The organism is Humibacillus xanthopallidus, assembly GCF_044793955.1.
Taxonomy (GTDB): domain Bacteria; phylum Actinomycetota; class Actinomycetes; order Actinomycetales; family Dermatophilaceae; genus Humibacillus; species Humibacillus xanthopallidus_C.
The window spans coordinates 626,904-682,860 of sequence record NZ_CP084995.1; the positions used below are offsets into that span (position 1 = coordinate 626,904).

Here is a 55,957-nt window from a genome sequence, read left to right on the forward strand (position 1 = left end):
ACCGTCGACCTCACCACGGTGAGCCAGGCGCCGCAGGCGATGGCGGAGGCCGCTGTCGCCGCTGCCGTCGAGCGGCTGGAGGGCCACCGCACCGAGCCGGCCGACGTCGTGCTCGAGCCGCACCTCGTCGTCCGCGGCACGACGGCCGCGCCACCGTTTCAAGCTGGCTGAAGACCCCTCGGCTGAGGCGCACGCTTAACCCAACTGGCAGGGTTCATGAGGACGGCGGCGAAACAGATGGATTCGGAGGGCCGAGCTTGGCTGCCGGCATGTGCTCCACCGCAGAGCACTGCACGTACGACATCTGAACATCCCGCTGCGTCACGATGTCACGGGTCAGGCCGTTGGCGAGCAGCACGCCTTTGAAAGCCAGGATCTCACCGGGTTGTGCGGTGAAGAACGGTCTGACCGTTGCGTTGCAGTAGACCATCTCCAAGGTGTTCTTTTCGCGCGTCGCTACCAATGAATCCGCGAAGCCCTGGCCGAATGCGAGCTCGGCCTCGCCGGTGTCGATGCTTGCCAGCTGGGGCGCTGTGAGTGCGCGAAGCTGAAGGAGGACGGTCTGCCCCCCGAGCTCCTGCGTTGCCAGAACTTCTCCCACCGACGCTACGTCCAACGTCGAGAGGTAGGGCCCCTGGCGTGCGAAGTCTCGCAGCGGGACATTCGCGCTCTGGCGCAAGTCATCCCATGAATGCCATTGATCGGGTGCGTATTGGTCGATGTGGTCTGCGAGGTATGTGACGGCCGACTCATAGCAAGTGGGCGTCCGTGTCCACATTCCATCCGAGCAGATGCTCTCCGACTGTGCTTGGGCACGTTCCAGTGACTCAGACGGGCGCAGGAGTAGAAACGCCCCAATCACGGTGGCAAGTCCGAGTAGGGCAAGCACGACGATACGCACCGGCCGCAGGTGTAGACGCTTGTGCAGCGAGTACAGGCCACCGCAGCAGACGATGAGGAGCCCGACCGGCACGCTGTAGTGAAGCGGCTGGCCCAGAAGGGCAAGCACCCCGCCGCCCAAGACGGCGCCGCCTGCGTTGATGCCCAGGTCTCGCCCCACGTTTCCCGTCGCCGAGGCGGAAGGTGATGTTGTTATCGTGCTTCTCCTTCGACGACGCATTCTGAACGGACGACCGAGGCCGAGGAGCTGAGTTTAGCGCCGTGAAAGCCTTCTTGATAGGTGCCTCAGAATGGGAATGCGGCTGTGATTTACACGGCGCTGGCAGGGGTGCTCGGGCGCGGGATTCAACACCGCGGCCATTTCCCGCTCATCACCCTCGAGGGCGCCTCACCCCTGGGGCATTGCACCCGTGAGACGTCGCGGCGATGCTTCGGAGCGTTGCTCCTCACCCACCGCTGAGCGGGGGAGCGGTGCTCGTGCGCACGACGAGCTCGGGCTCGATGACCGTGGCCGGACCGGGCGCGGCCCCCGACAGCCGGGCGTCGACCGTGCGGATGGCTGCGGCGCCGAGCTGCTCCGCGTGCTGACGCACCGTCGTCAGGCTCACGTGGGGGTATGCCGCCTGGCTGATGTCGTCGAAGCCGACGACCGACACGTCGTCGGGCACTCTCAGGCCCGCCTGCCGCACGACGTCAATGAAGCCGAGGGCGCACCGGTCGTTGAAGGCGGCCACCGCTGTGGGGCGCGCTCCACCCAGCGCGAGGAAAGCCGCTGCCGCAGAGGCCCCCTCCAGCTCGGTCAGGCCACCGGTCAGCACCTGCGCGCCGAGGTCGCCGGCCCGTCTCAGCCCTGCGCGATAGCCCCGGCGACGCTCGGCCGCACCGGCCGCGCGGCCGCCGTCCAGCAGGGCGATGCGCGTGTGGCCCAGGCCGACGAGGTGGTCCACGGCGAGACGCAGCCCCTCTGCGTCGTCGGTGCGCACGACGTCGACCGCACCGGAGACGGCTCGCAGCACGCTGACGACGGGCAGCCGCTCCGCAAGCCGTTCGAGCTCACCCGCGCTGAGCGCGCTGCCGAGCGCGACGATCGCCTCGCACCGTTCCGCGAGGAGCGTCCCGACGGCCGCAGCCTCTGACCGCTCCGGCGTCACGCCGCTCAGCACGACCTCGTAGCCGGCGGCGTCGGCATGGGTGTAGAGGCTCTGGATGAGGTCGCCGTGGAAGCTGGCGCCCACCGAGAAGGTCACTCCGACCATCCGCGTGCGGGTGCGGCCGAGCCGGCTCGCCCGCGTGTCCGGTCGGTAGTCGAGCTCTCTCGCGGCAGCCAGCACGCGCTCGCGGGTCGCGTCGGACGCCCCGGCGACGCCGCGGAAGACGATCGACACGAGGGCTCGCGAGACGCCTGCCCTCGCGGCCACGTCCTCCATCGTCACGCGGTCGGAAGCCATGGGGTGAGTCTAGAGCGCTCTATCTTGCTCCGTGCAACCCCTTGACGGCGCACGCGGCGACCCGCTTCACTAGGTCTACTAGAGCGCTCTAGTTAAACAGCTGCGAAGGAGCTGCAATGACCACCCCCGACCCCGTGCGCATCGGCCTCATCGGTGCCGGTCGCATCGGCACCCACCACGCCACGACCCTCACCCGTCGTCTGCACGAGGCCGAGCTCGTCGCTGTCGCAGACCCGTTCGAGGCCTCGGCCCGGCGCCTCGGCGAGGAGCTGGGGGTCCCGTGGCTCACCGACAGCCAGGCCCTCATCGACGACCCTCGCGTCGAGGCCGTCGCCATCACGTGCGCGAGCACGGCCCACGCCGAGCTCGTCGTGGCGGCGGCGCAGGCTGGCAAGGCGGTCTTCGTCGAGAAGCCGATGGCGATGACCCTCGCCGACGCCGACCGCGCGATCGACGCGACCGAGCGGGGCGGCATACCTCTGCAGGTGGGCTTCAACCGCAGGTTCGCGCGCGACTTCGCCACGGCCCGCGACGTCGTCACGGCCGGCGGCATCGGCACGCCGCAGCTGCTGCGGTCGCTCACCCGCGACCCGGGGCTGGCCAACCCGGCCGGCGTGCCGCCGTGGACGATCTTCACCCAGACCCTGATTCACGACTTCGACGCGCTCAACTGGCTCAACCCCGGCGCCACGGCGGTCGAGGTCAGCGTCATGGCCGATGCGCTCGTCGCCCCCGACTTCAAGGCCGCCGGGCTGCTCGACACCGCCGTCGTCACGATCCGCTACGACAACGGCGCCCTCGCCGTCGCGGAGGCGAGCTTCTCGGCCGCCTACGGCTACGACGTGCGCGCCGAGGTCTTCGGCTCGGGCGGCATGGTGACCGCGGGCAGCCCCGCCCACCTCGCGACGAGCCACTGGAGCGCCGCCGGCGTGTCGAGTCCGACGGCCCGCACCGACACCGACCTCTTCGACGACGCGTATGCCGCTGAGCTGGCTGCCTTCTGCGCCGCCGTCCGCTCGGGCACCCCCACGCTCGTCGGTGGTCGCGACGCGCGTGCCGCGCTGCGCATCGCGCTCGCCTGCATCGAGTCCGTCGAGACCGGCGGCACCGTCCGGATCCGCGACACCGACCGGGTCGGTGCCTGATGACGACGACGGCCGGCAGCCCCTTCACGCTCGCGGTCAGCGCCGAGATGGTCTTCGTCGACCTGCCCTTCGCCGAGCGGGTGCGCCGCATCCACGCCCTCGGCTTCGAGGTCGAGATCTGGGACTGGACGCGGCATGACATCGACGAGCTCGTGGCGCTGCGTGACGAGGGGGTCGTCTACTCGTCGATGACGGGCTACGTGCGCGGACGGCTCAGCGATGCCGAAGGTGCCGACGAGCTGCTCTCCACCGCAGGGGAATCCGTGCCGGTGGCCCAGCGCCTCGGCATCCCGCGGCTCAACCTGCACGGCACGGGGCTCGACGACCGCGGCCTGCCGGTGCGACCCGAGCCGGTCGTGACGGGGGAGATGTGGCTGACGGCCGGCGCGACGCTGACCCGCATCGCGGAGCTGGGTGAGAGTGCGGGCGTGACCTTCGTGCTCGAGAACCTCAACACGGCCGTCGACCACCCCGGCGTCCCCTTCGCCACGGCCGCCGACTGCCTGGCGCTCGTCTCGGCCGTCGACAGCCCGCACCTGCGCCTCATGCTCGACCTCTACCACGCACAGATCGGGGAGGGGAACTTGATCGAGCTCTGCCGCCGCGCGCTGCCCTACATCGGCGAGATCCAGGTGGCCGACGTGCCGGGGCGCTGCGAGCCGGGCACGGGCGAGATCGCCTACCCCGCCGTCGCCCGGGCCCTCGTCGAGATGGGCTACCGCGGCACGGTCGGGCTCGAGGCCTTCGCGTCGAGTGACCCCGAGCTGGCGATGGCCCGCTTCCGCGAGGCCTTCACCCTCTGACACCGCCCCGGGTTCGAGGTGTTGCCGCACCCCACGTGGGTCCCGCGATCACCTCGACCCGGGGTGAGGGGAGTGCGGGGTGGGGGCGCTCAGCTCTGGAGGGGACCGGCCCAGCGCCAGTCGCCGTCGGGACCGAGGTACTCCACCCGGTTGACGCCGTCGTCGGTCTCCTCCTCGTCGCGGGCCCAGAGCAGGGCCGCGGCGTGGTCGTCGTGCTCGCCCTCCGCGACGACGTCTCCGAGCGCGTCCAGGAAGCGATAGCGGGTCATGCTCGCGATGCTAGACCTCGCGCTCCCCCGTGAGGGGTGGCCGCGGTCTACGGTCGGAGGATGGTCGACAAGCTGAGCCGTCAGGCATCGTCCGCGGCGCTGCCCCACTGGCGGCACCTGCTCCAGCGCATGCAGCTCACCGTGCGCGCACCCGACTTCGTCACCGCGCTGGACTTCGTCGGCCGCGTGGGCCTGCTGGCCGAGGAGCAGGGCCACCACCCCGACATCGACGTGCGCTTCGACGTCGTGCACCTCGTGCTCTCGACCCACGACGCCGGCGGCATCACCGAGCGCGACGTCGAGCTCGGCCGGGCCATCGACGAGGTCGTCGAGGAGCTGGGCCTCCAGCGTGAGCCGAGCAGTCTCACCCAGATCGAGATCGCCATCGACGCCCTCGACATCGACGCGGTGCGACCCTTCTGGGCGGACGTGCTCGGCTGGGACGAGCAGGCTCGTGACGACCTGCAGGACCCGCTGCAGCTGGGCCCGGCGGTGTGGTTCCAGCAGATGGATGAGCCACGGCCGCAACGCAATCGGATCCACCTCGACGTCACCGTCGCTCACGACGAGGCACTCGTCCGCATGGACCGCGCGCTCGCGGCCGGAGGCCACCTCGTCTCCGACGCCGAGGCACCGGCCTTCTGGATTCTCGCCGACGCGGAGGGCAACGAGGCGTGCATCTGCACGTGGCAGGGGCGCGACCCCCAGACCACCGCCTGATGTATGCCGTCCGGCCGGGTCCCCGTCACCGCCGACCCGGGCGCGGGCGGGTTGCGACGAGAGGCCTCAGCGCCAGGCCACGGCGTCGGCGGCCGCCAGGACCACGAGGTCGGCGAGCTCGTCGGGGTGGGTGAAGAGGTTGTTGTGCGAGCCGCCGAGCAGCGACGTGCGAGTGCTCGCCGCCGCGACCGCAGAGGTCGTGAGGGTGTCGAGCCAGGCGGTCGGGGTGTAGGAGTCGTGGAAGCCGCTCGTCACGGTCAGCGGCGCCGTGAGACCGGCGATGCGTTGCTCGGGCGCATCGCGCATCCCCGAGTGGAGCATCTCGACGATGCCCATCCGCCCGTTGCGGATCTCGACCGGGTCGACCTCGCGGGGCCCGTCGTCGCGATAGGCGAAGGGGGTGACCGCCGCGAGCGGGACCAGCCGTCGCTGCGTCGGGGCGAAGGTCGGCCCTGCCATGACGAGCGCGTAGGACGAGCGCTCACCGGCGAGGGCCAGCGCCGCCGTCAGGGCCGCCTGCGATCCCGTCGAGTGGCCGAGCACGACGACGGGCCGGTCGGACGCCTGCGCCCGCACCCAGCCGGCTGCCGCGAGACCGATGGCATGGATGTTGGGTCGCGTCGGTCGAGGGCGCGCCGACCCGAAGCCGGGCAGGTCGAGCACCTCGCAGTCGAGGCCGCGCTGCACGATCGAGCGCGCCGTCGGCAGCGTGTAGAAGGGCAGCCCCAGCCCCGGCAGGATGACGACGAGCGGGTCAGCCGCACCAACGGACCCTGCCGAAGACACCCGAAGTGACCGCACCGCCCGTCCACCGACCGGCGTCAGCCGCTCGCGCACGTCCCCTGCACCCGCCATGCCGCGAGAGTAGCCACGCCACGGCCGTGCGCCTGTCCAGTCTCACGCCCGGCGTGGGCCGTCCGCTCTCACGTCCGGCGCGAGCTCGTCCACCCCGGCAGGATGCCGCTGTCGAGGGCGCGCTGCCGCAGCGGCGTCGCCAGCTCCACCACTCGTCGGGTCCCCTCGAGACCCAGGTGCGCCCACCCCTCGAGCGCCAGCCGGTCGGTGTCGCGCTCGAGCCCCTTGCGGAAGGCCACACCCTCCTCGGCCAGCGCTCCGTCGGCCACGAGTCCGCGCTCCACGAGCCGCTCCTCGCCCGCAGCCCACTCCTCGTCGGTCCAGCCGCGGGTCGCCTTGAGGAAGCCGGTGTTGCGCGCGAAGAGACCGTTCAGCACGAGCGACTCGACCGGGTCGAGCCCGGCCGCGAGCAGCACCGCGATGTGCCCGTCCCCGCGGTGCTCGCGCACGAGTCCTGCCGCGTGCCACAGCGCCACCCGCGGGTCGTCGGGCCATGCGAGAGCCGAGTGGGCGGCATACAGCGGACGTCCTTGGGGCGTCAGCCCCTCGCACGCGGTGCGCACCAGCGCCAGCAGCTCGCCGAGCTCCGCCTCGGGGACGTCACCGAGCACCCGGCCCAGCACCACGCCGATCGAGTCGCGGCGGGCCTGCTGCACCTGCTCGGGCGATGCCGCCGACCACGACGAGGGCAGCGCCTTGGCGTGCAGCCACGGCGCGAAGACGTAGAACGTCGCCGTCGGCACCTCCGGCCCCACGGCCCCGAAGGCCGCCGACCGCGCCGCGAAGTAGCTGAGCCGCGGGCGCAGGCCGAGCGCGACGAAGGCGGCGGTGACCTCCTCGGCGAAGTAGCTGAGCACGTGCACGGTCTCCAGCGCACCCCACGCCTGGCGGGAGGCGCGGACCAGCTCGACGTCGTCGGTGAGGTCTGCCATGCCAGCACCCTAGGCCGTGCCCCCGCAGCCGGAGCTCAGCGCACAACACAGCGCACAACTCAACGCACGACTCAGCGCACGACGAGCGCCAGCGCCGACACGACGGTCGCCGCGAGCACCGCCTGGTCGAAGCGCGTCTGGCTGAGGCGGCGCGCCGTGTGCAGGCCGATCCACGTGCCGAGCAGCACGAGCGGGGCGAGGGCCAGGGTGCGCCACAGGGTCTGGTTGTCAAAGAGCCCCAGCCCCACGCTGAAGGGCACCTTGCAGAGGTTGACCCCGAGGAAGAAGAGAGCCGACGTGCCGAGGAAGCGCCGCTTCTCGACCCCCTGCGCGACGAGGTAGAGCGTCATGACGGGCCCGGCGGCATTCGCCGTCATCGTCGCGAAGCCCGCGGCCACGCCCGTGCCGATCGCCGCCGGGCGCGACCCGCCGATGCGCGTGGTGTCGGGGGAGCGCCACCGCAGCCCGAGCTGCATCGCGGCGAGCACGAGCAGCAGCACGCCGATGCACCGCCGGAGGGTCGTGTCGTCGACCCATGCGAGGAAGAGCGCTCCGAGCGCGAGGCCGGGCAGCACGGCGGGGATCAGTCGCCGAAGCATGACGAGGTCGGCGTCGCGCCGGTAGTGCCACACCGCCACGACGTCACCGATGAGCAGCAGCAGCAGGATCGCCGCCGTCGACTCCTTCGTCGGCAGCACGAACGCGAAGATCGCGATGGCGATGCTGCCCACGCCGCCGATGGCGGTCTTGGCGAAGCCCACGAGGACAGCCGCCACCCCCAGCAGCACCAGCGACGTCAGGGTCATGGCCGCGAGCGTATGCCGCGTGCCGGGCGCTGCCCACGACGTGCTCGGCGGCTGGTCGGCCGGGTGGTCGGCCGGGTGGCCGGCCGGGTGGTCGGCGGCGACTCACACCCCGAGCGAGGCCCCGAGCTTGCCGAGGAGGCGCGCGAGCGTGGTCCGCTCGGCGGCAGTGAGCGGCTCGAGCAGGCGCGCCTCGTTGGCGAGGTGCTCGGGGACGGCGCGGTCGGTCAGCTCGAGGCCGGCCGGCGTGAGCGCGACGATGCGGCTGCGGCGGTCGTCACCGGAGACCCGCCGCTCGACGAGCCCTGCGCTCTCGAGCCGGTCGAGCCGCTTCGTCACGGCGCCCGAGGTCACCATCGTCTGCTCGACGAGGTCGCTCGGCGTCAGCTCGTAGGGAGGACCGCCGCGCCGCAGGGTCGCGAGCACGTCGAAGTCGCCCTCGCCGAGGCCGTGCGCGCTGTAGACCCGCACGAGCTCCGTCGTCAGCGCGAGCCCGACGCGGTGCAGCCGGCCGATGACGAGGATCGGCGAGGCGTCGAGGTCGGGGCGCTCGTGGGCCCACTGGTCGACGATGTGCTGCACGTGGTCGTGGACCGGCTCGGCGCTCATGGACTGGACTCTATCTTCCAAGGAAGGTAAATTGCCTTCCGTGGAAGACAATAGAGCCGGCTGGGGCACCATCGCGCTGACAGCCCTCCCCGCCGCTGTGTGGGGATCGACGTATGCCGTCACGCAGCTCTGGCTTCCCCCGGACCGCCCGCTCTTCGCCGCCACGCTCCGCGCGCTGCCCGTGGGTCTGCTCATGCTGCTGTGGCTGCGGCGCCTTCCTCGGGGCGACTGGTGGTGGCGCTCGCTCGTGCTCGGCAGCCTCAACATCGGCTTCTTCTATGCCCTGCTCTTCTTCTCGGCCTACCGCCTGCCGAGTGGCCTCGGCGCGACGCTCGTGGCGACCGCCCCGATGGTCACGATGGCCGTCGCCTGGATCCTGCTCGGTGACCGACCGGGCCGGATCTCCTTGGCCGCCAGCGTGGTCGGCCTCTTCGGCGTGGGGCTGCTCGTGCTCCAGAACGGCCTCGACCGTCCACTCGACGCGCTGGGCCTCGGGGCCGGCCTGCTCGCCGTCGTGCTCTCCTCGTGCGGCTTCGTGCTAACGAAGAAGTGGACGCCACCCGTGGGCGTCGTCACCGCGACGTCGTGGCAGCTCGTCGCCGGTGGGGCCGTGCTCGTGCCGATCGCCCTCGTCGTCGAGGGCGCACCGCCGGCGCTCGACCTGCCGGCCGTCGGCGCGCTCGCCTACCTCGGCCTCATCGGCAGCGGCCTCGCCTACGTGCTGTGGTTCCGCGGGCTCACCCTCCTCGGCCCGACCGCGGCGTCGATCATCGGGCTCGTCAACCCCGTCGTCGGGGTGCTCCTCGGGGTGGCCCTGCTCGGCGAGACGTTCGGTCCGGTGCACCTTGTCGCCATGGTGCTCATCGTCCCGAGCGTGCTCGCCGCGCAGCAGCCGGTCCGCGACCGCCTCGCCCGCGCCACCCGCCCCCGCCCCCGCCCCACTCGAGTGGCCGCGGAGCCCCACCTGTCCCAGGCTCGCTGAGCCCGTTCTCCCCACTCGGCCACTCGACTGGGATCGGATGGGTGGGACGACGGGGCCACTCGACGGGGAGGGGACTTCGGGTAAGGCTGGACCATGAGCAACGGGACTTCGCACGGCACGGACCCCGACCACACCTTCGACGTCATCGTCATCGGGCTCGGCCCGGGCGGTGAGCACGTCGCCGGCAGCCTCGCCGAGCGGGGGCTGCGGGTGCTCGCCCTCGATGACCGCCTCGTCGGCGGCGAGTGCCCCTACTGGGGCTGCATCCCGTCGAAGATGATGATCCGCGCCGCCGACGCGCTCGCCGAGGCCCGCCGCGTCGACGGGCTCGCGGGGTCGGTCGGCGAGGTCACCCCCGACTGGAGCGTCGTCGCCCAGCGCATCCGTGACGAGGCCACCGACAACTGGGACGACCAGGTCGCCGTCGACCGCCTCGTCGGCAAGGGCGCGACCTTCGTGCGCGGACGCGCCGTCATCAACGGCCCCGGCCGGGTCGACGTCGACGGCACGGCCTACACCGCGACCACGGGCATCGTCGTCAACACCGGCACGACCCCCCAGGTGCCGCCGATCGACGGACTCGCCGGCACCCCCTACTGGACCAACCACGAGATCGTCGAGGCGACCGAGCTGCCCGCGTCGATCATCGTGCTCGGCGGCGGCGCCATCGGCTGCGAGCTGAGCCAGGTGATGGCCCGCTTCGGCGTCGAGGTCACCGTCGTCGAGGCCGCCGACCGCATCCTCGCGCTCGAGGAGCCCGAGGCCTCCAGGGTGCTCGCCGAGACGTTCGAGTCCGAGGGCATCACCGTGCGCGCGGGCGTCGGCGCTGAGAAGGTCGACCACGACGGCGACACCTTCACCGTGACCCTGGCCGACGGGTCGACCCTCACCGCCGAGCGGCTCCTCGTCGCCACCGGCCGCCGCACCGACCTCCAGGCCGTCGGGCTGCACCACGTCGGCGTCGCCAAGGACGCCCGCTCCGTGCCCGTCGACGACCGATGCCGCGTGACCGACGGGGTCTGGGCGGTCGGCGACATCACCGGCAAGGGCGCCTTCACCCACGTGTCGATGTATCAGGCCGGCATCGTCATCCGCGACGTGCTCGGCGACGACGGCCCGCCGGCGTCGTATGCCGCCCTGCCGCGCGTCACCTTCACCGACCCCGAGGTCGGCTCCGTCGGCCTCACCGAGAAGCAGGCGCGCGACACGCTCGACGCCGTCCAGGTCGGCGTCACCCCGCTCGGCGAGACCACCCGTGGCTGGATCGCGAAGTCCGACGGCCTCATCAAGCTCGTCGCCGACGCCGACCGGGGCGTGCTCGTGGGCGCGACGACGATGGGCCCGGCGGGCGGCGAAGTGCTGGGTGCGCTTGCGGTCGCCGTGCACGCCGAGGTGCCGATCGACACGCTGCGCTCGATGATCTACGCCTACCCGACCCTGCACCGCGGCATCGAGGACGCACTCGGGCGTCTCGAGTGAACGCGCCCCCGCGGGCTCTTGCCGCAGCCCCGTCACCAACGGTTGGTATGCCGTTCGCCCCGCCGAGCGGCATACCCCGGCTGTGCTGTTGGCCGGGCCAGATAGCGTTGCCGCATGGCACAGCGACTGCTCGCCCTCGACCTCGACGGCACGACCCTCAACCACATGGGTGAGCTCTCACCTGCGGTCCGCGATGCGATCGCCGCGCTGCCCGAGGAGGTCGCGGTCGTCGTCGCGACCGGCCGCTCGATCATCGCGACGACGCCGATCCTCGACGCGCTCGGACTGCGGCGCGGCTACGCCGTCTGCTCCAACGGGGCGCTGACGATCGAGCTCGACCCCAGCACCGAGCAGGGCTACACGGTGATCGACATGGTGACCTTCGACCCCCGCCCGGTGCTCGAGAAGATGCGCGTCGCCCTGCCCGACGCGCTCATCGCCGTCGAGGAGCCCGGCGTCGGCTTCAAGGTGAGCCGGCACTTCCCCGACGGCGAGCTGATGGGCCACTCCCGCGCGGTCGACTGGGACGAGCTCATCGCCCACCCCGTCACCCGTGTCACCCTGCGCCAGCCCGAGACGAGCGCCGAGGACTTCATGGACCTCGTCGAGCGGGCCGGTCTGCACGAGGTGTCCTATGCCGTCGGGTGGTCAGCCTGGCTCGACATCAACCCCGAGGGCGTCTCCAAGGCCAGCGCCCTCGAGATGGTGCGCCGGCACCTGCAGGTCGAGCCGATCCACACCATCGCGTGCGGTGACCAGCGCAACGACCTCGAGATGCTGCACTGGGCCGCGTGGGGCGTGGCGATGGACAACGCGCCCGACCAGGTCAAGGCGATCGCCGACGAGGTCACCGGCCACGTCGACGACGACGGGCTCGTGCCGATCGTCGAGGCCCTCACCGAGGCCGTGCGCGCCGGAGTCCCCTTCCGCGACGGCGTGCCCTCCGGCGCGACGGCGCGGCTCGAGCTCTAGCCCGCCACGCGGCATACCCTGACCGGAGGGAGGGATCGTGCCGATCGTCTACATCCACGGCGTCGCGGTGCGCGACGAGGACGAGGTGCTGGCCAGGGCGACCCGGCAGTTCGGCGAGGTCGCCTGGCCGACCATCGACAAGCACCTGCGTGAGCACGTCGCGCCCGCCATCTCCGACGACCCAGGCGGGGTGCCGATCCTGCGTGCCTACTGGGGCGACCTCGGGGCCCGATTCGCTTGGGGCGGAAGGTCGCTCGTCTCGCGACCCGAGGACCTGCGTGACGACGCCGCCGATCTCATCGAGGAGGCTGCCGAGCGCATCGACGACGACCCGGACGCCGCGCCCGGCAAGCGGGGACTGCGAGAGCGCGGCGTGCGGCGTCTGCGGTCGACGGCCACGGCGATCCGCAGGCCGCTCGAAGACTTCGTGCCCGTCTTCATGGGCGACGTCATGACCTACGTCGTCAGCCGCGGCACCGCCGACGCACCCGGGCCGATCGTCCAGCGCGTGCTCGACCAGCTCGACGCCGCGGCCTTCGCTGCCGCGAGTCGGCAGGAGCCGCTCGTCGTGCTCAGCCACAGCATGGGCGGGCAGATCGTCTACGACCTCGTGACCCACTTCCTGCCGCGCCTGCCCGAGCACCGCGGCATCCGCATCGACTTCTGGTGCGCGGCCGCGTCGCAGGTGGGGCTCTTCGAGGAGCTCGGCCTCTTCATCGAGAGCGACCCGACCTGCGGCGCCGAGACGGGGCGGATGGCGCCGCATCCTTCCGGCGAGCACCTCGGCGGCTGGTGGAACGTCTGGGACCACGCCGACCTGCTCAGCTTCCGCGCCGCCGGCATCATCGAGGGGGTCGACGACACGCCGTTCTTCGCGAGTGGCTCGCTGGCCACCGACCACTACCGCTACCTCGCCAACGAGGAGTTCTACCGGGCGCTGGGCCAGCGGGTCGAGGCGAGTCTGGAGAAGGACCGGTAGTCGTGTCGAAATGCGCCGGTGCCGTTCGACGTGGTGGTGAGCGAGGCCCTGACGGCCGCGCCGCACCACCGACAGCCACACCGCAGCGTCGCCCGCGTCGGCGGCGCCCCACGAAGGAGATCCCGATGCGTTTCATGATCATCGTCCCCGCCAACCCCCGCAGCGAGGCCGGCGACCTGCCCACCGAGGCCGAGCTCGCGGCCATGACCGACTACAACGAGGAGCTGCTGCGCGCCGGGGTGCTCGTCGGCGGCGAGGGCCTGCACCCGACGAGCCGCGGCGCCCGCCTCGACTTCGGGGCCGACGGTGAGGTCACCGTCACCGACGGGCCCTTCGCCGAGTCCAAGGAGCTCATCGCCGGCTTCACCCTCATCGACGTCAGCTCGCGCGACGAGGCCCTCGAGTGGGCCAAGAAGTGGCCGCGCATCGGCGGAGAGCAGGGCTTCGGCCTCGAGCTGCGGCAGGTCTTTGCGGCGGAGGACTTCGGTGCCGAGTTCACCCCCGAGCTGCAGGAGCGCGAGGCCCAGATGCGCGCCCAGACCGGCGCCACCGCCCCCTGATCGAGAGAGCAATCCCGCGCGCAGACCCGCGCCACCCTTCCTGATCGAGAGAGCAATCCCGCGCGCCACCCCTTCCGATCGAGAGAGCATTTCCGCGCGCAGACCCGCGCCACCCTTCCCGATCGAGAGAGCGATCCGCGCGGACTGGGCGGACCGCCTCGTGCGAGAGTGTGCGGGTGCCACCCACCACGTCACCCGAGCACGACGTCGAGGCCGTGCGCCGCACCGTCGAGGCGGTCTGGCGGATGGAGGCCGCCAAGGTCACAGCGGTCGTCGCGCGCGTCGTCGGCGACGTCGGCCTCGCCGAGGACCTCGCGCAGGACGCCTTCGTGCAGGCCCTCGAGCAGTGGCCCCGTGACGGCGTGCCCGACAAGCCCGGCGCGTGGCTCACCTCGACCGCGCGGCGCCGCGCCATCGACCGCATCCGCCGCGATGTCAACCTCGCGAGCAAGCTCCAGCAGGTCGGCCACGCCGAGGAGCTGAGGGCGGCCGACACCGCCGAGGCAGACTTCGACGCGGCGCTCGACGACATCGACGACGACGTGCTCGGTCTCGTCTTTGCCGCGTGTCACCCCGTGCTCACCGCCCAGGCGCGAATCTCCTTGACTCTGCGCATGATCGGTGGACTCACCACCCGTGAGATCGCGCGCGCCTTCCTCACGTCGGAGGCGACGATCGGCCAGCGCATCTCACGCGCCAAGCGCACGCTGAGCCAGGACGGCGTGACGATCGAGATCCCCTCCGGCGCCGAGCTCGCTCCCCGGCTCGCGTCGGTGCTCGAGGTCGTCTACCTCATCTTCAACGAGGGGTATGCCGCCACGTCGGGCCAGGACTGGGTGCGCGGCGACCTCATGGAGGAGGCGATCCGCCTCGGCCGCAAGCTCGCAGCCCTCGCCCCGCGCGAGGCGGAGGTGCACGGCCTGCTCGCCCTCATGGAGATCCAGGCCTCGCGCACCCGCGCGCGCCTCGGCCGCGACGGCGAGCCGGTGCTCCTGCTCGACCAGGACCGCACGCGCTGGGACTGGTCGCTCATCCGGCACGCGCTCGCGGCGCTCGACCGCGCGACCACGCCAGACGGCATACGCCCCGACGGCCCTCCGGGGCCCTATGTCCTGCAGGCCGCGATCGCCGCCTGCCACGCCCGCGCGCGCACCGCCGAGCAGACCGACTGGTCGATGATCGTGCGGCTCTACGAGCAGCTCGGTGCCGTGCGCCCGTCCCCGGTCGTCGACCTCAACCGCGCCGTCGCCCTGTCGTATGCCGTGGGGCCGGCCGCCGCGCTCGAGGTCGTCGACGCGCTGGTCGGGTCGGGCGACCTCGAGGACTACCACCTGCTCCCCAGCGTGCGCGGCGACCTGCTCGCGCGGCTCGGTCGCGACGACGAGGCCCGGGCCGAGTTCGAGCGGGCGGCCGCCATGACGCAGAACGAGGCCGAGCGCGACCTCCTGATGCGTCGCGCCGCCGAGAGTTCCGGGAGCAACGGGGCAGGCTGAGTCATTTCCCCCGCGGACTGCACGTATCAGGGCTAGCGTCGAATCGCCCTGCACCGTCATGGAGGGAGCGCGCACGTGGCTGCAGCTGTGAAGGATCCGTTCGAGACGGCATACGCCCGCGGCATCACCGAGGAGCTGCCGCCGCCGGCGCGACGGAGCCGCGCGCTGCCGCCGGCGCCCTTCGCGTTGCACGGCGCGGTCATCACCCCGGACGGCGCGTGGAGTAGCGGCTACGTCACCGTGGCGGCGGGCGAGATCACGCGCGTCGCCAAGAGCAAGCCGACCGGGGTGCGTGTGGTCGAGACCGAGGGGGTCATCCTGCCGGGGCTGCTCGACCTGCACGGGCACCCCGAGTTCAACGTCTTCGCCGCCTGGGAGCCGCCGAAGCTCTATGCGAACCGCTACGCGTGGCGGCGCTCCAAGCCCTACCAGGCGCTGGTCCGCGACCCGCAGAACGTGCTGTTGACGCAGGTGCCGCCCAAGACGCAGACGCGCTATGCCGAGGTGCGCGCGCTCGTCGGGGGAGTCACCGGCATCCAGGGCGCCTCCGGCGCGAGCAGCGCGTCATCGGAGCCGCTCGTGCGCAACATCGACCAGTGGGCCTTCGGTGCGCACCGGGCGCGGTCGATGATCGACCTGCCGTCGGGGTCGTTCGGGCTGCCGAGCTTCCAGGCCGTGATGAAGCGGATCACGGCCGACGACGTCAACGCCTTCTACCTGCACCTGAGCGAGGGCAGGCGCGGAGATGCGGTGAGCGCCAAGGAGTTCCAGCGCTTCCTCGACCTCGGGGCTGCCACGCCGGTGACGAACATCATCCACGGCAGCGCGCTCACGGCCGACGACCTGCACACCGTGGCCGAGCTCGGCTGCCGCCTCGTCTGGTCGCCGCAGTCCAACCTGCGCCTCTACGGGGAGACGACGCTGGCAGGAGAGGCGATCGCGGCGGGGATGCCGGTGGCGCTGGGCGCCGACTGGCTGCCCTCAGGCTCGACGAGCCTGCTCGGGGAGATGAAGGTCGCCCGCCGGGAGCTCGCCCGGCAGGGGCACCCGATCGCCGCGGCGGACCTCGTCGCCATGGTCACCTCGGTGGCGGCCCGCGTGGCCGGGCTCGAGGAGCACCTCGGCTCGATCGCGGTCGGTCGACCGGCTGACCTCGTCGTGCTCGAGCGGCACCACCCCGACCCCTACGAGAGCGTCTGCCTCGCTGACCCCTCGTGGGTCGAGCTCGTCTGCATCGGCGGCGACGTCACGTATGCGCGCGCCGACTGGTTCGGTGAGCTCTCGGGTGCGGCGCAGGGCGCCACGATCGAGGACCTCATCGCCTGGGGCAAGCCGATGCGTCTCGACACCGGCTTCCAGGGCGGCACCGACGTGCCGTCCCTGTCAGCGGTGCGCACGGCCCTGACAGGCGCCTACCCCGCCGTCGGTCCGATCTTCGCGTGACCTGACGCCGCACGACCGATGGCGGGGGCTCGGCGTCATGGGTGGGGGATCAGGGCATTCAGCTCGTGGCGGTCGGTGACGACTTGGGCGGTGCCGGGGTGAGGTGCACGACGGCGCGCGCGGTCGGCGTGGCCGTCCCCACCCCGGTCACGAGTGCCTTCGAGCCCACCGTGACCGCGCCGATCGTCGAGTCCGTTCCCTTGACTCCCTTGCCGGTGCCCGCCACCCGCGCGCGCACCCTCGTGTCGGCGCCGACGGTGAAGGTCATCGAGACGTCGTCCTTGGCCATGACGGTGATCGAGGTGGCCGAGACGGCGGTGACATCACCCCGGATGGCCTGATGGGTGACCGGCCCCTGCTTGCTGTCGGTCACCCAGGTGGCGTGCACGGCTCGGAGCAGACGTGCCCGCAGACCCGGCCGGTCGCCTCCGTCAGGAGCCTCGCCGACGACTGCCGGGGTGTCGAGCGCGGCGTTCACGAGCTCGAGGGTGTCGGAGCCGGCTACGTCCTGTCGACCATTCTGGGCAGCGACCTGCTGCTCGCCCTGGACGGACGTGGAGACGGGAGGCGAGGTGGGGCCGCTCGTGGCGCAGGCTCCGAGAGTCAGGGCGCCGACGGCGAGCAGGACGGTGGCGGCGGTGGCGGGCTGGCGCCAGGCGGGGTGGTTCGTCATGACCCGAGCCTGTCGCCGCCGCGTCAAGGAATGGCCCGGGTCACGTTCGAGTCGTGTTCGGGCCGGGTGGGCTGACGCTCCACCCGGCCCGACCCGTCAGAAACGGGGCACCCGACGTGCCTGCGGTGTCGGGGTCAGTGCTTGTCGGAGACCTCGGCGACGTGGGCCTGGTCCTCGACCAGGGCGTCGTCGTCGCTGTGGCCACCACCGTCGGTGGCGCTGCCGCGCTGCCGCTTGTTGGCGGCGAGGCTGGTCAGGGTGACGACCACGAGGATGCCGATGATGACGCCGAGCGAGGCCAGCGTCGGGATCTCGGGCACGGCGGGCCACACGGTGTGGCCCCAGTGGAGCACGAGCTTGACGCCGATGAAGCCGAGGATGAGCGCCAGGCCGTGGCCGAGGTGCACGAGCGAGCTGAGGGCGTTCTCGAGCACGAAGTAGAGCGCGCGCAGGCCGAGCAGGGCGAAGGCGTTCGTCGCGAAGACGAGATACGGGTCGCCGGTGATGCCGTAGACGGCGGGCACGGAGTCGATCGCGAAGACGATGTCGGTGCCGAGGATGGCGATCGCGACGACGGCGAGCGGGGTGAGCCAGCGCTTGCCGTCACGCTTGACGCTGAGCTTGGTGCCCTCGTAGTCGTCGGTGACGGGGTAGAAGCGCTTGATGAACTTCACGCTCTTGATGGAGCTGACGTCGATCGTGTGGTCGTCGTCGGAGAGCGCGTCGCGGCCGACCTTGATCGCGGTGATCAGCAGGATCGCGCCGAAGAGCAGGAAGGTCCACGAGAAGGAGGCGATCATCTGGGCGCCGAGGGCGATGAAGATGCCGCGCAGGATGAGTGCGCCGGCGACGCCGATGAGCAGCACCCGCTGCCGCAGCTCGCGGGGCACGGCGAAGGCCGAGAGCAGGATGATGAAGACGAAGAGGTTGTCGACCGACAGCGACTTCTCGACGAGGTAGCCGGTGTAGTACTCGATGCCCTGCTGCGAGCCGAACTGCGACCAGAGGTAGACGCCGAAGGCGAGCGGGATGGCGATGTAGAACGCCGACCAGCCGACCGCCTCACGCATGCTGGGGTCGTGCGGCTTCCGCGTGATGAGGAAGTCGATGACGAAGAGGGCGATCACGCCGACGATCGTGGCGGTCCAGAGGACCGGGGTGCCGATCGAGGCCGTCGCCTGGGTGGCCGACTCGGCGGCCGTCTGTGCCGGTCCCGTGAGCGAGGTCGTGGCAAGGCTGAACATAGGGGTCTCCTCAGAACACAATGTCTGAGGTCTCCTTCATCGGCTCTCGCCGACCCCGCACCGAGGCGACCATCGGGCCGCCGGACTGACCGGAACAGGTGTGGGAAGTACTCCCCTCACGCCGAATTCTAGGCAGGCATCGCGGTGAGCCCAAATCCGGTTGTCCACCCCTTGGCCACCCACGCGACGGGGGTATGCCGCGGGGCCCGGCCCCACGGCATACCGAGGGGTCTGTGGTCAGTTGCCGGAGGAGAGGCCGAACCGCACGTAGCGGTCGGCGCCCATCTGGAGGTAGAGCGCCGCCGTGCACGGCAGCCCCTTCTCCTCGCGGTCGAGGGGGTTGACGACGACGGCGAGCACCGGCTTGCCGACGACGGGCAGCGGCGGCACGGTCGCGACGACGCGCAGGGTGCGGTCGATGTCGTCGTTGGCGCCGAGGCTGCCCACCCGCGACTCCACCTCCGCTCGCGTGAGCAGCACGGGCGACTCCGCGGCGACGTAGGTGCGGTCGCAGAAGGAGATGCGCTCCGGCGTCTGCCACCACGTGCCGTAGGCGCGCTGGTAGGCGACGCTGGCCGCGCCGATGACCCCGATCGCGACGGTCACGGCGGCCAGGGCTCCGACGACTCGACGTCCCCGGCTCGGAGGTCGGTCCCTGTCGGGCGGGGTCCCCAGCACGGTCACGAATCTAGTGCATGCGGGGCCGGCGGCCCGGACCGCTCCGGCGCAGCCGGTCTCAGCTCGCCTGGTCGCGGTAGCGCTGCGCCTGCGAGGCGCGCTCCCTGACGACCGCCGCAGGCGAGGGCTGGGCTCCCTGCGACCAGTCGGCGGGGTCGGCGGCATACAGCGTGCCGTATGCCGCGGTGTCGCGCTGGGTGCGCCAGCCCTCCGCGAGGGGGCCGAGGTCGACGACGTCGTAGCCGATGGCGTCGAGCGCGTCGGTGACGACCTGCTTGGCGTCGGAGTCGTCGCCCGCGATGGCGAGGGCGCTGCGCTGCGGGTCGCCCTCCGTGCGTCCGAGGGTGGCGAGGTGACCGAAGAAGATGTTGTTGAAGGCCTTGACGACCTTCGACTCCGGGAGATGGGCCTGGAGCAGCTCGGAGGTCGTCGTCGACTCGGTGTCGAGCTCGGCGACCTGGCCGTCGCGCTGCGGGTAGTAGTTCATCGTGTCGATGACGACCTTGCCGCGCAGGGGCTCGACGGGCACGTCTGCGTAGTGCTTGAGCGGGATGGTGACGACGACGAGGTCACCGGCTGCAGCCGCTTCCTCGGCGGTCGCGGCGCTGGCCCTCGGCCCGAGCTCGGCGACGAGGTCGCTCAGCGTCTCCGGTCCGCGACTGTTGCTCATCACGACGTCGTGGCCGGCCAGGACCGCGAGCTTCGCGACGGTGCTGCCGATGTTTCCGCTTCCGATGAATCCCCAGGTGGTCATGGCGGTGCAACCGCGGTGGGGTGCGGGTCATTCCGCCGTCAAGCCAGTGTCATCGCGGGACCGGGGCTCGGCGGGGCTCGGCGAGCCGGGGCCGGGCGGGCCTTGGGTGGGGAGCCGCAGAGTGAAGCGGGCGCCGCCCTCAGGTGCGTGACCGGCCTCGACCGTGCCACCGAGCAGGGCGGTGAGACGGCCGACGATCGCGAGCCCGAGGCCCGTCCCCACGGGGCGGAGGCCGCGGTAGCGGTCGTGCAGCACCGACGGCTCGAAGGCGACCGGGATGTCGTCGTCGGTGAGCCCGGGCCCGCCGTCGCGCACCTCGACGGCGAAGCCGGCGGAGCCTGTCGCAGACGCCGGGGCGGGGCGGATCTCCACGACGATGGGCCGACCGGCGGGTGTCACCCGCAGAGCGTTCTCGAGCAGGCCGTCGACGAGCTGCCGCACTCGCACGGGATCCGTTGTCAGCCAAGCGTGCTCGACTTTGGGGACGTAGGTGAACGGCACCCCGACGGCTGCGCACCGCTTGCTCCAGACCGTCTCGACCTCGCGGCCGAGGGCGACGAGGTCGGCGCGCTGCGCGACGAGCCGCGGCTGGTCGGCGCCGAGTCGGGCCAGGTCGAGGAGGTCGCCGACGAGTCGCTCGAGACGACGAGCCTCGGTGAGCACCACGGCGCCGACCCGGGCGGTCTCGTCGGGTGGCACCACCCCGCTGGCGAGCGACTCGGCATAGCCACTGATGCCGGTGAGCGGGGTGCGGAGGTCGTGTGACACCGAGAGCAGGAAGTCGCGCTGGCGTCCCTCGGAGCGGGTCAGGGAGCTGGAGAGGGTGTTGAGTGCGCTCGCCACCTCCGCCACCTCGGTGGGTCCCTCGACCGGCACGGCGACGTCGCGGCCCCCAGCAGCGAGGGAGTGGGCGGCGTCGGCGGTGCGCCGCAGCGGTCGAGCCAGTCGACGGGCCATGGCGGCGCTGACGGCGATGGCGACCGCCGCGGCGATGGCGAGGGCGAGCAGCACCCGGCGCACGAGCCGGTCGGAGTCGGCCGTCGCATCGGCGCGGCGTTGCACGAGGACGATGCCGCCGGCATCAGTGGGCCGACCCTCGACGAGCACGGCGCCGCCGTCGATCTCATCGCGTGCTGACACGGATCGCCCGGCGAGCAGGGCCTGCTGCCGGGCCGGGGTCAGCGCCTCACGGGCCAGGCGGCTCGTCGAGTTGATGGCGCCGCGCTCGGTCACGCTGGCCGACTCGACGCCGAGTCCGCCGAGGGTGCGGACCGCGCGGACCTGGCTCGCCCGTGCCGCCTCGCCGGCATCGGCCCGCACGGCTGCAGCATCAGCGAGGCGCGACAGGGTGCGGCGGGCCGACTCGTCGGCGGCGCTGCGGGTCAGGCCCACCGCCAGCAGTCCGGCGAGCAGGGCCGTCAGCACGGCGATGCCGACCGCGAGCAGGGTGATCCGGCCCGACAACGACGCGCGCCACGAGGCCGCTGTCATGTCGACTCGGCCGGCGGGTCATCGGGCGGCTCGGTGGCGGTGTCGCGCCCGCCGCGCTCGGCGGTGGTGTCGCGCGTGGCGCGCTCCGCGGCATACCCGACGGAGCGCACGGTGCGGATCGGGCTTGCGTCGCCGAGCTTGGCGCGCACCTGGGCGACGTGCACGTCGACGGTGCGGCCGCCGGCGCTCGAGGCGTAGCCCCAGACGTCGCTGAGCAGCTGCTCGCGGGTGAAGACGATGCCGGGTCGACGCATGAGGTGGGCGAGTAGGTCGAACTCCGTTGCGGTCAGGGCGATCTCGCTGCCGTCGACGCGCACCTCGTGGCTCGACAGGTCGACCGTGAGGGGGCCGTGGCGCAGCACCGCAGGAGTCGCGGCGTCACCTCGGGTGCGGCGCAGGACGCTGCCGACGCGGGCGACGAGCTCGCGCGGAGAGAACGGCTTGGTGAGGTAGTCGTCGGCGCCGAGCTCGAGACCGAGGATGCGGTCGACCTCGTCGTCGCGGGCGGTCACGAAGAGGACCGGGGTCCAGTCGCCGCCGGCCCGCAGGCGCCGGCACACCTCGATCCCGTCGAGCGTGGGCAGGCCGATGTCGAGGACGATCGCGCTCGGGCGCAGCGCTCGCGCGGCCTGCAGCGCCACGGCTCCGTCACCTACGACCTCGACGCCGTAGCCGGCGGCACGCAGGTTGAGCCGCAGCACGTCGGCGATGGCCGGCTCGTCCTCGACGACGAGCACGAGACCACGCTGCGCGGTGGCCGCGGGCGAGTCGGAGGGCACGGTCGAAGCGTAGTGAGCGACCTCGGCGGCCGGGTCACGTCGATGTCAGGATCGTGTTCGGGCCTGAGGGTCTGGTCTCGGGTCAGCGCCGGGGTCAGAGCCGGGGTCGGGGCTGCTGAGGTCGGGGTCGGGATCCGGGCTGGCGTCTGGCAGGGTGCGGCGGCGGCGCACCGCCCAGGTCGAGAGGCCCACCACCAGGAGGGCAGCGAGCAGGGCGACACCCCACCACGACCCCGCCTCGGCGGCGATCCACGCCTGCACGACGGCAAGGCCGATTGTCGCGTAGAGCACGGCCCAGGCCGCGGAGCCCACGACCGCGGCAGGCAGGTAGAAACGCAGCGGCATCCGCATCACACCGGCGGTGAGGTGCACCGCGGTCTGGATGCCGATGGTGAGGTAGGACAGGGTCACGGCGAACGGTCCCAGGCTGCGCAGCAGCGCCTCGGCCCTGCGCGTCAGCTCGCCGTGCGCGCCGCGATAGCGCTTCCAGCCCGCGACGGCGCCCCGACCCAGCCAGTAGGTCGCGTTGGAGCGCGCCATGACGATGACGAAGAGCGCGGCGAACGCCTGCCAGAAGGGCAGCTCGGCCAACCTGTCGAGCATGGGCCCAGCCTAAGCCGGGTCTCCCCAGCGCTCGCAGCGGGCGACCCGCGCCGACCTGTCGACCCGAGACCCAGCGAACCGGAGACCCGGAGACCCCTCGACCCCGTTACCTCACGTGCGGACCGGGTCAGCTCGCTGCGAAGTCGATCTCAGCCGCAGGTGTGACCTCGCCCGTGCGGCCGGGCGCATCCGACCACGACCAGTAGGTGTTGGTGTGGGCGATGACCTGCTCGGGCGAGACGGGCACACCCCACTGGCGGAGGTCCTCGGTCGTGTGGGCGTCCGCGACGAGGGTCACGTCGTAGCCGCGCACGAGCGCTCCGTGCAGGGTGGAGCGGATGCACGCATCGGTCTGGGCGCCCGTGACCACGAGCCGCCCGACCTGTCGCTCGGCGAGGAGCGACTCGAGGTCGGTGCCCTCGAAGGAGTCGCCGTAGCGCTTGTGGACGAGGGGCTCGGACGCGTCGCGGGTCAGCTCGGGGACGTACTGCCAGCCGTCGGTGCCGACCGGCATGTTGTCGTCGGAGTGCTGCACCCAGACGACGGGCACCTGCTGACTGCGGGCCTTGTCGACGAGCGTGCTGATGCGGCCGATGACGCCGTCGCGGTCCCAGGCGCCGGAGACGACGTCGTTCTGCACGTCGATGACGAGCAGGGCGGTGTTGGGGCGTCCGTCGAGTGTGGTCATGGTGCCTCCAGGTTCTCCCGTTGCTCCGTCTCCGTCGACGGTCTCCCCGACGCTACGCCGATGCACCGACAGTCCGGGCTGAGCGCGCTGCCTCCGTCGCGCCGGCCGCCCACCCGACGACGGAGGTGAAATGCTGGTCCCGCCATGACCAACCACATCCCGCACGGCCGCGAGCTCGTCATCAGCTCACCGGCCAACCCTCGCCTCAAGGCCATCCTCGCCCTGCGCCGCCGGCGCACCCGCGAGGAGACCGGCCAGACCCTCGTCGAGGGCTACGAGGAGATCGGCCTCGCCCTCTCGGCGGGAGTCCGGCCGAGCACCGTCTACGTCTGCGAGCAGCTCTTCAGCCCCGCGGGGCGTGCGGGCTCGCAGGACATCGGCCACCAGTCCGACCTGCTCACGCGCCTGCGGCACGACCGGGTCGAGGTCGTGCACCTCAGCCGCCAGGTCTTCGAGAAGGCGTCCTACCGCGAGGGACCCGACGGTCTGCTCGCCGTGGTCGACGAGGTCGGCCGACCGCTCGAGGACCTGCGGGTCGAGGGTCCTGACCACCTCACCCTGCTCAGCCAGGGCGTCGAGAAGCCCGGCAACCTCGGCGCCATGCTCCGCACCGCCGACGCCGCCGGGGTCGACGCCGTCGTGGCCGCCGACCCGGTGACCGACTGGGGCAACCCCAACGTCGTGCGGGCGAGCAAGGGCACGGTCTTCGCCCTGCCGGTCGCGAGCGCGACGACGGCTGCAGCGCTGGCCTGGCTCGCCGCCCACGACATCCGCCTCGTCGTGACGACCCCCGAGACCGACCTGCTGCACACCGATGTCGACTACACGGGCCGAGTCGCCGTCGCGGTCGGCAGCGAGAAGCACGGCGCCGACGACACCCTCCTCGAGGCCGCGGCCCACCGGGTGCGGATCCCCATGCACGGCAAGGCCAACAGCCTCAACGTGGCCGCGTCGGCCGCCATCGTCCTCTACGAAGCCGTGCGCCAGCGCTCCCGCTGATGCCTCGGGAAGCCGGCCGGACGGCATACCCCTGGGGTGGCGTGCGGCGAGCGGATCGAGCCGGAGGAGGGGTGGTCAAGAGCACCCCTTGGCGTGTGTCACGATGTTCTGTATGCGAGTTGACCATGTCTCCTATGCAGCAGAGGCCGGTGGCCTCAAGGCCACGGCCGCGCGACTGTCCGAGCTGATCGGTGTCGAGCCGGTCAACGGCGGCGTTCATCCCCGTTTCGGCACCCGCAACGTCATCTTCCCGTTGGCGAAGGACCACTACCTCGAGGTCGTCGAGGTGCTCGACCACCCGGCGTCCGACAAGGCGCCCTTCGGTCAGGCGGTGCGGGCCGCGTCCGAGGCCGGCGGCGGTTGGCTCGGCTGGGTCGTCGCGGTCGACGACATCAGCAAGGTCGAGGCCCGTCTCGGTCGCGAGTCGGTGGTCGGCAACCGGCACCGTCCCGACGGCACCGAGCTCAAGTGGCGCCAGCTCGGCATCAAGGGCCTGATGGCCGACCCGCAGGTCCCCTACTTCATCGAGTGGGACGACATGACCGTGCACCCGTCCGCGGGCGCCGACACGTCGGTCCGCATCGACCACCTCCAGATCGCCGGTGACCCCAAGCGGGTGCGCGAGTGGCTCGGCCCCGACGACACCTTCGACAAGGGCGGCATCGACTTCACCTTCCTGGCTCCGCACGGCACGCCGGGTCTGCTGTCGGTCACCTTCGACACCCCCAACGGCAAGGTCACCATCTGATCTCGCGCGCCCGACTCGCACGCACCACGGCGGCCCTCCCTGACCGGGACGGCCGCCGTTGTGCTGCCCCCGGCGATCACTCTGCGGATCAGTCGGCGGTTGGTGCTGTCAGGGGTGCAGCGGTTGCAGACTGATCCGCCGCTTGATGATCAGGCTGCGGATCAGTCGGCACCTGGTGCTGTCAGGGTGATCAGGCTGCGGATCAGTCGGCGGTTGGTGCTGTCAGGGCGACACCGCGCGCAGACTGATCCGCCGCTTGATCCGAGGCCTGACGAGCCGGTATGCCGGGTGGCCGGCGACCGCTGCACTGTGGCGGACGAATCGCTCTCTCGATTGGGGGCGCGAATCGCACTTTCGATAGCGGACCAATTGCTCTCTCGATTGGGGGGGCGCAGATTGCTCTCTCGATTTGGCGGGGTCAGCGGGCGAAGCGCTTGAGGCGCAGGGAGTTGGTGACGACGAGGACCGACGACAGGGCCATGGTCGCGCCGGCGATCATCGGGTTGAGCAGGCCGAAGGCGGCCAGCGGGATCGCGGCGGTGTTGTAGCCGAAGGCCCAGGCGAGGTTCTGCTTGATGATGCGCAGGGTCTGGCGCGAGAGCGCGATGGAGTCGGCGACCGCGTCGAGGTCGGCGCGCACGAGCACGATGTCAGCGGAGTCCATCGCGACGTCGGTGCCCGAGCCCATCGCGAGCCCGAGGTCGGCCTGCGCCAGGGCGGCCGCGTCGTTGACGCCGTCGCCGACCATGGCCACGACCCGACCCGAGCGCTGCAGCTCGGTGACGACCCGGTGCTTGTCGGCCGGCAGCACGTCGGCGCGCACGTGGTCGGCGTCGATGCCCACCTGCTCGGCGACGCTGCGGGCGTTGGTCGCGCCGTCGCCGGTCAGCAGGTAGGGGGTCAGACCGAGCTCGCGCAGCCGAGCGATCGCCGCGCGTGACGACTCGCGCACGGTGTCCTCGACGGTGAGAGCGGCCTGGGCCTCGCCGTCCCAGCCGACGAAGACCGTCGTGCCGGCATGGGTCTCGGCGTGCTCGAGCAGCTCGGGCGCGACCGTGTCGAAGAGTGCGGCCTTGCCGACGACGACCTCGGTGTCCTTGATCCGGGCCGTGGCGCCCTCGCCGGGGTTGGTCGTGAAGTCGCGGATGCGCGGGAGCGTGAGGCGGGCCTCCTGCGCACCGGCGACGACCGCCCGCGCGATGGGGTGCTCGCTGGCCTGCTCGACCGCTGCGGCTGCCGTCAGGGCAGCGGCCTTGGAGAGCCGGCCGCGCACCGCGATGCTGCGCAGCCGCAGCTGCCCGGTCGTCACCGTGCCGGTCTTGTCGAGCACGACGGTGTCGACGCGGCGGGTGTCCTCGAGCACCTGCGGGCCCTTGATGAGGGTGCCGAGCTGAGCGCCGCGGCCGGTGCCGACGAGCAGGGCCGTCGGTGTGGCCAGGCCCAGGGCGCAGGGGCAGGCGATGATGAGCACCGTCACGGCGACGGCGAGGGCCTGCCCGACGTCGTGGCCGGTCACGAGCCACGCGATGAGGGTGACGAGGGCGATGACGAGCACGATGGGCACGAAGACCGCCGACACCCGGTCGGCGAGGCGCTGCACGTCGGCCTTGCCGGTCTGGGCGCTCTCGACGAGGCGCTGGATGCCGGCCAGCATCGTGTCGGCGCCGACCTTGCGGGCCTCGACGATGAGCCGGCCGGTCGTGTTGATCGAGCCGCCCGTGACGTCGTCGCCCGGGGAGACGTCGACCGGGGTGGACTCGCCCGTCACGAGGCTCGCGTCGACCGCGCTCGAGCCGTCGAGCACGACACCGTCGGTCGCGACCTTCTCACCTGGCCGCACGATGAACTGGTCACCGACGACGAGCTGGGCGACGGGGATGCGGACCTCGCTCGTGATGCGCGACTGCGGGTCGATGCGCAGCACGGCGACGTCCTTGGCGCCGAGGTCGAGCAGCGACCGCAGCGCGTCCTTGCCCGAGTCCTTGGCCCGCGCCTCGAGGAACCGGCCGGTGAGCAGGAAGGTCGTGACGACCGCCGCGACCTCGAAGTAGAGGTGCGGCCCGCCGCGCAGCAGCTCGACGACGGAGTAGCCCCACGCCGCGAGCACGCCGATCGACACCAGGGTGTCCATCGTCGAGGCGAGGTGACGGGCGTTGACGGCGGCGGCCCGGTGGAAGGGCCACGCACACCAGAAGACGACGGGCGTCGAGAGGACGAGCTGGAGCCAGGGGCTCGCCGCGAAGGACGGGAGCACCATCGCGAGCAGGAAGACCGGCACTGTCAGCGCGGCCGCGACGACGAGTCGGGGCCTGATGACGTCCTGCGCCGGGGTGTGCTCGAGGTGGTCGTCGGGCGCCGCGAGGTCGGCCCCTTCGGCACGGTCGGCCTGGCCGACCCCTTCGCCACCGTGCCCCTGCTCGCTGCCGTGCCGGCCGTCGGGGCCGTCGCGGTCGGTCCCGGGGCCAGGTCGCCTGTCGACGCCGCTGTCTGCGCGCGTCGGGGTCGGCGCCCCGGTATGCCGCGACCTCAGCCGGTCGAGCAGGGCGCCCGCCCCGGGGAGCTCGCCGGACGGCATACCGGAGCTGTTGGTCGAGCGGTTGGTGGCAGGGGCGCCGATGACGCTGGCGCCGTAGCCGGTCTTCTTGACCTCGGCGACGATCTGCTCGACGGTCACCGGCGCCGAGAAGGACACGAAGGCCTTCTCGGTCGCGAGGTTGACGGTCGCCGAGTCGACCCCGGGAACCTTGCCGAGCTTGCGCTCGATGCGGGCCGAGCACGAGGCGCAGGTCATGCCGGTGATGGCCAGCCGCACCTGCTCCGGCGCGCCCTCGGTGACCGTGGCCTCGGGGGTGGTCATCGGACGGCGTAGCCCGCCTCGGCGACGGCTGCCTCGACGGCGGCCGGGTCGAGCGGGCTCGTGCTCGTGATGGTGACCCCGGACTCCTCGCCGGGGTGCAGGTCGACGTCGACGGCGGTGACGCCGGCGAGCTCGGTGAGCTCCTCGGTCACCGACGCGACGCAGTGCCCGCAGGTCATCCCGGTGACGGCGATCTGGGTGGTGTGGGTGTCGTTCATGGTGCTCGTCTCCTCAGCTGCGGACGAGGCGGGCGATCGCGTCGGCCGCCTCTCGGATCTTGATCTGGGCGGCCTCGTCGGACTCGCGGGCCGCGTCGACGACGCAGTGCGCGACGTGGTCCTCGAGCAGGCCGAGGCTGACGGCCTGCAGCGCCTTGGTGATGGCGCTGACCTGGGTCAGGATGTCGATGCAGTAGGTGTCGGACTCGACCATCTTGTGGACGCCGCGCACCTGCCCCTCGACGCGACGCAGCCGCTTCAGGTAGTCGTCCTTGCTGCCGGTGTATCCGGGCATGGCCACCTCCTCACTCTGCACAACAGCATACCCCTCTGGGGTATTCCGTGCGGTCACGACCCGCCCAGGAGCTGCGCGGCCAGCCGCTTCGGCGCCTTCGCCAGCCACGCGTCGGTGATCACCTCACGCAGCTCCGTCACGCTGATCTCGCCGACGTCGCGCTCGAGGAGAAGCACCGCGTTGTAGCCGTTCCAGTGGGGCGTGGTGAAGAACGGCGAGCCCGGGTCGCCGACCATCGCCTCCTTGTCCTCGGCCGTGCACGAGAAAGCCATGACGTCGTCGTAGGGCTCGCCCGTTGCCGGGTCGAGCGCGTCCATGCGCGGGACCCGGAAGAAGGCGAACGTCTTGCCCCGCACCTGGTATGCCGGCCTGCCGGGCGCCGTGGGATCAGCAGGGTCGCGCGTCACCTCGGGCAGCCCGAGGGCGAGCTGCTCGACGTCGGTGACCCTGGCTCTGCGTGCGCGTGCCATGCCTGACGACGGTAGCCCGCCGAGCGGCATACCGACAGACGACTGCGCCGGGTGCGTCCGATCAGCCCGTCGTGGAGGTGCTCGGCGTGCCGGGCGCCACCGACGACCCTGTCGTCGGCGCGGAGGAGCCGGGGTCCGACGGGGTCGTCACCGACGGCGTCGAGCCGGAGGTGAGGGAGGCGTCGACGGCGCGGCAGGCCTCGGCATGGGTGCGCAGGGTGGCCTGCGCCTCGTCGATCTGGCGCACGACGTCGCTCAGGCGCCCCGCGTCGAGATCACGGGCGGCGCTGGCCGCCTGCTCGGTGAGCTCGACGAGGGTCTGCGAGTCGCGCGCGACGTCGACGCACTCGGCCGGCACGACGACCGTCGCGGTGGCCGGCAGTCCGGTGCCGGTTGACGTCGGCTGTGGGCCCGTCGCCGTCGCGGAGGGCGACGCGGCCCCCGACACATCGACGCTGCCCGAGCGCAGGACGCCGACGACGACGCCGCCGAGCAGGAGGCCGATGACGAAGGTGACGGCAGGGATGAGCCACCACCGGGCCCCGACGACCCGGGTGGGCGGCTCGGGCGCCGATGGTGTCGCGGGTGGCGTGGTGGCGGGCCCGGGCTTGGGGCCCGGCTGCGTCGGCTCGGTCACGGTGGTCTGCTCCCTCGAGTGGTGGTCTGCCGTCTCCAGCGTGGGATGGACTCTTCCTGATCCCTACCCCGTGACCCCGAACGTTGTGCGATCGAGAGGTCGCAGCGTGGGGCCGGATCACCGCCTGTCGGGTACACCAAGAGCATGGAGCGCTACGCACCGACCTCTGCACGCCCTGCTCGCACTGCGACCTCGGTGGCGGCGTGGGACGGGATCGTCGCCTTCTGGGTCGTCTTCTGGCTCGTCGTGGGTGCGGCGACCGGCTACCTCATCTGGCAGCTGACCGGGCTGAGCCTGGGCGTCGTGGAGGCGGGCCGGGCGCTCGACACCGCGGGACGGGCCCTGCAGGACCTCTCCGGCACCCCCGTCATCGGCGAGCGCACGGGCGAGCTGGGCAACCGGGTGACCGAGACGGCGGCCAGCGTGCGCGCCGGGGGCGAGAGCTCGATGACGAGCCTGCGTGGCCTGTCCGTCCTCATCGGGGTGGCGGTGTCGCTGGGGCCGCTGAGCCCTGTCCTCCTTGTCTACCTCCCGCGCCGGCTGGCCTGGCGGCGCGAGGTGCTTGAGGTCCGGGCCGCTCTCGACACGGCGCAATCGCACGACGCAGCTGTGCAGCAGCTCGCGCGGCGCGCTGTGCACAACCTCGGTCTGCGCGAACTGCTCGCCATCTCGCCGGACCCGGAGGGTGACCTCGCCGCCGGCCGCGGGCGCGAGCTGGCCCGGGCCGAGCTCCAGCGTCTCGGGCTGGGCCTGCCGGTGTCGTTGCGATGAGGGTGTGCTGATGGGCTCGCGCCAGCGACGGATGGGGCCCGCCACGAGCGACGGTCGCCTCCTCTCCGAGCCGCCGGACGCCCCACCGCCCCCCACGGGGCTCTTCGATAGGTATGCCGCGTGGACCGTGCGCCGCCGCTGGCAGATCGTCGCCGCCTGGCTGCTCGCCCTCGGTGGCCTCGTCGCCATGCCCCCCGTCGGCACCGGGGGCAACGAGCTCGCGAGCATCATCCCGCTCGACAGCCCGGCCATCAGCTCGGAGCTTCGGGCCCTCGACGAGTTCGGCTTCCCGCTCAGCAGCCGCGTCGCCGTCGTGCAGCGAGACGCGGCAGGGCTCTCGCTCTTCGTCCAGGCCGAGTCCGTCCTCGACGCACTGGCCGTCAACCAAGGGCCCCAGCCGCAGTGGCCGCTGCTCGGCGCCCTGCCGATCACCAACAGCATCAAGCTCTTCGGGCCGGACGGCGAGACCAACACCGCGGTGCTCACCTACCTCTTCATGGACCCCGTCAGTAGTTTCGCGAGCCAACAGGAGGCGGCGCAGCGCTACATCGGCGAGGAGCTCGAGCGGCCCGAGGACCACGTGGTCGGTGTGGCGGGGTCGGTGCCCGCCCGGGCCGAGCAGGCCAGGCTCGTCAGTGAGAACCTGCCTCTCCTCGAGCTCCTCACGGTGCTCGCGATCATCGGGCTGGTCGGCCTGACGTTCCGGTCGGTGGTGGCGCCCGCGATCGCGCTCGTGGCGTCCGGCATCGCCTTCGTCGCCACGATCAACCTCTCAGAGATGCTGAGCGGACTCGCCGGCATCTCCACGCCGGCCGAGCTCGAGCCGCTCCTCGTCGCGCTGCTCCTCGGAGTCGTCACGGACTACACGATCTTCTACGTGACCGCCCTCCAGGACCGCATCGCCGTCACGCCGCGGTGGCGGGATGCGGTGCGTGACGCGGTGAAGACCGACACCCCGATCGTGACGGCTGCCGGCATCACCGTGGCGGCAGGCACCGCCGCGCTGCTGGCGGCTAACTCCGAGTTCTTCCGTGCCTTCGGACCGGCGATGGCGCTGGCCGTGCTCGTCGGCCTGCTCGTGTCGGTGACCTTCGTGCCGGCTGCGATCGCCGTGCTCGGTCCGGTGGTCTTCTGGCCGAGCGACCCGCGCCGCCGACGCCTGCGTACGCCGCCGGGTCGCGACCCCGCCAAGAGCCGTCGGCGGCTCGTGAGACTGCTGGCCAACCGATCGACCGCTGCGGCCGTCGTCGCCGGATGCGTCGCTCTGCTGCTGGTCGCCTCGGCACCCCTGCGGGACCTCGACCTCGGAGTGGGCTTCACCAGCTCGCTGCCGTCGAGCAACCCGGTGGCCGTGGCCTCGGACGCCGCGTCGACCGCCTTCGCTCCCGGAATCACGTCGCCCACGACGATGCTCCTCGAGCGTGCCGACATCGTCGACGACGTCGATCGCCTCGTCACCCTGCAGCAGCTCATCGAGCGTGAGCCGGGTGTCGCGGGCGTGGTCGGACCGGCCCAGAACATCACCCAGCAGGCCTACAACGTCGTGCTGTCCGAGAGCGGCGACGCGGCGAGGATGCTCATCGTCCTCGACCACGACCCGCTCGACGCGACGGCCATCACCGACCTGCGCGTGCTGCGTGACCGGCTGCCCGGTCTCGTGGAGGAGGCAGGCCTCACGGGCGCGCGCACGAGCCTGGGCGGCGACACGGCGCTCGCGGAGGGGCTCGTCGGGTCGACGGAGGCCGATCTCTACCGGATCGCGATCGCCGGCATCGCGGTCAACCTCCTGCTGCTCGTCCTCTTCCTGCGCGCGCTCGTGGCGCCGCTCTTCCTGCTCGCCTCGAGCGTGCTGGCCCTGACCGCGTCGCTGGGTCTGACCGTCTGGCTCTTCGGCGACATCGGCGGGGTGGACGGCCTGACCTTCTACGTGCCCTTCGCGGCCGCCGTGCTGCTCGTCTCGCTGGGCTCCGACTACAACATCTTCGGGGTGGGCAGGGTGTGGGACGAGGCCCGTCACCTGCCCCTTCGAGAGGCGGTCCTCAAAGCCGTGCCGGAGTCGTCGCGGGCCATCACGGCAGCCGGTGTCACGCTGGCCGTCAGCTTCGGGATGCTCGCCATCATCCCGTTGACGCCCTTCCGCGAGCTCGGCTTCGCGATGGCGGTCGGCATCCTCATCGATGCCTTCGTCGTGCGCTCACTCCTCGTGCCGGCGATGCTCGTGCTCGTCGGACCGGTGAGTGGCTGGCCCGGACCCCACCTGCGGGCCGACCGACGCACCAAGCGGTGACCGGCCGCGCCGGCACGCCCGGTGGCTGTCGCGGCGCTGCTCAGGCGAGGTAGTCGTCGACGAGACGGCCGGCGAGCGCCGTGTAGGTCTGCGGTGTCAGCGCGACGAAGCGGGCCTCGACCTCGGCGGGCAGGCCCAGCCCGCGCACGAACTCGCGCAGGTCGTCGCCGTCGATGCGGCGGCCGCGCGTCAGCTCCTTGAGCCGCTCGTAGGGCTCCTCCATGCCGGGCACGCCCTGTGCGCCCAGCGCCCGCATGGCCGACTGGATCGGCTCGCCGAGCACCTCCCAGTTGGCCTCGAGGTCGGCGGCCATCCGCTCGGGCACGGCGTCGAGGCCGGCGAGGCCACGGGCGACGTTGTCGAGGGCGAGCACGGAGTGGCCGAAGGCGCTGCCGATGTTGCGCTGCATGCTCGAGTCGGTGAGGTCGCGCTGCAGCCGGCTCTGCACGAGCGTGCCGCCGAGCACGTCGAGCAGGGCGTTGCTCACCTCGAGGTTGGCCTCGGCGTTCTCGAAGCGGATCGGGTTGACCTTGTGCGGCATCGTCGAGCTGCCTACGGTGCCCTGGCCGCGCACCTGGGCGAAGTAGCCCATCGAGATGTAGGTCCACACGTCGGTGCAGAGGTTGTGCAGGATGCGGTTGAAGCGGGCGACGTCGGCATAGAGCTCGGCCTGCCAGTCGTGGCTCTCGATCTGGGTCGTCAGCGGGTTCCACGTCAGGCCCAGGCCCTCGACGAAGTCGCGCGAGACGGCGGGCCAGTCGACGTCGGGCAGCGCGAGGGCGTGCGCGCCGAACGTGCCGGTCGCGCCGTTGAACTTGCCGAGGAACTCCTGTCGCTCGATGCGGCGCAGTTGCCGGCCGAGGCGGTGCGCGAGGACCGCGAGCTCCTTGCCCATCGTCGTCGGCGTGGCCGGCTGGCCGTGGGTGTGCGCGAGCAGCGGCACGTCCTTGAGCTCGCGCGCGAACTCGGCGACCTGCGCGACGAGCGCATGCGCCCGGGGCAGCCACACCTGCTCGACGGCGCCCTTGACCATGAGGGCATAGGAGAGGTTGTTGATGTCCTCGCTCGTGCACCCGAAGTGGATGAGCTCGGCGAGCCCCTTGTCCTCCTTGGCCGGCGCGATGGCCGTGAGCCGCTCCTTGAGGAAGTACTCGACCGCCTTGACGTCGTGCACCGTGACCCGCTCGATCTCGGCGAGCTCGGCCACCTCGTCGGTGCCGAAGTCGTCGACGACGGCGCGCAGCGATGCGATCTCGTCATCGGTGAGGTGTCGCACGCCGGGCACGACGCCGTGGCTCGTCTGGTGGATCAGCCACTCGATCTCGACGTGCACACGCTGCCGGTTGAGCGCCGCCTCCGAGAGGTGGTCGACGAGCGGCGCGACCGTGCCGCGGTAGCGGCCGTCGAGCGCTCCGAGCGCGATGGGCGGGTTCGCGTCAGCGAGGGAAGCCATGGCCGGCATTCTCCCAGAGGTCGGGGACGCGCCTGTATGCCGTCCGCCCCGCGAGTGCGCGGGCGCGGTGAGCCCGCCGGCCGGCATACCTCGGTGGTCGTGCCGCTCGGTGCCGGGTCGGTCAGGCGGCGCGGCGCTCGCGAGCCGACTCGACGCCCGCCTTGACGAGGGCGATGGGCAGCAGCAGCGTGGCGAGGGCGGTGATGAGCCACACGATGAGGGTGGCGAGGACCCACGTGACGGCGCCGCCCGAGATGGTCAGCGAGTCGGCGAAGCTGCTCGCGACGAGCAGGGCGACGAACGTGGCGATGAGGCCGACCCCACCGAGCAGGGCCCGGGCGCTGCTCGCGGCGACCTTGGCGAGGAACGGCGAGATGATGCTCTGCACGAGGGTGTAGATGACGACGGTGAGGGCGAACCCGCTCGCCGACACGCTGACGTCCTCGAGGATGAGGTCGGCGGCGATCAGGCCGATCGCGGCGGAGCCGAGGAAGATCGCCGTGCGCACGAGGAAGCGGATCATGCGGCGATCGTAACGTTCGGTCAGTCGCCCGACCCGGGGTTTGGCGAAGCCGGACGCATGATCGAGAAGGTCTCACCCTGGGGCCCGGCGACGACCGCCATCCGACCGTAGGGGGTGTCGAAGGGCTGCTGCAGCACCGACCCGCCGAGCTCGACGACGCGGCGGGCGGCGTCGTCGCACGACTCGACGGCGAAGTAGACCATCCAGTGCGACGGCACCTCGGCCGGTGCGGCGGCCGGGATCTCACCGATGCCGCCGATCGGGCGGCCGTCGTCGTCGAGGCTGGCGACGCAGTAGCGGAAGTCGCCCTCACCGATCTCCTGCAGCTGGAAGCCGAAGACGTCGGCATAGAACGTCCGGCTCGCGTCGTAGTTGCGGCTCATCGTCTCGGCCCAGCAGAGCGACCCCGGCTCGTCGACGAGGTCGGCGCCGGTGTGCTGCCTGGCCTGCCACAGGCCGTAGGCCGCGCCCGCGGGATCGGCGCCGACGGCGATGCGTCCGACGTCGAGCACGGTCAGCGGACCGAGGAAGAAGACGCCCCCGGCGGCCGTGGCCCGCGCGGCGACGGCGTCGACGTCGTCGGTCGCGAGGTAGAGGGTCCAGGCGTTGACCTGCCCGGGGTCGTCGGGGTTGCGGGCCAGGGCGCCGGCGACGACGTGGCCGTTCTTGCGCGCCATGACGTAACCACCCGCCTCGGCCGGCAGGTCCTCGAACGTCCAGCCGAAGAGGCCGCCGTAGAACTGCCGCGCCGCGCCGAGGTCGTCGACCAGCACGTCGGCCCAGCATGGCGTGCCCGGCGCGAAGGTGTCGGGGTGGACGGGCATCGAGAGCTCCTTGGGGTGGGCACGGGGTGGGCGCGGGGTGGGCGTTGCGGGGGCTGTGGGTGAAGGTCAGTCCAGGTGGGGGACGAGGATCGAGAAGACCTCGCCCTCGGGGCCGCTGAGCACCGCGCCGACCCCGTAGGGACCGTCGAACGGCCCCTGGATGAGGGTGGCGCCGAGCTCGAGCGCCCGGGCGAGGGAGGGCACGACGTTGCCGGTCGCGAAGGAGGCCACCCAGTGCGGCGGGATCTCGCGGGGCCATTCGTCGCCGATCTCGGCCAGCCCGTAGGCCGGGTTGCCGTCGCCGGTGTGCGCGGTGGCCCACCGCGGCCCGCCGGGCTCGGTCTCGTCGGTGAACTCGTGGCCGAAGACGCCGAGCTGGAAGTCCTGGACGCGGTCGTAGTCGCGGGTCAGCAGCTCGTTCCAGGTCACCGAACCCGGCGCGTCGAGCACGCCGCTGCCCGGCAGGTCGCCCGGCTCCCAGACCCCGAAGTAGGCGCCACCCGGGTCGAGGGCGATGAGGGTGCGGGCCAGGGCGCCGATCGCCACGGGCCGTCCGAGCGTGCGACCCCCGTGGGCCTCGATGGCCGCTGCGGCCACCTCGATCTGACCGACGCGCAGGTAGGTCGTCCACTGGCTCGCCACCGGTGCGCCGGCCGGCTTGCGGCTGATGCCCGCCACGGGGTGACCGTCGAGCAGCGCCATCGTGTAGCCCCCGGTCGCGGCGTCACCGGCCAGCCAGCGCCAGCCGAAGAGGTCGGAGTAGAAGCTCTGGGCGCGCTCGACGTCGCTGACGAGCAGGTCGACCCAGCAGGGCGAGCCGTAGGGATAGTCGGGCACGGTGAGGTTGAGGTCAGGCATGGGGTCGGGCGTGGTCCGTCTCGATCTGGTCCCGGATGTGGTCGAGGATGCCGTGGCACGCCGCCTCGACCTCGGTGAAGCAGCGCAGGAAGTGCGACTCGTCGCCGTACCACGGGTCGGCCGTCTCCAGCGTGCCGGCCGCGACGGCCTCCGGGTCGAACTCTCGCACGAGGCGGATCTTCGCCCGGTTGTGGGGGGTGCGGGCGAGGCGCTGCAGGGCCCGCACGTGGCCCTCGTCGGAGGCGAGCACGAGGTCGAGGTCGGCGAACTCGTCGGCGTCGAACTCCCGGGCGCGGTGGGCGGACCCGTCGTAGCCGTGCTCGGCCAGCACGGCCACGGTGCGGGGATCGGCGTGCTCGCCGACGTGCCAGTCACCGGTGCCGCTGGAGGACACGACGACCCGGTCGTCCAGGCCCTCGTCGGCGACCAGGTGCGCGAGGATCACGTGGCCCATCGGCGACCTGCAGATGTTGCCGCTGCACACGAAGGTGACGTGCAGGGGGCGAGGCGACATGGACCCCATTCAACACCTGTCATCGGGAGGTATCGGGCGTTCGGGCGCGTCCTTTGTCGGTGGTCGCTGCAACGGTGTGTCCATGAGGACGAGAGTGACGGCAGAGGCGGGGGAGACGACAGTGACGACGATCGCGGCGCCCGTGACGGTGCCCATGACGGCGCCCATGAAGGTGCCCTCCGGCGCGGCCACGCCGGGCGAGCTCGAGGCGCGCTTCTGCCTTTTCGCCGCCGCGGGTGACCTCGACGGCCTGACGAGGCTGTATGCCGCCGACGCCGTCGTGAGCCTGGCGCGCGGTCGCGAGGCTGCCGGGCACACCGCCATCCGGGCCGCCTTCGCCGAGGCGCTCGATGCGGGGGTGCGGTGGGCCGCGCCCGCCACCACCCGCGTCATCGAGACGGGGCCGCTCGCCATGACGTGCTCGACGGGCGAGGACGGGGTCGTGAGCACCCAGGTGGCTCGCCGCGAGACCGACGGCCGCTGGGTGTGGGTCCGCGACGGGTCGCACCTGCGCCGTGCGTCCGAGCTGGACCTGCCGGGCGCGGCCTGAGCGCGAAGGCGTAGTTTGCGTCGGTGAGCGCCGAACCCCCTGAGACCTCGCAGGCCGGGGCACCACCGCAGCCTCGGCTCCCGGGGCCGCCGCCGGGAGCCCGGTCCTCGCACTTCGTCGACCTCACGCCGCTGCGTGAGAGCCCGGCCTTCGCGCGGCTCTGGTTCGGCAACACGCTCGCGGGCATCGGCACCTTCGTCACCAACACGGCGGTCGGGCTGCACATCTACGACCTGACCCGCTCGACCTTCATGGTCTCGCTCGTCGCGTGGTTCTCGCTCGTGCCGATGATCGTCGCGGGCCTCTACGGCGGGGCCATCGCCGACCGGTTCGACCGGCGCACGGTCGCGCTGATCGCCTCGTTCGTCGCCTGGGCCTCGACGGTCTGTCTCGCCTTGCTCGCCTGGGCTGGCATCGAGGTGATCTGGACCTTCTACGTCATCACCACGGTCAACGCAGTGGCAGCGACGATCGCGTCGGCCACGCGTCAGGCGATCACACCACGCCTCCTGCCGGCCTGGCTGCTGCCCAAGGCGGCCGCGCTCGTCGGCATCTCGGGTGGCCTCATGGTGACGGTGGGTCCCGGCGTCGCGGGCGTGCTCGTGGCGCGGGTCGGCTACGCGTGGACCTACACCGTCGACGTGCTGCTCTTCCTCGCCGGGCTCTTCGGCCTGTGGACCCTGCCCCGCATCAGGCCCGAGGGCGGTCGCGCGCCGGCGGGCGGCTTCCGGTCGGTCCTCGACGGGCTCTCTCACCTGCGGCGAGCCCCCAATGTGCGGATGAGCTTCGTCGTCGACCTCATCGCGATGACCTTCGGCCAGCCCATGGTGCTCTTCCCCGCCGTCGGCGCGATCGTCATCGGCGGTGGCCCGGTCACGGCCGGTCTGCTGCTCGCGTCGTTCGCGGTCGGTGGCATCGTCTCCAGCCTCGTCTCGGGCCGGGTGACGGGTCTGCGCTGGCAGGGCAGGGCGATCCGCAACGCGATCATCGCCTACGGCCTCGCGATCACGGCCTTCGGCGTCGTGCTCGCCTGGGTGACCTTGGGCGGCCACAGCGTCGAGTCGATGGACTTCGCCGACGTCAACCGGCCGGCGCTCGGGCTCGGTGCGATCTGCCTGGCGGTCGCGGGTGGCTCCGACAACATCAGCTCGATCTTCCGCCAGACCATCCTGCAGACCGCGGTGCCCGACCACCTGCGCGGCCGCACCCAGGGCGTCTTCACCGTCGTCGTCACCGGGGGGCCTCGTCTGGGCCAGATGTTTGCCGGCACCCTCGCCACCCTCACCGCGACCTGGGTGCCCGCGCTCGTCGGGGGCGTGCTCGTCGTCGTCCTCGTCTGGCTGGCGGTCGCCCGCGTCCCGTCGTTCCGCGACTACGACGCCCTCAATCCCCAGCCGTGACAAGGCTGCTCGCCCCGCATGCCACGACGGGCTCACGACTGGCGCTGTCGCAGCTGGAGCCGGGAGGATGTCTCGCAAGACCTCGCGCGCCGGTCGTCGGCCACCGGCTCATCACACGGGCATGGTCTCGATCAGGCCGAATGGCCTTCATACTGCTACGGTTCATATCGGTTGCCGTTCCAGTCCCACGCAGGTGGGAGTGTGCACGACTGAGCCGCAGGCGACGTTTTCGTCTGTCGTGCTCGTCGTGGCCATCGGCGGCCAGAGGTCTCCACACGGGAGACCTCGCTAACAAGAAGAGGCAACACCAGTGGCAACAGGCACCGTGAAGTGGTTCAACAGCGAAAAGGGCTTCGGCTTCATCGAGCAGGACGGTGGCGGCGCTGACGTCTTCGTGCACTACTCGGCCATCGAGAGCGGCGGCTACCGCGAGCTCCAGGACGGCCAGAAGGTCGAGTTCGACGTCACGCAGGGCCCGAAGGGCCCCCAGGCGGAGAAGGTCAAGGTCATCTGACCCAGCCAAACATCCCGGGACTCGTCCCGAGCGGATCCCCCGGCCATCGGCCGGGGGATTCTGCGTTTACCAGGCAGTTGCCCGGACGGCCTCAGGCGTCGGGATAGCCGTGCGGGTTGGCGCTCTGCCAGCGCCACTGGTCGACGCACATGTCGTCCATCGACTTCTCGGCGCTCCAGCCCAGCTCGCGGTTGGCGCGGCTCGGGTCGGCGAACGACTCGGGCAGGTCACCGGCTCGCCGGGCGACGACCTCGTAGGGCAGCTCGCGGCCGACCGCCCGCTCGAAGGCGTGCAGCACCTCGAGGACGCTCGTCCCGTGTCCGGTGCCGAGGTTCCACGTCGACACCGGGTCGTCGATCTTGCCCAGTCGGTCGAGCGCGGCGAGGTGCCCAGCCGCGAGGTCCTCGACGTGGATGTAGTCGCGCAGGCAGGTCCCGTCGGGGGTGGGGTAGTCGTCGCCGAAGACGAGCAGCTTGTCGCGCCGGCCGACGGCGACCTGGGCGATGAAGGGCATGAGGTTGTTGGGGATGCCCTGCGGGTCCTCACCGATCGTGCCGCTGACGTGGGCGCCCACGGGGTTGAAGTAGCGCAGGAGGGCGATCCGCAGCGTCGGGTCGGCCGCGGCGACATCGCGCAGGATCTGCTCGATCATCACCTTGGTCCACCCGTAGGGGTTGGTCGCCGCCGTCGGCATGTCCTCGACGAGCGGAGGGGTGTTGTGCCCGTAGACGGTGGCCGAGGAGCTGAAGACGAGCTTCTTGACATGGTGGCGCCGCATGGCCCGCACGAGCGAGAACGTCGAGACGAGGTTGTTCTCGTAGTACTCGAGCGGCATCTCGACGCTCTCGCCGACCGCCTTGAGGCCGGCGAAGTGGATGACCGCGTCGATCTGCTCGTTGGCGAAGAGGTGCTCGGTCTTGTCGTGGTCGCGCAGGTCGAAGGAGTGCACCGGCAGGTGGGTGTCGGTGAGGGCCTCGAGCCGGTTGACGACGCTGGGCTTGCTGTTGCCGAAGTTGTCGACGATGAGCACGTCGTGCCCTGCCGCGACGAGTTGGACCACGGTGTGCGAGCCGATGTAGCCGGCGCCGCCGCTGACGAGTACGCGCATGGTCCTCACCCTAGCGAGGCTCAAGGCCGGCGGACCGAGTGGCTCGAGAGGCGGCTCGAGAGGCGGCTCGGGAGACGGCCGGGCCCGGGCGAGCCGTCTCAGGTCCCCGAGAAGCCGGAGTATGCGAGCGCCAGCAGCGCGAGCGGGGCGGCCACGATGAGGATGGAGACGGCATACATCAGCGCCTCGGCCAAGGGGCCGGGCAGCCCGGCGACGGGCCCGCCCTCGAGCAGTTCGATGCGGGCCTTGGCGTCGGCGGTGCTCTCTCGCATGGCCATCGAGCCCGCGGGCCTCGGGCCGTCGGCCATGCCGACGATGGCCCGGGCGGTCGTCACGACACCGGCTCGGCGCACGGCCGCGCGGTCGGCGAGCACCTCGATCAGCAGGTGCACCTCGTGCAGGGCGGTGGCGGAGCGCACGAAGCGCGGCACCGCCTCGTGCACGACGGTGAAGAACTCCATGACGAGGTCATGCCGGGCGGCGAGGTGGGCGCGCTCGTGCGCCATGACGGCCTCGAGCTCGTCGGGGGAGAGACGGTCGATGGTGCCCTGGGTGAGCACGACCCGGCGCCGCACGCCGGGCAGGCAGTATGCCGTGGGGGTCGTGTGCTCGAGGACGCGCGTGTGCCCGTCCCCCTCCGTCGCGAGCAGGTCGACGAGCTCGCGATGGCGGCGTCGCACGGTGCGCAGGTTGCGCCCCACCCGGTCACCGGAGACGAGCAGCCGCACCGTGACGATGCCGGTGAGCACGGCGGCCACGGCGACGACCGGCCAGTTGTCCTGCAGCCGCGGGGCGCTGCCCACGAGCCACGGCACGGCCGCGGGCGCTGCGAAGAGGGCCGCGAGCACCGCCGCGACCGCCGTCGACTGCCAGAGCACGAGCGCGGCCCGCGGGCCGCGTCGCACGGTGGTCACGCGCGCGAGCAGGCGTGGCATCGGCCACGCGAGCACGATCGCGAGGGCGACGAGGGCGGCGACGAGCACGGGTCAGGCGCGTGAGGAGGCGCGCGTGTCGCCCGATCCCCGGGCCTCGAGCTCGGCGAGCGCGGCTCTCAGCTCGTCGATCTCCTCGGGGGTCGACTCGCCGAGGAAGTGCAGCAGCGCCGTGCGTCGGGTGTCGCCCGCGAGCTCGCCGAGGGTGTGGTGGAGAGTCTCGGAGGTGAGCTCGGCCCGGGAGGAGGAGGCGGTGTAGCGCCAGGCTCGGCCGTCACGCTCGCGCTCGACGAGGCCCTTCTTCGACATCCGGTCGAGCACCGTCATGAGGGTCGTGTAGGCGAGGCCGCGGTCGAGGCCGACGCGGTCGTGCACCTCGCGGACGGTGAGGCCGTCGGGGTGGGTCTCACGGGTCGTCCAGAGCTGCTCCATGACGGCGCGCTCGAGGTCACCGAGGCGGTTGCGGGGGGTGCTGGGCATGTCGTGTCCGATCTACCGACGTGGAGGGTCGGGTTGGTGCTGGCGGCGGTCGTGGTCGGCCGTCGCCGATGGTGCGTCTGCTGACGGGTGGTCGGGGTGTGGTGTCGATCCCGGGTGGAGCGACAGGGTCCTCTGGAAGAGATCTACCCCCTCGTCACGGTGCGTCACCATGACAAGCGTCCGGGGAGGCTCAGACGTGCCCGCGACCCGCGTGAGGTCGGCCACGACCGAGCGCGCCGTCGGGGGGTCGAGGTGCGCGACGGGCTCGTCGAGCAGCACGACGGGACGACCGCTGAGCAGCGCGCGGGCGATGCCGAGCCGGGTGCGCTGGCCGCCCGAGACGCCGCGACCGCCGGAGCCGAGCACGGTGTCGAGGCCGGCGGGCAGCTCGGCCGTGAGCGAGGCGAGACCGGCGTCGGCGAGCGCCGCCTCGATGGCGCGGTCATCGGCCTCGGGTGCTGCGAGCGCGAGGTTGGCGCGCAGCGACGTGGCGAAGACGTGGGTGTCGTCGTCGACGACGGCGATGTGGCCCCGGGCGCGCTCGAGCGGCAGGCTCAGCGCGTCGATGTCGTCGTGGAGGTAGGTGCCGGCAACCGGGTCGAGGTGCCGCGCGAGCACGGCGAGCAGCGTCGACTTGCCGCTGCCGTTGGGTCCGGTGACGGCGACGGTCGATCCGGCGGGCAGGTCGAGGTCGGTCGGGGCGAGGTCGGCCCGGTCGCCCGTCCACGAGGCGGTGACGCCGAGGGTGCGCAGGTGCAGGCCGTCGCGGGCGGCTGAGGTGGGGTCCGCCGCGGATGTGTGCACGGCGGATGCGTCGCCGGGTCCGTTGGTGGCGCTGCCGGCCAACACCGGGTTGCGGACGGCCGGGTCGTTTACGGCCGGTTCGAGCTCGAGCAGGGCGTCGATGCGCCGCTCGCTCTCGGTGGCACGCGCCAGGGCGCGCATGGCGTCGACGAGCGGGGAGATGGCATCGGAGACGGCGACGGGGGTCAGCAGGAGCAGGGCCTTGACCGGTGCCGCGACGTCGAGGCCCTGCGCGATGACTGCCACGACGACGACGGCAGCACCGACGGCGAGGAGGAAGAGGGCGGCGGCCGCCGCCCTGCCGAGGCTGACCCGCCGCGTGACGCGGGCGAGCGTGGCGTGCGCGTCGTCGAGCCAGCCGAGAGCCGTGGGCCACCCCCCGACCGCCCGCAGCTCGTGCGCCTGGGTGGCCATGAGCTCGCTGACCCGCGTGACCTCCGCCCGGGCCTCGAGCAGGTCGCCGAGCGAGCGTGTCTCGAGGCGCGCGGCCAGGGCACAGATCGCGGCGACGAGGAGCGCGAGCCCGGTCAGCACGAGTCCAACGGGGGGAGCGATGACGGTCGTGACGCCGATGGCGATCGCTCCGGCGACGAGCGAGCCGATCACCGGCACGGTGACGCGCACCTGGGCGTCGACGGCGTCGGTGAGGTCGTCGACGATCCCGGTGAGCACGTCGGAGCGGCGCCGGCGCCCCAGTCGCGCGGGGGTGAGCGGGATGAGTCGGGCGTAGGCCGTCGTGCGGCGCTCAGCCAGCAGCCGAAGGGCAGCGTCGTGGCTGACGAGGCGCTCGGCATACCGGAAGACGGGACGAGCCATGCCGAAGGCCCGCACGGCGACGATCGCCGTGAGCAACGTGAGGATGACGGGCATCTCGGCGGCGCGCACGATGAGCCAGCCCGACGTCGCCGTGAGGGCGATGCCGGACGCCGTGGCGAGGCCGCCGAGCAGCCCGCCCTTGGCGGTGCCAGCCGTCGGCCACCAGACCGGCCGTCGGCGCCCACGCGCGCCCCCCGCCGACCCCGCGCTTCGAGGTGATGCCGGCAGGGACGTGCCCTCCGCGATCACCTCGACTCGGGGGTGGGTGCTCATCGGGTCACGTCCTCGAGGTCGGCGGTCGGCACGAGGTGCACGTGCTGGTCGGCGTGCTCCAGCAGCTCACCACGGTGCGTCGCGGCGACGACGACGCGGCGCTCGGCGATCTCGTCGACGAGGCGGGCGAGCTGCTCGGCGCCCGCGGGGTCGACGTGCGCGGTGGGCTCGTCGAGCAGCAGCACCGAGTCGGTCGAGAGCCACGCGCGGGCGAGGGCGAGACGTTGCCGCTGCCCGGCCGACAGGCCGAAGCCGTCGTCGCCGATCACTGTGGACAGGCCCTGGTCCAGGGCCGCCACGACCCCGTCGACCTCGACGGCTCGCAGCGCCTGCCACAGCTCGGCGTCGGAGGCCGGGTGCCCGAGGGTCAGGGCGTCGCGGATCGTCCCGGCCCCGAGGAAGGGTCGTTGCGTGACGTAGTGGCACGGGGGAGCGCTGACCGTACCGGCCGTGGGCAGGCGCAGTCCGGCCACGACGTCCAGCAGGGTCGACTTGCCCACGCCCGACTCCCCGGTGACCACGGTGAGGCCGGGCCCGGCCACGAGGTCGAGGCCGCGGAGCACGGGAGCCGACCCGGCGGCATACGCGAAGTCCACGCCCTCGAGGCGCACCTCGCCCACCCGCCGCGACCCACCACGGGGCGAGGCAGGAGGGGGTGGGGGTGCGGCGGCGGGAGTGAGCTGGGTGAGGATCTCGTCGAGGGCGACGGCCCCGTCGGCCGCGGAGTGGAACTCCGCCCCGACGCGGCGCACGGGCCAGTAGGCCTCGGGTGCGAGCAGGATGGCGACGAGGGCCGGGCCGAGCTCCATCGAGCCGTGCGAGAGGCGCAGGCCGACGGTGACCGCGACGATCGCGACCGAGATCGTCGCGAGCAGCTCGAGCGCGGCCGACGAGAGGAAGGCGATGCGCAGCGTCTCCATCGTCGCGACCCGGTGTCGCTCGCTGACGCCGCGCACGGTCTCGACCTGGCGACCGGCCCTGCCGTAGCCGACGAGGGTCGGCAGCCCGCGCACGACATCGAGGAAGTGCCCCGACAGGGCCGCGAGCGCCGACCAGCGGCGCTCGGTCGAGTCCGCGGTCGCCTTGCCGATGAGGGCGGCGAAGACGGGCAGCAGCGGGAGGGTGAGGATCACGACGACGGCGCTCGGCCAGTCGACGACGAGCAGCGTGCCGATCGCGAGGACCGGCACGACGGCCGCGGTCACGAGCGTCGGGAGGAACTTGGCGGCATACGGCTCAACGGCGCTCGCGCCGCCGGTGGCGAGAGACACCGCACGCGACGGGTCGGGGCGGGAGCCCTCGTCGAGCTCGCCCCAGCGGCGCAGCAGGGCCGAGCGCAGCGCCGTCGAGACCGTCACTCCGGCCCAGGCCGCCACCCACTCGCTGACACCGGCGAGGCCCGCGCGCACGACGAAGAGCGCCGCCAGCCAGACGAGGGCGGTCGTCAGTGATCCGCCGCCCACGACGGCGACGACGACCGCCGAGATCACGAAGGCCGACGCGATCGTGGCGATGCCGGCCACGACGCCGAGGGCCCCGAGGGCCGCGACCGGCCTCCGGGCGGCAGGGACCGCCCGGAGGAGTCGTGGGTCGAAGGGCTTCACAAGGGGGCCTCGTGGTGGGTGGTGACGATGATGACGGTCAGCGGGACGCCGGCTCGAGCGGTGCGTCGTCCGGAATCACGTTGGTGGTCAAGCGCTTCCGGAAGACCCAGTACGTCCAGCCCTGGTAGATCAGGACGATCGGCGTGAAGATCAGCGCGACGATGGTCATGACCTTGAGGGTGTAGTCCGTGCTGGAGGCGTTCTCGATCGTCAGGTTGTAGGCGGGGTTGGTCGTCGACGGCATGACGTTGGGGAAGAGCACGATGAAGTACGTCGCGACCGCCATCGCGATCGTGACCGCCGTGCCGATGAAGGCCCAGCCCTCGCGCCCGGCCCGGTTGGCGCCGATGGCGCCCAGCAGCGCGACCGCGGCGACGACGGTCGTGGCCCACGACGCGAGCTTGCCGTCGGTGAGGCCGATCCAGCCGAGCAGCACGACCGCGAGCACGGCCGCGACGAGGCCCACCCGCTGCGCGATGAGGCGCGCCTCGTAGCGCACCTTGCCGTCGGTCTTGAGCGCGATGAAGATCGCGCCGTGCGTGAGGAAGAGCGCGACGAAGACGACTCCGCCGAGCAGGCTCAGCGGGTTGAGCAGGGTGAACACGTTGCCCGTGAACTCCTTGTTCTCGTCGATCGGCACACCGCGCACGATGTTGGTCAGCGCGACGCCCCAGAGCAGGGCCGGCACGAGCGAGCCCCAGAAGATCGCCTGGTCCCACTGCGCCTTCCAGCGCGCCTCGGGCCGCTTGTGGCGGTACTCGAAGCCGAGGTTGCGCACGATGAGCGCGACGAGGATGAGCAGGAGCGGCAGGTAGAAACCGCTGAACAGCGTGGCGTACCAGTGCGGGAAGGCGGCGAAGGTCGCACCACCCGCGGTGAGCACCCACACCTCGTTGCCGTCCCAGACGGGGCCGATGGTGTTGATGAGCAGGCGCCGGCGCTTCTCCGCGTCGACGGCATCAGCGGCGTAGCGCTTGCCACCGAGCACCGGCAGGAGCATGCCGACACCGAAGTCGAAGCCCTCGAGCACGAAGTAGCCCGTCCAGAGGACGCCCAGCACGATGAACCAGAAGGTCGCGAGATCCATGGTCGTCGTCCTCTCAGTAGGCGAAGACGAGGGGAGCATCCTCGTCGCGGTCGGCGGGGTCCTGCGGCTCCTCGAAGGGCTCGGCACCCTTGCGGACGTAGTGCAGGAAGAGCTTGATCTCGACGACGGCGAGAGCGCCGTAGAGCAGGGTGAAGACGGTCATCGACGTGATGACCTCACCCATCGACACGCTCGGCGAGACACCGTTGGCGGTGGTCATCAGCCCGAAGACGAGCCACGGCTGGCGGCCCACCTCGGTGAAGATCCACCCGAAGGAGTTGGCGAAGACGGGCAGGAGCGGAGCGGCCACCGCGGCATACAGCAGCCACTTGCCCGTGGGGGTGCGGCCCTTGCGTGTCGTCCAGAGCACCGCGAGGGCGATGGCCGACGCGGCGACCCCGAGCCCGATCATGAGCCGGAAGCTCCAGTAGGTCGTCGGGATGTTGGGCACGTAGGCGGTGGCGAGGTCGGCGACCCGGGGGTTGCCGCTCGCGCCGAACCTCTCGGCGTACTCCGCCTTGAGCTCGTTGATTCCCTGGACCGGACCGTCGAAGGACCCGGTGGCGAGGAAGCTCAGCAGGCCGGGGATCTCGATGATCGGGGTGGCGTTCTCGCCGTCGAGCGAGCCGATCGTCAGCACGGAGAAGGGTGCTCCGACGCCCTCGGGCACCGACTCGTAGAGGCCCTCGGCGGCAGCCATCTTCATCGGCTGCACCTCGGTCATGATCTTGCCCTGCACGTCGCCGGTCGCGATGACGCCCACCGCGGCGACGAGGCTGATGACCGCACCGAGGCGAGCGGCCTTGCGATACATGGGCGCGTCGCCCTTGGCGACGTCGTCGGGAGTCGCGGCGGCCTTGGCCGCGCGGCGCATGAGATACATCGCGACGCCCATGATGACGGCGGCGCCGGTCATGTAGGCGGCGAAGATCACGTGCGGGAAGGTGATGAGCTGCACCTTGTTGGTGAGCACTGCGAAGAAGTCGGTCAGCTCGGCGCGGCCTGCCTCCGCGTTGTAGGTGTAGCCCACCGGGTGCTGCATGAAGGAGTTGGCCGACAGGATGAAGTAGGCCGACAGCACGGTGCCGATGTGCACGATCCACATCGTCGAGGCGTGCAGCTTCTCGGGGAGCCGGCCCCATCCGAAGATCCACAGGCCGAGGAAGGTCGACTCGAGGAAGAAGGCGAGCAGCGCCTCGACGGCGAGCGGCGCCCCGAAGATGTCACCGACGAAGCGCGAGTAGTCGCTCCAGTTCATGCCGAACTGGAACTCCTGCACGATGCCCGTGACGAGCCCCAGCGCGAAGTTGATGAGGAAGAGCTTGCCGAAGAACTTGGCCAGCCGGAGCCACTCCGGCTTGCGCGTGCGCACCCACGCGGTGTGGAAGACCGCGACGATCAGCGACATGCCGATCGTGATCGGCACGAAGAGGTAGTGGTAGACGGTCGTGATGGCGAACTGCCATCTCGCGAGGTCCGTGGCGTCCAAGGTGGGCTCCGTGAGGGCGGCGCTGAAACTACATGACGTAGTAGATGCTAGCGGCAACTTCTCGCGGGAGCTCTCCGCCTGTCGAGAGTTGTGTCACGCTCCCCAACGGGCCTAGTGTCCGGTCACGCAGCCACGAGCAGAGGAGCACGATGGGTGACGTCACGGCAGAGATCGCCGTCGACCCGGACAGTTCCGTGCCGCCCTTCGAGCAGGTGCGCACCCAGATCGCAGACCTCATCGCCGCCGGCCGTCTGCTGCCGGGCGACCGGCTGCCCACCGTGCGAGCCCTGGCCGCCGACGTCGGCCTCGCGAGCAACACCGTTGCCCGCGCCTACAAGGCGCTCGAGGCCGGTGGGCTCGTCGAGGCGCACAGCCGAGCCGGCACACGGGTGGCCAACGGGCAGCACACCGCCGAGGTCGCCCTGGCGACGCTCGCGACCTCGTTCGCGACGGCGGCGCACGGCGCGGGCCTCAGCGAGGCTCGGGCCCTCGACCTCGTGCGGGCCGCTCTGCGAGCTCAGTCGAGCCGATCCGACTGAGCCCCAGCGCAGTCCGTCGCCGAGGGGGTATGCCGTCCGGCCGCTCAGGCGTGTCGGGCGGGCTGCTGGGCCGGTGCCGTCGGGGGCGTGATGCGACCCTCGGGAACGGGGCGGTGGAGCGGGTGGAGCAGCCTGGTCAGCCACGCGGATCGGGAGGCGCGGGTTGGGCGAGCCGATCGAGCGGATCGGGCCGGGCGGGGCTGTCGCGCAACGGTGTTGGGCCAGGCGCCGACCATGCGCGCGCCGTGCGGGGGAATCCTGCTCATGTCCGTCTCCTTGTCGTGCCACGAGCGGGTGGGCCGCGCTCGTGCTCACTCGTCAGAGCAGGTGTCGCGCTCGCTGATACCCCGGGAGGACGGTGGGGGGCGGCAGGGGACGGCGGGGGACGCGGCGAGCGAGCCGGACGGCATACCTCTTGGGCTGTTTTGCCCGATCTCGTGCCGCGACGCTCCGGCGGGAGTAGCGTCGCTGGGATCAGGTCACGCACTTCTCGGGGGAGGCTTCGATGTCGAAGCACGTGTTCGGAGCCAGCCGCCACGACGTCGCGCGACGTGTCGTGCGAGCGATGGCGGTGGCGCTGGCTGCGACCGTCGTGGCGGCGACCGCCCTCAGCCAGGCCTCGGCCGCCGACGACCCGTTCACGCCGGTCAACCCGCAGAGCCCGGACTCGCAGGTCAACGTCGCGGGGTCGCCCTTCACGGGCACGACGACGACGGGTGAGGTGAGCGGCTACGTCGATGCGCACACGCACCTCATGTCGGACGTCGGCTTCGGCGGCAACATCGTGTGCGGGGCGACCTTCAGCCCCAACGGAATCGCCGATGCGCTCCGAGACTGCGACTACCACTACCCCACGGGGCAGGCAGCCCTGCTCGAGAACCTCACCAACAAGGAAGGTGGCGGTGCCTTTGACGCGCACGACCCCGTCGGCTGGCCGACCTTCACCGACTGGCCGAAGTGGAGCTCGCTGACCCACCAGCAGATGTACTACAAGTGGATCGAGCGGGCCTGGCGTGGCGGGCTGCGCGTCATGGTCGCCGACGCCGTCAACAACAACGTGCTCTGCAGCCTGCCGACCCAGACCAACAAGAGCTCGTGCGACGACATGGACACGGTGCGCCGCCAGATCGCCGAGACGAAGCGGCTCGAGGCGTTCATCGACGCGCAGTACGGCGGGCCCGGCCGTGGCTGGTTCCGCATCGCCTACTCGTCCGACCAGGCCCGGGCGGCCGTGCAGCAGGGCAAGCTCGCCGTCGTGCTCGGGGTCGAGGTGAGCAACCCGTTCGGCTGCAAGCTGACCTTCGGCATCCCCGGGTGCACCGCGGCCGAGATCGACGCCGGGCTCACCGAGCTCCACGCCCTCGGGGTGCGCTCGATGTTCCTCTGCCACAAGTTCGACAACGCCCTTTGCGGGGTGCGCTTCGACGAGGGCACCCAGGGCGCCATCGTCAACCTCGGCAACGTCCTCAACACCGGCCAGTGGTGGCAGGTCGAGGCCTGCCGCACCGCGCTGCAGGACCACACGGTGGCGCCGGTGGCGCTGCCGGCCGAGGTCTCGTGGCTCCTGCCGGCGGGCCTTCCGCTGCCGGTCTATCCGCCGGGGCCGCACTGCAACCCGCGGGGTCTCTCGACCCTCGGTGAGTATGCGCTCACCGGCATGATGCGCCGCGGCATGGTCGTCGAGATCGACCACATGAGCGCCAAGGCGGCCGCCCGCACGCTCGACATCCTCGAGACGGCGAACTACCCCGGCGTCGTGTCGACCCACTCGTGGATGGACACCCAGCTGACCGAGCGCCTCTACCGGCTGGGCGGATTCGTCACGCAGTACGGCAACGACGCCGACGACTTCGTCGACACGATGCACACCGACGAGGCTCTGCGCACCCGCTACGGCGTGGGCTACGGCTTCGGCATGGACATGAACGGCTTCGGCGGCACCCCGGCGCCACGGGCCGGCTCGTCGGTCGACTACCCGTTCGCGACGCTCGGCGGCAGCACGGCCGACCGGCAGGTCACGGGGCAGCGCACCTGGGACTACGACGTCGACGGCGTGCCGCACTACGGCCTCATCCCCGACTGGGTCGAGGACATGCGCGAGATCGGCGGGCAGCAGGTCGTCGACGAGCTCGCCCGCGGGGCCGAGTCCTACCTGCGCACCTCACGTGCAGCCCAGACGTGGACCCCGCCGCCCAACCTCGTCACGGGCCGACCGGCCACGGCCAGCAGCCACCAGTGGGACCTCTTCACCGACTTCCGGGCGTCGCGCGCCACGGACGGTCGAGGAGACACCCGCTGGGCCAGCGCCTGGAGCGACAACCAGTGGTGGCGGGTCGACCTCGGCTCGGTGCGCCAGGTCGGTCGGGTGGCCGTGTCGTGGGAGGCCGCGCACGCCAAGGCCTATCGCATCGAGGTCTCGACCGACGGCTCGACCTGGCGCACGGTCTCGTCGGTCGCCGACGGTGACGGCGGGCTCGACGTGGCGGTCTTCGCGCCGACCAGCGCGCGCTACCTCCGGGTGGTCGGTGTGAAGCGCGCGACGTCCTACGGCTACTCGATCTGGGAGGTCGGCGCCCAGGCTACCTGACCACCGGCCCCCGGCGCGCGGCCCGCGGCGCACGGCCCACACCGGGCTCACACCCCCACCCCGCAACACACCGAGCAATCGTCAACTCCGCGTGGCACGCCACGAGGACCTGACGATTGCTCGGTGTGTTGCGCAGAAGGGGGCGGCCGTCGCTGGCGCGCTCAGGCCTTGGGGCGCTCGTCGACGATGCGACGGGCCTTGCCGATCGACCGCTCGATCGAGCCGGGCTCGCGCACCTGCACCCGACACGTCGTGCCGATGTGCGTCTTGATCGCGTGCTCGAGGGTGCGTGCGATGTCGTCGCCCGCGCCGGCCTCCAGACGGGTCAAGGGCTCGACGAGCACGGTGAGCTCGACCATCCGGCCCGGTTGCGTGAGAACGCACTGGAAGTAGGGCGACAACCGCGGCTCGGCGAGCACGTGCTCCTCGATCTGGGTCGGGAAGACGTTGACCCCCCGGATGATCATCATGTCGTCGGTGCGGCCGGTGATCTTCTCCATCCGCCGCATCGAGGGCACCGCGGTGCCCGGCAGGAGGCGGGTGAGGTCCCGGGTGCGATAGCGGATCACCGGCATCGCCTCCTTGGTCAGTGACGTGAAGACGAGCTCGCCGATCTCGCCGTCGGGCAGCACCTCCTCCGTGACCGGGTCGATGACCTCCGGATAGAAGTGGTCCTCCCAGATGTGCAGGCCGTCCTTGGTGGTCGCGGCCTCCTGGGCGACGCCTGGTCCCATCACCTCCGACAGCCCGTAGATGTCGACGGCGTCCATGCCGGTGCGCCTCTCGATCTCGGCCCGCATCGACTCGGTCCACGGCTCGGCGCCGAAGATGCCGACCTCGAGACTCGTCTCAGCCGGGTCGATGCCCTCGCGCTCCATCTCGTCGAGCAGGCTGAGGAAGTAGCTCGGCGTCACCATGATGACCCGCGGGCGGAAGTCGCGGATCAGCTGCACCTGCCGTTCGGTCATGCCGCCGCTGACGGGCACGACGGTGGCTCCGAGCCGCTCCACGCCGTAGTGCGCGCCGAGGCCGCCGGTGAAGAGGCCGTAGCCGTAGGCCACGTGCACGATGTCGCCCGGGTGCCCGCCGGCGAGGCGGATCGAGCGGGCCATGAGGTCGGCCCACGTGTCGATGTCGCGCTTCGTGTAGCCGACGACGGTCGGCCGTCCCGTCGTGCCCGAGCTCGCGTGCACGCGCACGACCTGCTCGCGCGGGACGGCGAACATCCCGAAGGGGTAGTTGGCGCGCAGGTCCGCCTTGGACGTGAACGGCATACGGGCGACGTCGTCGAGCGACCGCAGGTCGTCAGGGTGGAAGCCCTTGGCATCGAAGGCTTCCCGATAGTGCGGCACCTGGGCGTATGCCGCCCGCACCGTCGCGTGCAGCCGCTCGAGCTGGGTGCCCCGCAGCTCCTCGACCGACATGGTCGGGATCTCGTGGTCGGGCAGTCGGGCAGTGCTGGCTGACTCCGTCGTCATGCCGCCCATTGTGCCGACACCCCTCGAGAACGCACGGCATGCCGCGCGACCGACCCTGAGCCGTCACCCCCCACACAGTCGAGTGGGCACTTCTCACCCTCCACCCAGTCGAGTGGGCACTTCTCACCCTCCACACGGTCGAGTGGGCACTTCTCACCCTCCACACGGTCGAGTGGGCACTTCTCACCCTCCACACGGTCGAGTGGGCACTTCTCACCCTCCACACGGTCGAGTGGGCACTTCTCACCCTCCACACGGTCGAGTGGGCACTTCTCACCCTCCACACGGTCGAGTGGGCACTTCTCACCCGAGGGGTGAGAAGTGCCCACTCGACGGAGCAGGGAGGTCAGACCGACTCCGGCGCCACCTGCTGGTCACCGGTGCCCGGGCCGTCCTCGCGGTCCTCGGTGCGCATCCGCTTGAGGAAGGCCCGCGTGCGGTCGTGCTGCGGGTTGCCGAGCACGTCGGCGGGCCTGCCCTGCTCGACGACGACCCCGCCATCCATGAAGACGACGTGGTCGGCGACGTCGCGGGCGAAGCTAATCTCGTGGGTGACGACGATCATCGTCATGCCCTGGTCGGCGAGCTCGCGCATGACCCGCAGCACGTCACCGACGAGCTCGGGGTCGAGCGCCGAGGTCGGCTCGTCGAAGAGCATGAGCTTGGGGTCCATGGCGAGCGCTCGGGCGATGGCGACGCGCTGCTGCTGCCCGCCGGAGAGCTGGCCGGGGTACGCGGCCGGCTTGTCGCCGAGGCCGACCTGCTCGAGCAGGGCGATGCCGCGTTCACGGGCCTCCTTCTTGCCGACCCCCTTGACCTGAATCGGCGCCTCGCAGACGTTCTCGAGCGCCGTCATGTGCGGGAAGAGGTTGAAGCGCTGGAACACCATGCCGATCTCGCGCCGCTGAGCGGCGACCTGCTTGTCGGTGAGGTGGTGCAGCTGACCGCCCTCGTCGCGGAAGCCCACGAGGTCCCCGTCGACCCAGATGCGGCCGCCGTCGATGGTCTCGAGCTGGTTGATGCACCGCAGGAAGGTCGTCTTGCCTGACCCCGAGGGTCCGAGGAGGCACACGACCTGGCCGCGCTGCACGTCGAGGTCGATGCCCTTGAGCACCTCGTTGCCGTGGAAGCTCTTCATCACGTTGAGCGCCCGGACGAGGGGCAGGCCCTCTCCCGTCCCAGCGCTCGCGACCGAGCCGTCGCTGATCGTCGTCATCAGGCTCCTCCTGCCCCGGCCGGACGGGCAAACCGCTTGTTGGGGCTCTGCGTGCCGAAGCCGCGGCCGAAGCGCTTCTCGAGGAAGTACTGGCCGACCATCATGACCGAGCCGATGATGAGGTACCAGGCGGTCGCCGCCACGAAGGCCGGCATGATGAGCAGCGTGCGGTTGCCGATCGCGCTCGTCTGGTAGAAGAGCTCGGTGATGATCGGGATCGCCGACAGCAGCGAGGTGTCCTTGACCATGGCGATCGCCTCGTTGCCCGTGGGCGGCACGATGACGCGCATCGCCTGGGGCAGCACCACGCGGCGCGTGGACTGGCTGCGACTCATGCCGAGGGCGGCTGCCGCCTCGGCCTGCCCCTTGTCGACCGAGAGGATACCGGCCCGGGCGATCTCGGCCATGTAGGCCGCCTCGGACAGGCCGAGGCCGACGATGCCGGCGAGCAGCGTGCTCGAGAACTGGTTGACGTTGAGCGTGAAGAACGTGAAGTCCTGCGACAGCCCGAGGAACGACGCGAACTGCTGCCCGAAGGGCAGCCCGAAGTCGAGCCTGTTGTAGAGGAAGCCGACGCCGCTGCCGATCATCGCCAGCAGCACGAGTCGGGGGATGCCGCGGAAGAACCACGTGTAGACGAACGAGACGCCGCGCAGCACCGGGTTGGTCGAGAGGCGCAGGATGGCGATGAGCACTCCGCCGATGACGCCGATGATCATGGCGCCGATCGTGCCGACGATGGTGCCCTTGACGAGCCCCTCGAGCACCGGCGTCTGGACCATGATCTCGAGGGCCTTGGCGAAGTCCCAGCGGGGGTTGGTGACGAAGGAGCTGATCATCATCGCGATGAGGATCAGGATGACGACGAGCGCCACCCACCGACCGGGGTGCGGGACCGGCCGGGCGTCGATGAGGCCCGGCCGGTCGTCGGTGCTCGGGATCGTCACGGGTTGACGGCGAAGTCGTCGATCGCTCCGGCCTCGACGGCGTACTTCTTGAGGGCGGCCTCGTAGCTGCCGTCGGCCTTGGCCGCCTTGAGGGCCTCGACGAGGAGGTTGGCGAGGTCCGTCTGGTCCTGGGGCACGACGTAGCCGTAGGGGGCCGAGTCGTAGATGTCGCCGAGCGCCTCGAGCTGACCCGTCTGCTTCACGGCATACAGCCCGACGGGGGAGTCGGCGAGCATGGCGACCGTCTTGCCGCTGACGAGGTCGGCCGTGACCTGGTCCTGGCCGTCCTGCACGATCGGGTTGATGGCCGGCTTGCCGGCGTCGGTGCACGTCTTGCTGCGGGCGGCGAGGTCATCGACCTGCACCGTGCCCTTCTGGACGCCGACGGCCTTGCCGCACGCGTCGTCGATGTTGACCTTCTCGGGGTTGCCCTTGGCGACGATCCACTGGGTGCCGGCGCTGTAGTAGCTCACCATGTTGACCTGCTTCTTGCGGTCCTCGTTGATGGTGAAGCTCGAGACGCCGATGTCGTACTTGCCGCCCGTGACGCCGAGGATGATCGTGTCGAAGCCCGCGGGGACGTACTCCGTCTTGAGGCCCAGCTTGGCGGCGACGGCGTTGAAGACGTCGACGTCGAAGCCCTCGACGGTCTTGCCGTCGGCGGCGAGCATCTCGTTGGGGGCGTAGGTCGGGTCGGTGCCGACGACGAACTTGCCAGCCTCCTTGAGCTTGGCAGGGACCTTGGCCGCGAGGGCCGCGTCGACGCCGCCGCCCGCAGCGGCGGTGCCGGCAGCCGTGCTGCCCGCGCCGGGCGAGGTGTTCATCGAGTCCGACCCGCAGGCGGAGAGCGTGAGGCCGACGGCGACGACACCGGTGGCGGCAATGAGGGACATGCGACGCATGTGGGGTCCTTCCGGGGAAAACAGGTCGTTCGGGTGGCGATCGACGCGACGCTGCGCCGTCCGATTGGGGCGATCCTGCCATCTTTCGCGGGGAGTGCCCATGGCTGCGACCGAACCGTTAGCGGACCCACACACCCGGGCCGGTGCCTACGGCGCCGTGCAGCCGTATGCCGCCGGGCCGAGACCGTGCCCGGGGGACGGATTCGTCGTGGCGGGCGCCGCTCGGCTAGTCTGATGGCAGCGGCCCGCCCAGTTCTGCCTCGGGTCGCTTCTTCTAGGCCTGGCACAGCGACTGCGGTCGCGCCGGCCCCGTCGATTCGCTCTTGCGCCGCGACCACGTCCACCGACGAACGAGTTCGCGCCGGGCAGAACGACCTCATCCATCCTGGGAGTACCCACCTGTGTCGACTGACACCTCTTTTGCCGCCCTCGGCGTGCCCACCCCCCTCGTCTCCATCCTCGGGGCGCAGGGCAT

Annotated in this window: 57 protein-coding genes (2 of these 57 only partly in view); 21 read left to right on the forward strand and 36 right to left on the reverse strand. The window is 71.6% G+C overall.

Annotated features, from left to right (window positions below; all coding sequences use genetic code 11):
- Nucleotides 1-171 carry the 3' end of a LacI family DNA-binding transcriptional regulator gene (locus LG278_RS02870; RefSeq protein ID WP_404390744.1) on the forward strand. The gene continues 831 nt to the left of window position 1, outside the view, so 171 of the gene's 1,002 nt are visible here — the last part of the coding sequence; its start codon lies off the left edge, out of view; its stop codon occupies nt 169-171.
- A 43-nt stretch (nt 172-214) separates the two neighbouring features.
- Here the strand turns inward: LG278_RS02870 and LG278_RS02875 are convergent, their stop codons facing one another.
- Both LG278_RS02875 and LG278_RS02880 read right to left on the reverse strand, forming a co-directional pair.
- Nucleotides 215-1,060, reverse strand: a complete 846-nt coding sequence (locus LG278_RS02875) for a hypothetical protein (protein WP_404390746.1) — start codon at nt 1,058-1,060, stop codon at nt 215-217.
- Nucleotides 1,061-1,346: 286 nt separating this feature from the next.
- A complete protein-coding gene (locus tag LG278_RS02880; RefSeq protein ID WP_404390748.1) occupies nt 1,347-2,348 on the reverse strand; it encodes a LacI family DNA-binding transcriptional regulator in 1,002 nt (333 codons plus the stop codon).
- A gap of 116 nt (nt 2,349-2,464) precedes the next feature.
- Here LG278_RS02880 and LG278_RS02885 point away from each other — a divergent pair, with 116 nt between their 5' ends.
- Both LG278_RS02885 and LG278_RS02890 read left to right on the forward strand, forming a co-directional pair.
- Complete coding sequence (locus LG278_RS02885; protein ID WP_404390750.1) at nt 2,465-3,493, forward strand: Gfo/Idh/MocA family oxidoreductase; 1,029 nt, start codon at nt 2,465-2,467, stop codon at nt 3,491-3,493.
- On the forward strand, nt 3,493-4,296 hold the full coding sequence (locus LG278_RS02890; RefSeq protein ID WP_404390752.1) for a TIM barrel protein: 804 nt from the start codon (nt 3,493-3,495) through the stop codon (nt 4,294-4,296). Before LG278_RS02885 ends, LG278_RS02890 begins: the two co-directional genes overlap by 1 nt.
- An 89-nt stretch (nt 4,297-4,385) precedes the next feature.
- On the opposite strand, the gene LG278_RS02895 is transcribed toward LG278_RS02890, so the two are convergent.
- A complete protein-coding gene (locus LG278_RS02895; protein WP_404390754.1) occupies nt 4,386-4,565 on the reverse strand; it encodes a hypothetical protein in 180 nt (59 codons plus the stop codon).
- A 60-nt stretch (nt 4,566-4,625) separates the two neighbouring features.
- On the opposite strand from LG278_RS02895, the gene LG278_RS02900 reads away from it, so the two are divergent.
- Nucleotides 4,626-5,285, forward strand: a complete 660-nt coding sequence (locus LG278_RS02900; RefSeq protein ID WP_404390756.1) for a 4a-hydroxytetrahydrobiopterin dehydratase — start codon at nt 4,626-4,628, stop codon at nt 5,283-5,285.
- A 66-nt stretch (nt 5,286-5,351) separates the two neighbouring features.
- On the opposite strand, the gene LG278_RS02905 is transcribed toward LG278_RS02900, so the two are convergent.
- The 4 genes from LG278_RS02905 to LG278_RS02920 form a co-directional block, all read right to left on the reverse strand.
- Nucleotides 5,352-6,140 (reverse strand): alpha/beta hydrolase, encoded by a 789-nt coding sequence (locus LG278_RS02905; protein ID WP_404390758.1) that lies wholly within the window; start codon nt 6,138-6,140, stop codon nt 5,352-5,354.
- Between the two features lie 68 nt (nt 6,141-6,208).
- A complete protein-coding gene (locus tag LG278_RS02910) occupies nt 6,209-7,072 on the reverse strand; it encodes a hypothetical protein (RefSeq protein WP_404390760.1) in 864 nt (287 codons plus the stop codon).
- Nucleotides 7,073-7,143: 71 nt separating this feature from the next.
- The gene (locus LG278_RS02915) at nt 7,144-7,878 is read right to left on the reverse strand and encodes a sulfite exporter TauE/SafE family protein (RefSeq protein ID WP_404390762.1); all 735 of its coding nucleotides are present in this window, start codon (nt 7,876-7,878) and stop codon (nt 7,144-7,146) included.
- A 102-nt stretch (nt 7,879-7,980) separates the two neighbouring features.
- Nucleotides 7,981-8,484 (reverse strand): MarR family winged helix-turn-helix transcriptional regulator, encoded by a 504-nt coding sequence (locus tag LG278_RS02920; protein WP_404390764.1) that lies wholly within the window; start codon nt 8,482-8,484, stop codon nt 7,981-7,983.
- A 40-nt stretch (nt 8,485-8,524) separates the two neighbouring features.
- Between LG278_RS02920 and LG278_RS02925 the strand changes: the two genes are divergently transcribed.
- From LG278_RS02925 to LG278_RS02955, 7 genes are all read left to right on the forward strand, one after another.
- Nucleotides 8,525-9,466, forward strand: coding sequence for an EamA family transporter (locus LG278_RS02925; RefSeq protein ID WP_404390766.1), 942 nt, complete (start codon nt 8,525-8,527; stop codon nt 9,464-9,466).
- A 93-nt stretch (nt 9,467-9,559) separates the two neighbouring features.
- Complete coding sequence (locus tag LG278_RS02930; protein WP_404390768.1) at nt 9,560-10,945, forward strand: dihydrolipoyl dehydrogenase family protein; 1,386 nt, start codon at nt 9,560-9,562, stop codon at nt 10,943-10,945.
- Between the two features lie 114 nt (nt 10,946-11,059).
- Complete coding sequence (locus LG278_RS02935) at nt 11,060-11,917, forward strand: HAD family hydrolase (protein ID WP_404390770.1); 858 nt, start codon at nt 11,060-11,062, stop codon at nt 11,915-11,917.
- Between the two features lie 37 nt (nt 11,918-11,954).
- Entirely contained in the window at nt 11,955-12,896 is a 942-nt protein-coding gene (locus LG278_RS02940; RefSeq protein WP_404390772.1) for a hypothetical protein, read from the forward strand.
- Nucleotides 12,897-13,021: 125 nt separating this feature from the next.
- Entirely contained in the window at nt 13,022-13,456 is a 435-nt protein-coding gene (locus tag LG278_RS02945; protein ID WP_404390774.1) for a YciI family protein, read from the forward strand.
- Between the two features lie 245 nt (nt 13,457-13,701).
- Complete coding sequence (locus tag LG278_RS02950) at nt 13,702-14,949, forward strand: RNA polymerase sigma factor (protein ID WP_404393520.1); 1,248 nt, start codon at nt 13,702-13,704, stop codon at nt 14,947-14,949.
- A gap of 75 nt (nt 14,950-15,024) precedes the next feature.
- Nucleotides 15,025-16,392, forward strand: coding sequence for an amidohydrolase family protein (locus LG278_RS02955; RefSeq protein ID WP_404390776.1), 1,368 nt, complete (start codon nt 15,025-15,027; stop codon nt 16,390-16,392).
- 58 nt (nt 16,393-16,450) lie between these two features.
- On the opposite strand, the gene LG278_RS02960 is transcribed toward LG278_RS02955, so the two are convergent.
- The 8 genes from LG278_RS02960 to LG278_RS02995 form a co-directional block, all read right to left on the reverse strand.
- A complete protein-coding gene (locus tag LG278_RS02960) occupies nt 16,451-17,065 on the reverse strand; it encodes a hypothetical protein (RefSeq protein ID WP_404390778.1) in 615 nt (204 codons plus the stop codon).
- Nucleotides 17,066-17,199: 134 nt separating this feature from the next.
- The gene (locus tag LG278_RS02965; RefSeq protein ID WP_404390780.1) at nt 17,200-18,309 is read right to left on the reverse strand and encodes a TerC family protein; all 1,110 of its coding nucleotides are present in this window, start codon (nt 18,307-18,309) and stop codon (nt 17,200-17,202) included.
- Between the two features lie 237 nt (nt 18,310-18,546).
- The gene (locus LG278_RS02970; RefSeq protein WP_404390782.1) at nt 18,547-18,915 is read right to left on the reverse strand and encodes a hypothetical protein; all 369 of its coding nucleotides are present in this window, start codon (nt 18,913-18,915) and stop codon (nt 18,547-18,549) included.
- Between the two features lie 130 nt (nt 18,916-19,045).
- Entirely contained in the window at nt 19,046-19,741 is a 696-nt protein-coding gene (locus LG278_RS02975; RefSeq protein WP_404390784.1) for an NADPH-dependent F420 reductase, read from the reverse strand.
- Nucleotides 19,742-19,768: 27 nt separating this feature from the next.
- Nucleotides 19,769-21,232 carry a sensor histidine kinase gene (locus tag LG278_RS02980; RefSeq protein WP_404390786.1) on the reverse strand — a complete coding sequence of 488 codons (1,464 nt, stop codon included), beginning with the start codon at nt 21,230-21,232 and terminating at the stop codon, nt 19,769-19,771.
- A complete protein-coding gene (locus LG278_RS02985) occupies nt 21,229-22,011 on the reverse strand; it encodes a response regulator transcription factor (RefSeq protein WP_404390788.1) in 783 nt (260 codons plus the stop codon). The genes LG278_RS02980 and LG278_RS02985 overlap by 4 nt, the downstream gene beginning before the upstream one ends.
- 45 nt (nt 22,012-22,056) lie before the next feature.
- The gene (locus LG278_RS02990) at nt 22,057-22,614 is read right to left on the reverse strand and encodes a DedA family protein (RefSeq protein WP_404390790.1); all 558 of its coding nucleotides are present in this window, start codon (nt 22,612-22,614) and stop codon (nt 22,057-22,059) included.
- Nucleotides 22,615-22,741: 127 nt separating this feature from the next.
- Nucleotides 22,742-23,302, reverse strand: coding sequence for a cysteine hydrolase family protein (locus tag LG278_RS02995; RefSeq protein WP_404390792.1), 561 nt, complete (start codon nt 23,300-23,302; stop codon nt 22,742-22,744).
- A 144-nt stretch (nt 23,303-23,446) separates the two neighbouring features.
- On the opposite strand from LG278_RS02995, the gene LG278_RS03000 reads away from it, so the two are divergent.
- Together LG278_RS03000 and LG278_RS03005 are read left to right on the forward strand one after the other, a co-directional pair.
- Nucleotides 23,447-24,301 (forward strand): TrmH family RNA methyltransferase, encoded by an 855-nt coding sequence (locus tag LG278_RS03000; RefSeq protein ID WP_404390794.1) that lies wholly within the window; start codon nt 23,447-23,449, stop codon nt 24,299-24,301.
- Between the two features lie 112 nt (nt 24,302-24,413).
- Nucleotides 24,414-25,049 (forward strand): VOC family protein, encoded by a 636-nt coding sequence (locus LG278_RS03005; RefSeq protein WP_404390796.1) that lies wholly within the window; start codon nt 24,414-24,416, stop codon nt 25,047-25,049.
- Nucleotides 25,050-25,467: 418 nt separating this feature from the next.
- Here LG278_RS03005 and LG278_RS03010 read toward each other — a convergent pair whose 3' ends face one another.
- From LG278_RS03010 to LG278_RS03030, 5 genes are all read right to left on the reverse strand, one after another.
- On the reverse strand, nt 25,468-27,906 hold the full coding sequence (locus tag LG278_RS03010) for a heavy metal translocating P-type ATPase (protein WP_404390798.1): 2,439 nt from the start codon (nt 27,904-27,906) through the stop codon (nt 25,468-25,470).
- Nucleotides 27,903-28,124 carry a heavy-metal-associated domain-containing protein gene (locus LG278_RS03015; RefSeq protein ID WP_404390800.1) on the reverse strand — a complete coding sequence of 74 codons (222 nt, stop codon included), beginning with the start codon at nt 28,122-28,124 and terminating at the stop codon, nt 27,903-27,905. Before LG278_RS03015 ends, LG278_RS03010 begins: the two co-directional genes overlap by 4 nt.
- A gap of 13 nt (nt 28,125-28,137) precedes the next feature.
- Entirely contained in the window at nt 28,138-28,419 is a 282-nt protein-coding gene (locus LG278_RS03020; protein WP_404390801.1) for a metal-sensitive transcriptional regulator, read from the reverse strand.
- 53 nt (nt 28,420-28,472) lie between these two features.
- Nucleotides 28,473-28,889: an MmcQ/YjbR family DNA-binding protein gene (locus LG278_RS03025; protein WP_404390803.1), complete on the reverse strand. Its 417-nt coding sequence runs from the start codon at nt 28,887-28,889 to the stop codon at nt 28,473-28,475.
- A gap of 61 nt (nt 28,890-28,950) precedes the next feature.
- Nucleotides 28,951-29,526, reverse strand: coding sequence for a hypothetical protein (locus tag LG278_RS03030; protein WP_404390805.1), 576 nt, complete (start codon nt 29,524-29,526; stop codon nt 28,951-28,953).
- A gap of 144 nt (nt 29,527-29,670) precedes the next feature.
- Between LG278_RS03030 and LG278_RS03035 the strand changes: the two genes are divergently transcribed.
- Nucleotides 29,671-30,297, forward strand: coding sequence for a hypothetical protein (locus LG278_RS03035; protein WP_404390807.1), 627 nt, complete (start codon nt 29,671-29,673; stop codon nt 30,295-30,297).
- A 10-nt stretch (nt 30,298-30,307) separates the two neighbouring features.
- Nucleotides 30,308-32,584, forward strand: coding sequence for an MMPL family transporter (locus LG278_RS03040; protein ID WP_404390809.1), 2,277 nt, complete (start codon nt 30,308-30,310; stop codon nt 32,582-32,584).
- A gap of 40 nt (nt 32,585-32,624) precedes the next feature.
- Here the strand turns inward: LG278_RS03040 and purB are convergent, their stop codons facing one another.
- The 5 genes from purB to LG278_RS03065 form a co-directional block, all read right to left on the reverse strand.
- On the reverse strand, nt 32,625-34,037 hold the full coding sequence (purB, locus tag LG278_RS03045) for an adenylosuccinate lyase (protein ID WP_404390811.1): 1,413 nt from the start codon (nt 34,035-34,037) through the stop codon (nt 32,625-32,627).
- A 121-nt stretch (nt 34,038-34,158) separates the two neighbouring features.
- On the reverse strand, nt 34,159-34,560 hold the full coding sequence (locus LG278_RS03050) for a hypothetical protein (protein ID WP_404390813.1): 402 nt from the start codon (nt 34,558-34,560) through the stop codon (nt 34,159-34,161).
- A gap of 20 nt (nt 34,561-34,580) precedes the next feature.
- Nucleotides 34,581-35,384 carry a VOC family protein gene (locus LG278_RS03055; RefSeq protein ID WP_404390815.1) on the reverse strand — a complete coding sequence of 268 codons (804 nt, stop codon included), beginning with the start codon at nt 35,382-35,384 and terminating at the stop codon, nt 34,581-34,583.
- A gap of 66 nt (nt 35,385-35,450) precedes the next feature.
- On the reverse strand, nt 35,451-36,242 hold the full coding sequence (locus LG278_RS03060; RefSeq protein WP_404390817.1) for a VOC family protein: 792 nt from the start codon (nt 36,240-36,242) through the stop codon (nt 35,451-35,453).
- Nucleotides 36,235-36,756, reverse strand: coding sequence for a low molecular weight protein-tyrosine-phosphatase (locus LG278_RS03065; protein WP_404390819.1), 522 nt, complete (start codon nt 36,754-36,756; stop codon nt 36,235-36,237). The genes LG278_RS03060 and LG278_RS03065 overlap by 8 nt, the downstream gene beginning before the upstream one ends.
- 82 nt (nt 36,757-36,838) lie before the next feature.
- On the opposite strand from LG278_RS03065, the gene LG278_RS03070 reads away from it, so the two are divergent.
- From LG278_RS03070 to LG278_RS03080, 3 genes are all read left to right on the forward strand, one after another.
- Nucleotides 36,839-37,306 carry a YybH family protein gene (locus tag LG278_RS03070; RefSeq protein WP_404390821.1) on the forward strand — a complete coding sequence of 156 codons (468 nt, stop codon included), beginning with the start codon at nt 36,839-36,841 and terminating at the stop codon, nt 37,304-37,306.
- 23 nt (nt 37,307-37,329) lie between these two features.
- Nucleotides 37,330-38,706, forward strand: a complete 1,377-nt coding sequence (locus LG278_RS03075; RefSeq protein ID WP_404390823.1) for an MFS transporter — start codon at nt 37,330-37,332, stop codon at nt 38,704-38,706.
- Between the two features lie 310 nt (nt 38,707-39,016).
- A complete protein-coding gene (locus tag LG278_RS03080; RefSeq protein ID WP_404390825.1) occupies nt 39,017-39,220 on the forward strand; it encodes a cold-shock protein in 204 nt (67 codons plus the stop codon).
- A gap of 91 nt (nt 39,221-39,311) precedes the next feature.
- Here the strand turns inward: LG278_RS03080 and galE are convergent, their stop codons facing one another.
- The 7 genes from galE to LG278_RS03115 form a co-directional block, all read right to left on the reverse strand.
- Entirely contained in the window at nt 39,312-40,328 is a 1,017-nt protein-coding gene (galE, locus tag LG278_RS03085) for a UDP-glucose 4-epimerase GalE (protein ID WP_404390827.1), read from the reverse strand.
- 98 nt (nt 40,329-40,426) lie between these two features.
- Entirely contained in the window at nt 40,427-41,311 is an 885-nt protein-coding gene (locus LG278_RS03090; protein ID WP_404390829.1) for a M56 family metallopeptidase, read from the reverse strand.
- Between the two features lie 3 nt (nt 41,312-41,314).
- Nucleotides 41,315-41,740, reverse strand: a complete 426-nt coding sequence (locus LG278_RS03095) for a BlaI/MecI/CopY family transcriptional regulator (protein ID WP_404390831.1) — start codon at nt 41,738-41,740, stop codon at nt 41,315-41,317.
- A 12-nt stretch (nt 41,741-41,752) separates the two neighbouring features.
- Nucleotides 41,753-43,633 carry a thiol reductant ABC exporter subunit CydC gene (gene cydC / locus LG278_RS03100; RefSeq protein ID WP_404390833.1) on the reverse strand — a complete coding sequence of 627 codons (1,881 nt, stop codon included), beginning with the start codon at nt 43,631-43,633 and terminating at the stop codon, nt 41,753-41,755.
- Nucleotides 43,630-45,237, reverse strand: coding sequence for a thiol reductant ABC exporter subunit CydD (gene cydD / locus LG278_RS03105; protein WP_404390835.1), 1,608 nt, complete (start codon nt 45,235-45,237; stop codon nt 43,630-43,632). The genes cydC and cydD overlap by 4 nt, the downstream gene beginning before the upstream one ends.
- Before the next feature lie 37 nt (nt 45,238-45,274).
- A complete protein-coding gene (gene cydB / locus LG278_RS03110; RefSeq protein ID WP_404390837.1) occupies nt 45,275-46,324 on the reverse strand; it encodes a cytochrome d ubiquinol oxidase subunit II in 1,050 nt (349 codons plus the stop codon).
- Nucleotides 46,325-46,337: 13 nt separating this feature from the next.
- Nucleotides 46,338-47,813, reverse strand: coding sequence for a cytochrome ubiquinol oxidase subunit I (locus tag LG278_RS03115; protein WP_404390839.1), 1,476 nt, complete (start codon nt 47,811-47,813; stop codon nt 46,338-46,340).
- Between the two features lie 149 nt (nt 47,814-47,962).
- On the opposite strand from LG278_RS03115, the gene LG278_RS03120 reads away from it, so the two are divergent.
- Entirely contained in the window at nt 47,963-48,352 is a 390-nt protein-coding gene (locus tag LG278_RS03120; RefSeq protein ID WP_404390841.1) for a GntR family transcriptional regulator, read from the forward strand.
- A 505-nt stretch (nt 48,353-48,857) separates the two neighbouring features.
- Complete coding sequence (locus LG278_RS03125; RefSeq protein WP_404390843.1) at nt 48,858-50,939, forward strand: discoidin domain-containing protein; 2,082 nt, start codon at nt 48,858-48,860, stop codon at nt 50,937-50,939.
- A 161-nt stretch (nt 50,940-51,100) separates the two neighbouring features.
- On the opposite strand, the gene paaK is transcribed toward LG278_RS03125, so the two are convergent.
- From paaK to LG278_RS03145, 4 genes are all read right to left on the reverse strand, one after another.
- A complete protein-coding gene (gene paaK, locus LG278_RS03130; protein ID WP_404390845.1) occupies nt 51,101-52,417 on the reverse strand; it encodes a phenylacetate--CoA ligase PaaK in 1,317 nt (438 codons plus the stop codon).
- Between the two features lie 346 nt (nt 52,418-52,763).
- On the reverse strand, nt 52,764-53,633 hold the full coding sequence (locus tag LG278_RS03135) for an amino acid ABC transporter ATP-binding protein (RefSeq protein WP_404390847.1): 870 nt from the start codon (nt 53,631-53,633) through the stop codon (nt 52,764-52,766).
- Nucleotides 53,633-54,580, reverse strand: a complete 948-nt coding sequence (locus LG278_RS03140) for an amino acid ABC transporter permease (RefSeq protein ID WP_404390849.1) — start codon at nt 54,578-54,580, stop codon at nt 53,633-53,635. The genes LG278_RS03135 and LG278_RS03140 overlap by 1 nt, the downstream gene beginning before the upstream one ends.
- Entirely contained in the window at nt 54,577-55,482 is a 906-nt protein-coding gene (locus LG278_RS03145; RefSeq protein WP_404390851.1) for an ABC transporter substrate-binding protein, read from the reverse strand. Before LG278_RS03145 ends, LG278_RS03140 begins: the two co-directional genes overlap by 4 nt.
- Nucleotides 55,483-55,883: 401 nt before the next feature.
- On the opposite strand from LG278_RS03145, the gene LG278_RS03150 reads away from it, so the two are divergent.
- A protein-coding gene (locus LG278_RS03150; RefSeq protein WP_404390853.1) for a DEAD/DEAH box helicase crosses the window boundary here: on the forward strand, nt 55,884-55,957 show its beginning. The gene runs 1,444 nt beyond the window's last position; 74 of the gene's 1,518 nt are visible here — the first part of the coding sequence; it begins with the start codon at nt 55,884-55,886; its stop codon lies off the right edge, out of view.

Bases quoted from the DNA above. Each gene is read 5' to 3' on its own strand.
- LG278_RS02880 (WP_404390748.1), bottom strand. From the start codon at position 2,348: ATGGCTTCCGACCGCGTGACGATGGAGGACGTGGCCGCGAGGGCAGGC.
- LG278_RS02885 (WP_404390750.1), top strand. From the start codon at position 2,465: ATGACCACCCCCGACCCCGTGCGCATCGGCCTCATCGGTGCCGGTCGC.
- LG278_RS02890 (WP_404390752.1), top strand. From the start codon at position 3,493: ATGACGACGACGGCCGGCAGCCCCTTCACGCTCGCGGTCAGCGCCGAG.
- LG278_RS02895 (WP_404390754.1), bottom strand. From the start codon at position 4,565: ATGACCCGCTATCGCTTCCTGGACGCGCTCGGAGACGTCGTCGCGGAG.
- LG278_RS02900 (WP_404390756.1), top strand. From the start codon at position 4,626: ATGGTCGACAAGCTGAGCCGTCAGGCATCGTCCGCGGCGCTGCCCCAC.
- LG278_RS02905 (WP_404390758.1), bottom strand. From the start codon at position 6,140: ATGGCGGGTGCAGGGGACGTGCGCGAGCGGCTGACGCCGGTCGGTGGA.
- LG278_RS02910 (WP_404390760.1), bottom strand. From the start codon at position 7,072: ATGGCAGACCTCACCGACGACGTCGAGCTGGTCCGCGCCTCCCGCCAG.
- LG278_RS02915 (WP_404390762.1), bottom strand. From the start codon at position 7,878: ATGACCCTGACGTCGCTGGTGCTGCTGGGGGTGGCGGCTGTCCTCGTG.
- LG278_RS02920 (WP_404390764.1), bottom strand. From the start codon at position 8,484: ATGAGCGCCGAGCCGGTCCACGACCACGTGCAGCACATCGTCGACCAG.
- LG278_RS02930 (WP_404390768.1), top strand. From the start codon at position 9,560: ATGAGCAACGGGACTTCGCACGGCACGGACCCCGACCACACCTTCGAC.
- LG278_RS02935 (WP_404390770.1), top strand. From the start codon at position 11,060: ATGGCACAGCGACTGCTCGCCCTCGACCTCGACGGCACGACCCTCAAC.
- LG278_RS02945 (WP_404390774.1), top strand. From the start codon at position 13,022: ATGCGTTTCATGATCATCGTCCCCGCCAACCCCCGCAGCGAGGCCGGC.
- LG278_RS02950 (WP_404393520.1), top strand. From the start codon at position 13,702: ATGGAGGCCGCCAAGGTCACAGCGGTCGTCGCGCGCGTCGTCGGCGAC.
- LG278_RS02960 (WP_404390778.1), bottom strand. From the start codon at position 17,065: ATGACGAACCACCCCGCCTGGCGCCAGCCCGCCACCGCCGCCACCGTC.
- LG278_RS02965 (WP_404390780.1), bottom strand. From the start codon at position 18,309: ATGTTCAGCCTTGCCACGACCTCGCTCACGGGACCGGCACAGACGGCC.
- LG278_RS02975 (WP_404390784.1), bottom strand. From the start codon at position 19,741: ATGACCACCTGGGGATTCATCGGAAGCGGAAACATCGGCAGCACCGTC.
- LG278_RS02980 (WP_404390786.1), bottom strand. From the start codon at position 21,232: ATGACAGCGGCCTCGTGGCGCGCGTCGTTGTCGGGCCGGATCACCCTG.
- LG278_RS02990 (WP_404390790.1), bottom strand. From the start codon at position 22,614: ATGCTCGACAGGTTGGCCGAGCTGCCCTTCTGGCAGGCGTTCGCCGCG.
- LG278_RS02995 (WP_404390792.1), bottom strand. From the start codon at position 23,302: ATGACCACACTCGACGGACGCCCCAACACCGCCCTGCTCGTCATCGAC.
- LG278_RS03000 (WP_404390794.1), top strand. From the start codon at position 23,447: ATGACCAACCACATCCCGCACGGCCGCGAGCTCGTCATCAGCTCACCG.
- LG278_RS03005 (WP_404390796.1), top strand. From the start codon at position 24,414: ATGCGAGTTGACCATGTCTCCTATGCAGCAGAGGCCGGTGGCCTCAAG.
- LG278_RS03010 (WP_404390798.1), bottom strand. From the start codon at position 27,906: ATGACCACCCCCGAGGCCACGGTCACCGAGGGCGCGCCGGAGCAGGTG.
- LG278_RS03015 (WP_404390800.1), bottom strand. From the start codon at position 28,124: ATGAACGACACCCACACCACCCAGATCGCCGTCACCGGGATGACCTGC.
- LG278_RS03020 (WP_404390801.1), bottom strand. From the start codon at position 28,419: ATGCCCGGATACACCGGCAGCAAGGACGACTACCTGAAGCGGCTGCGT.
- LG278_RS03025 (WP_404390803.1), bottom strand. From the start codon at position 28,889: ATGGCACGCGCACGCAGAGCCAGGGTCACCGACGTCGAGCAGCTCGCC.
- LG278_RS03035 (WP_404390807.1), top strand. From the start codon at position 29,671: ATGGAGCGCTACGCACCGACCTCTGCACGCCCTGCTCGCACTGCGACC.
- LG278_RS03040 (WP_404390809.1), top strand. From the start codon at position 30,308: ATGGGCTCGCGCCAGCGACGGATGGGGCCCGCCACGAGCGACGGTCGC.
- purB (WP_404390811.1), bottom strand. From the start codon at position 34,037: ATGGCTTCCCTCGCTGACGCGAACCCGCCCATCGCGCTCGGAGCGCTC.
- LG278_RS03050 (WP_404390813.1), bottom strand. From the start codon at position 34,560: ATGATCCGCTTCCTCGTGCGCACGGCGATCTTCCTCGGCTCCGCCGCG.
- LG278_RS03055 (WP_404390815.1), bottom strand. From the start codon at position 35,384: ATGCCCGTCCACCCCGACACCTTCGCGCCGGGCACGCCATGCTGGGCC.
- LG278_RS03060 (WP_404390817.1), bottom strand. From the start codon at position 36,242: ATGCCTGACCTCAACCTCACCGTGCCCGACTATCCCTACGGCTCGCCC.
- LG278_RS03065 (WP_404390819.1), bottom strand. From the start codon at position 36,756: ATGTCGCCTCGCCCCCTGCACGTCACCTTCGTGTGCAGCGGCAACATC.
- LG278_RS03070 (WP_404390821.1), top strand. From the start codon at position 36,839: ATGAGGACGAGAGTGACGGCAGAGGCGGGGGAGACGACAGTGACGACG.
- galE (WP_404390827.1), bottom strand. From the start codon at position 40,328: ATGCGCGTACTCGTCAGCGGCGGCGCCGGCTACATCGGCTCGCACACC.
- LG278_RS03095 (WP_404390831.1), bottom strand. From the start codon at position 41,740: ATGCCCAGCACCCCCCGCAACCGCCTCGGTGACCTCGAGCGCGCCGTC.
- cydC (WP_404390833.1), bottom strand. From the start codon at position 43,633: ATGAGCACCCACCCCCGAGTCGAGGTGATCGCGGAGGGCACGTCCCTG.
- cydB (WP_404390837.1), bottom strand. From the start codon at position 46,324: ATGGATCTCGCGACCTTCTGGTTCATCGTGCTGGGCGTCCTCTGGACG.
- LG278_RS03120 (WP_404390841.1), top strand. From the start codon at position 47,963: ATGGGTGACGTCACGGCAGAGATCGCCGTCGACCCGGACAGTTCCGTG.
- LG278_RS03125 (WP_404390843.1), top strand. From the start codon at position 48,858: ATGTCGAAGCACGTGTTCGGAGCCAGCCGCCACGACGTCGCGCGACGT.
- paaK (WP_404390845.1), bottom strand. From the start codon at position 52,417: ATGACGACGGAGTCAGCCAGCACTGCCCGACTGCCCGACCACGAGATC.
- LG278_RS03135 (WP_404390847.1), bottom strand. From the start codon at position 53,633: ATGACGACGATCAGCGACGGCTCGGTCGCGAGCGCTGGGACGGGAGAG.
- LG278_RS03145 (WP_404390851.1), bottom strand. From the start codon at position 55,482: ATGCGTCGCATGTCCCTCATTGCCGCCACCGGTGTCGTCGCCGTCGGC.